This is a genomic window from Shewanella frigidimarina, from assembly GCF_003797125.1.
Lineage (GTDB): Bacteria > Pseudomonadota > Gammaproteobacteria > Enterobacterales > Shewanellaceae > Shewanella > Shewanella frigidimarina.
Genome location: NZ_RKKE01000004.1, coordinates 115,343 through 173,013 on the forward strand (window position 1 = coordinate 115,343; position 57,671 = coordinate 173,013).

General features: G+C 41.8%; 46 protein-coding genes and 1 riboswitch (2 of these 47 running past the window's edge). Of the genes, 24 read left to right on the forward strand and 22 right to left on the reverse strand.

What is annotated here, in order from left to right; all coding sequences use genetic code 11:
* Positions 1-591: the 5' portion of a 23S rRNA (uracil(747)-C(5))-methyltransferase RlmC gene (rlmC, locus tag EGC86_RS14185; RefSeq protein ID WP_123777987.1), read on the reverse strand. It extends 543 nt beyond the left edge of the window; the window shows 591 of its 1,134 coding nt (coding positions 1-591); it begins with the start codon at positions 589-591; its stop codon lies off the left edge, out of view.
* Positions 581-1,072, reverse strand: coding sequence for a transcriptional regulator OhrR (gene ohrR, locus EGC86_RS14190; RefSeq protein WP_011636066.1), 492 nt, complete (start codon positions 1,070-1,072; stop codon positions 581-583). The genes rlmC and ohrR overlap by 11 nt, the downstream gene beginning before the upstream one ends.
* Before the next feature lie 162 nt (positions 1,073-1,234).
* On the opposite strand from ohrR, the gene EGC86_RS14195 reads away from it, so the two are divergent.
* Positions 1,235-1,429 carry a hypothetical protein gene (locus EGC86_RS14195; RefSeq protein WP_011636065.1) on the forward strand — a complete coding sequence of 65 codons (195 nt, stop codon included), beginning with the start codon at positions 1,235-1,237 and terminating at the stop codon, positions 1,427-1,429.
* Between the two features lie 100 nt (positions 1,430-1,529).
* Here EGC86_RS14195 and EGC86_RS14200 read toward each other — a convergent pair whose 3' ends face one another.
* Positions 1,530-1,910, reverse strand: a complete 381-nt coding sequence (locus tag EGC86_RS14200) for a SpoIIAA family protein (protein ID WP_011636064.1) — start codon at positions 1,908-1,910, stop codon at positions 1,530-1,532.
* 204 nt (positions 1,911-2,114) lie between these two features.
* Positions 2,115-2,669 (reverse strand): TMEM165/GDT1 family protein, encoded by a 555-nt coding sequence (locus EGC86_RS14205; protein ID WP_011636063.1) that lies wholly within the window; start codon positions 2,667-2,669, stop codon positions 2,115-2,117.
* Positions 2,670-2,687: 18 nt separating this feature from the next.
* Positions 2,688-2,875: riboswitch (yybP-ykoY riboswitch) on the reverse strand.
* Between the two features lie 258 nt (positions 2,876-3,133).
* On the opposite strand from EGC86_RS14205, the gene EGC86_RS14210 reads away from it, so the two are divergent.
* Both EGC86_RS14210 and EGC86_RS14215 read left to right on the forward strand, forming a co-directional pair.
* Positions 3,134-4,336 (forward strand): aromatic amino acid transport family protein, encoded by a 1,203-nt coding sequence (locus EGC86_RS14210; protein WP_123777988.1) that lies wholly within the window; start codon positions 3,134-3,136, stop codon positions 4,334-4,336.
* A 215-nt stretch (positions 4,337-4,551) separates the two neighbouring features.
* Positions 4,552-6,708: a S46 family peptidase gene (locus tag EGC86_RS14215; RefSeq protein WP_123777989.1), complete on the forward strand. Its 2,157-nt coding sequence runs from the start codon at positions 4,552-4,554 to the stop codon at positions 6,706-6,708.
* Positions 6,709-6,711: 3 nt separating this feature from the next.
* Here EGC86_RS14215 and EGC86_RS14220 read toward each other — a convergent pair whose 3' ends face one another.
* From EGC86_RS14220 to EGC86_RS14230, 3 genes are all read right to left on the reverse strand, one after another.
* The gene (locus tag EGC86_RS14220) at positions 6,712-7,419 is read right to left on the reverse strand and encodes a 23S rRNA pseudouridine(2604) synthase RluF (protein ID WP_165871065.1); all 708 of its coding nucleotides are present in this window, start codon (positions 7,417-7,419) and stop codon (positions 6,712-6,714) included.
* Positions 7,420-7,481: 62 nt separating this feature from the next.
* Positions 7,482-8,174 (reverse strand): hypothetical protein, encoded by a 693-nt coding sequence (locus EGC86_RS14225; RefSeq protein ID WP_041412747.1) that lies wholly within the window; start codon positions 8,172-8,174, stop codon positions 7,482-7,484.
* A gap of 234 nt (positions 8,175-8,408) precedes the next feature.
* Positions 8,409-9,752: a Na+/H+ antiporter NhaC family protein gene (locus tag EGC86_RS14230; RefSeq protein ID WP_123777991.1), complete on the reverse strand. Its 1,344-nt coding sequence runs from the start codon at positions 9,750-9,752 to the stop codon at positions 8,409-8,411.
* Positions 9,753-10,119: 367 nt separating this feature from the next.
* Between EGC86_RS14230 and EGC86_RS14235 the strand changes: the two genes are divergently transcribed.
* Positions 10,120-10,404 (forward strand): hypothetical protein, encoded by a 285-nt coding sequence (locus EGC86_RS14235; protein ID WP_123777992.1) that lies wholly within the window; start codon positions 10,120-10,122, stop codon positions 10,402-10,404.
* A 64-nt stretch (positions 10,405-10,468) separates the two neighbouring features.
* On the opposite strand, the gene putA is transcribed toward EGC86_RS14235, so the two are convergent.
* The 4 genes from putA to EGC86_RS14255 all read right to left on the reverse strand — a co-directional run bounded on the left by putA (position 10,469) and on the right by EGC86_RS14255 (position 16,762).
* Positions 10,469-13,663 carry a bifunctional proline dehydrogenase/L-glutamate gamma-semialdehyde dehydrogenase PutA gene (putA, locus tag EGC86_RS14240; RefSeq protein WP_207893047.1) on the reverse strand — a complete coding sequence of 1,065 codons (3,195 nt, stop codon included), beginning with the start codon at positions 13,661-13,663 and terminating at the stop codon, positions 10,469-10,471.
* A gap of 402 nt (positions 13,664-14,065) precedes the next feature.
* Positions 14,066-14,647 (reverse strand): TIGR04211 family SH3 domain-containing protein, encoded by a 582-nt coding sequence (locus EGC86_RS14245; protein ID WP_011636055.1) that lies wholly within the window; start codon positions 14,645-14,647, stop codon positions 14,066-14,068.
* A gap of 140 nt (positions 14,648-14,787) precedes the next feature.
* On the reverse strand, positions 14,788-16,056 hold the full coding sequence (locus EGC86_RS14250; RefSeq protein ID WP_123777994.1) for an inorganic phosphate transporter: 1,269 nt from the start codon (positions 16,054-16,056) through the stop codon (positions 14,788-14,790).
* Between the two features lie 25 nt (positions 16,057-16,081).
* Complete coding sequence (locus tag EGC86_RS14255; RefSeq protein ID WP_011636053.1) at positions 16,082-16,762, reverse strand: TIGR00153 family protein; 681 nt, start codon at positions 16,760-16,762, stop codon at positions 16,082-16,084.
* A 236-nt stretch (positions 16,763-16,998) separates the two neighbouring features.
* On the opposite strand from EGC86_RS14255, the gene EGC86_RS14260 reads away from it, so the two are divergent.
* On the forward strand, positions 16,999-18,483 hold the full coding sequence (locus EGC86_RS14260; protein ID WP_123777995.1) for a CYTH domain-containing protein: 1,485 nt from the start codon (positions 16,999-17,001) through the stop codon (positions 18,481-18,483).
* 154 nt (positions 18,484-18,637) lie between these two features.
* Here the strand turns inward: EGC86_RS14260 and katB are convergent, their stop codons facing one another.
* From katB to EGC86_RS14285, 5 genes are all read right to left on the reverse strand, one after another.
* Complete coding sequence (gene katB, locus EGC86_RS14265; protein ID WP_123777996.1) at positions 18,638-20,098, reverse strand: catalase KatB; 1,461 nt, start codon at positions 20,096-20,098, stop codon at positions 18,638-18,640.
* A 261-nt stretch (positions 20,099-20,359) separates the two neighbouring features.
* Entirely contained in the window at positions 20,360-20,602 is a 243-nt protein-coding gene (locus EGC86_RS14270; protein WP_011636050.1) for a YgjV family protein, read from the reverse strand.
* Positions 20,603-20,840: 238 nt separating this feature from the next.
* On the reverse strand, positions 20,841-21,278 hold the full coding sequence (locus tag EGC86_RS14275; protein ID WP_011636049.1) for a PaaI family thioesterase: 438 nt from the start codon (positions 21,276-21,278) through the stop codon (positions 20,841-20,843).
* Positions 21,279-21,423: 145 nt separating this feature from the next.
* Positions 21,424-22,092: a helix-turn-helix transcriptional regulator gene (locus tag EGC86_RS14280; protein WP_011636048.1), complete on the reverse strand. Its 669-nt coding sequence runs from the start codon at positions 22,090-22,092 to the stop codon at positions 21,424-21,426.
* A 457-nt stretch (positions 22,093-22,549) separates the two neighbouring features.
* On the reverse strand, positions 22,550-23,173 hold the full coding sequence (locus tag EGC86_RS14285; RefSeq protein ID WP_123777997.1) for a DUF2238 domain-containing protein: 624 nt from the start codon (positions 23,171-23,173) through the stop codon (positions 22,550-22,552).
* A gap of 192 nt (positions 23,174-23,365) precedes the next feature.
* Here EGC86_RS14285 and serA point away from each other — a divergent pair, with 192 nt between their 5' ends.
* From serA to EGC86_RS14320, 7 genes are all read left to right on the forward strand, one after another.
* Complete coding sequence (gene serA / locus EGC86_RS14290) at positions 23,366-24,595, forward strand: phosphoglycerate dehydrogenase (RefSeq protein WP_011636046.1); 1,230 nt, start codon at positions 23,366-23,368, stop codon at positions 24,593-24,595.
* 172 nt (positions 24,596-24,767) lie between these two features.
* Positions 24,768-25,730, forward strand: a complete 963-nt coding sequence (ygfZ, locus tag EGC86_RS14295; protein ID WP_123777998.1) for a tRNA-modifying protein YgfZ — start codon at positions 24,768-24,770, stop codon at positions 25,728-25,730.
* A 145-nt stretch (positions 25,731-25,875) separates the two neighbouring features.
* Positions 25,876-26,580, forward strand: coding sequence for an ABC transporter ATP-binding protein (locus EGC86_RS14300; protein ID WP_123777999.1), 705 nt, complete (start codon positions 25,876-25,878; stop codon positions 26,578-26,580).
* Between the two features lie 4 nt (positions 26,581-26,584).
* Positions 26,585-29,182 (forward strand): ABC transporter permease, encoded by a 2,598-nt coding sequence (locus EGC86_RS14305; RefSeq protein ID WP_123778000.1) that lies wholly within the window; start codon positions 26,585-26,587, stop codon positions 29,180-29,182.
* The gene (locus EGC86_RS14310) at positions 29,179-30,366 is read left to right on the forward strand and encodes a lipocalin-like domain-containing protein (protein WP_123778001.1); all 1,188 of its coding nucleotides are present in this window, start codon (positions 29,179-29,181) and stop codon (positions 30,364-30,366) included. Before EGC86_RS14305 ends, EGC86_RS14310 begins: the two co-directional genes overlap by 4 nt.
* 412 nt (positions 30,367-30,778) lie before the next feature.
* Entirely contained in the window at positions 30,779-33,262 is a 2,484-nt protein-coding gene (gene napA, locus EGC86_RS14315; RefSeq protein WP_102036195.1) for a nitrate reductase catalytic subunit NapA, read from the forward strand.
* 101 nt (positions 33,263-33,363) lie between these two features.
* Entirely contained in the window at positions 33,364-33,795 is a 432-nt protein-coding gene (locus tag EGC86_RS14320) for a nitrate reductase cytochrome c-type subunit (RefSeq protein ID WP_123778002.1), read from the forward strand.
* A 141-nt stretch (positions 33,796-33,936) separates the two neighbouring features.
* On the opposite strand, the gene EGC86_RS20895 is transcribed toward EGC86_RS14320, so the two are convergent.
* Entirely contained in the window at positions 33,937-34,089 is a 153-nt protein-coding gene (locus tag EGC86_RS20895) for a hypothetical protein (RefSeq protein WP_086019735.1), read from the reverse strand.
* 94 nt (positions 34,090-34,183) lie between these two features.
* On the opposite strand from EGC86_RS20895, the gene EGC86_RS14325 reads away from it, so the two are divergent.
* On the forward strand, positions 34,184-35,068 hold the full coding sequence (locus tag EGC86_RS14325) for a LysR family transcriptional regulator (protein ID WP_102037472.1): 885 nt from the start codon (positions 34,184-34,186) through the stop codon (positions 35,066-35,068).
* A gap of 106 nt (positions 35,069-35,174) precedes the next feature.
* Here EGC86_RS14325 and fusA read toward each other — a convergent pair whose 3' ends face one another.
* The 3 genes from fusA to EGC86_RS14340 all read right to left on the reverse strand — a co-directional run bounded on the left by fusA (position 35,175) and on the right by EGC86_RS14340 (position 43,834).
* Positions 35,175-37,268 carry an elongation factor G gene (gene fusA / locus EGC86_RS14330; protein ID WP_011636038.1) on the reverse strand — a complete coding sequence of 698 codons (2,094 nt, stop codon included), beginning with the start codon at positions 37,266-37,268 and terminating at the stop codon, positions 35,175-35,177.
* Between the two features lie 392 nt (positions 37,269-37,660).
* A complete protein-coding gene (locus tag EGC86_RS14335; RefSeq protein ID WP_123778003.1) occupies positions 37,661-39,127 on the reverse strand; it encodes a diguanylate cyclase in 1,467 nt (488 codons plus the stop codon).
* Positions 39,128-39,280: 153 nt separating this feature from the next.
* Positions 39,281-43,834 (reverse strand): ATP-binding protein, encoded by a 4,554-nt coding sequence (locus EGC86_RS14340; protein WP_011636036.1) that lies wholly within the window; start codon positions 43,832-43,834, stop codon positions 39,281-39,283.
* 129 nt (positions 43,835-43,963) lie between these two features.
* Here EGC86_RS14340 and EGC86_RS14345 point away from each other — a divergent pair, with 129 nt between their 5' ends.
* From EGC86_RS14345 to EGC86_RS14395, 11 genes are all read left to right on the forward strand, one after another.
* Complete coding sequence (locus tag EGC86_RS14345) at positions 43,964-44,875, forward strand: LysR family transcriptional regulator (RefSeq protein ID WP_011636035.1); 912 nt, start codon at positions 43,964-43,966, stop codon at positions 44,873-44,875.
* A gap of 337 nt (positions 44,876-45,212) precedes the next feature.
* On the forward strand, positions 45,213-46,397 hold the full coding sequence (locus EGC86_RS14350; RefSeq protein WP_123778004.1) for a C15 family peptidase: 1,185 nt from the start codon (positions 45,213-45,215) through the stop codon (positions 46,395-46,397).
* An 82-nt stretch (positions 46,398-46,479) separates the two neighbouring features.
* Positions 46,480-47,091 carry a SprT family zinc-dependent metalloprotease gene (locus EGC86_RS14355; protein ID WP_123778005.1) on the forward strand — a complete coding sequence of 204 codons (612 nt, stop codon included), beginning with the start codon at positions 46,480-46,482 and terminating at the stop codon, positions 47,089-47,091.
* 93 nt (positions 47,092-47,184) lie between these two features.
* Entirely contained in the window at positions 47,185-47,949 is a 765-nt protein-coding gene (locus tag EGC86_RS14360) for an endonuclease (RefSeq protein ID WP_123778006.1), read from the forward strand.
* A 50-nt stretch (positions 47,950-47,999) separates the two neighbouring features.
* Positions 48,000-48,740, forward strand: a complete 741-nt coding sequence (gene rsmE, locus EGC86_RS14365; protein WP_123778007.1) for a 16S rRNA (uracil(1498)-N(3))-methyltransferase — start codon at positions 48,000-48,002, stop codon at positions 48,738-48,740.
* Positions 48,741-48,778: 38 nt separating this feature from the next.
* Positions 48,779-49,732, forward strand: coding sequence for a glutathione synthase (gshB, locus tag EGC86_RS14370; RefSeq protein ID WP_123778008.1), 954 nt, complete (start codon positions 48,779-48,781; stop codon positions 49,730-49,732).
* A gap of 83 nt (positions 49,733-49,815) precedes the next feature.
* On the forward strand, positions 49,816-51,108 hold the full coding sequence (locus tag EGC86_RS14375; protein WP_425376044.1) for an alkaline phosphatase: 1,293 nt from the start codon (positions 49,816-49,818) through the stop codon (positions 51,106-51,108).
* A 104-nt stretch (positions 51,109-51,212) separates the two neighbouring features.
* A complete protein-coding gene (locus tag EGC86_RS14380) occupies positions 51,213-52,250 on the forward strand; it encodes a methyltransferase (protein WP_123778010.1) in 1,038 nt (345 codons plus the stop codon).
* A gap of 177 nt (positions 52,251-52,427) precedes the next feature.
* Positions 52,428-54,095 (forward strand): flagellar assembly protein A, encoded by a 1,668-nt coding sequence (locus EGC86_RS14385; RefSeq protein ID WP_123778011.1) that lies wholly within the window; start codon positions 52,428-52,430, stop codon positions 54,093-54,095.
* A gap of 26 nt (positions 54,096-54,121) precedes the next feature.
* Positions 54,122-54,502, forward strand: coding sequence for a DUF4144 domain-containing protein (locus EGC86_RS14390; RefSeq protein ID WP_123778012.1), 381 nt, complete (start codon positions 54,122-54,124; stop codon positions 54,500-54,502).
* A 215-nt stretch (positions 54,503-54,717) separates the two neighbouring features.
* On the forward strand, positions 54,718-55,854 hold the full coding sequence (locus EGC86_RS14395; protein WP_102036901.1) for a site-2 protease family protein: 1,137 nt from the start codon (positions 54,718-54,720) through the stop codon (positions 55,852-55,854).
* A gap of 71 nt (positions 55,855-55,925) precedes the next feature.
* On the opposite strand, the gene EGC86_RS14400 is transcribed toward EGC86_RS14395, so the two are convergent.
* Positions 55,926-57,044, reverse strand: coding sequence for a succinylglutamate desuccinylase/aspartoacylase family protein (locus EGC86_RS14400; protein ID WP_011636024.1), 1,119 nt, complete (start codon positions 57,042-57,044; stop codon positions 55,926-55,928).
* Between the two features lie 4 nt (positions 57,045-57,048).
* Positions 57,049-57,671 carry the final stretch of a lysine-sensitive aspartokinase 3 gene (gene lysC, locus EGC86_RS14405; RefSeq protein ID WP_011636023.1) on the reverse strand. It continues 757 nt past the right edge of the window, so 623 of the gene's 1,380 nt are visible here — the last part of the coding sequence; its start codon lies off the right edge, out of view; it ends in the stop codon at positions 57,049-57,051.

A 57,671-nucleotide genomic window follows, 5' to 3' on the forward strand; every position in this document is an offset into this window, starting at 1 on the left:
TTGTTCTTCTAATCGTGTCGTTTCCGTTAAAAATATTTCCCTTTCGCCTTCAAGAATCGCCATGTGGATTGGCTGAATATTAGCCGAGACTAAGGTAATTTCGGGAAACTCTTGTAATAATTGAGGTAATTCTCGTTCAATTCTCACGATGGCTTGATCACTGCGTAATACAAAACGCAGCATAAACTGGCCACTACTTTGGCTGCGAGTCAGTAAAATAAATTTTAGCTCGCCTTTGCTTTTATCGACCCGATAAGGCGGTATACCAGCTTGCTGCACTAATCGTTCTAAACGGTGTAACAATAATTGCATATCTTTAGGGTATAACGAACAGTCGCATAGACTGACCGGCTCCCCTTTAGGATTAACCAAACCTAAAATAGGTTTGTGAGCGGCACCTAAAACGACCATTTTGGCTTTATTACGAAAACCTGATTCTGCGCTTAATATCGGCGCTAGCCATTGCTTAACTGAAATGCCACGAAACAAATCGATTAACTGTTGTTGCTTTACACTCACTTGCTCAACCATAGGTAGTTGAATATTGCGGCATGACAAACAATCGCCACGCTCAAAATAATCACATTTCACAGCTGCTCGCCTCTCCGGAATTTAACATGGTAAATGCTTGATCACACAGTTGCTTTAATTGTTGTAAGTCTTCAATAGTGCCACCCACTTTACAACGCATCTGTTCAGGAATACTCAACGCTTGCTGATGTAATTGTTGGCCTTGCTCAGTAACATGTAACACTCGCACGCGTTCATCTAATTCACTACGGCCACGGCTCACTAAGCCTTTGCTTTCTAGACGCTTTAGCAAGGGTGTTAATGTTCCAGAATCAAGATGTAATTTCTCACCTAAGGTTTTAACACTGATCCCCGGCTCTTTCCAAAGTACCATCATCACTAGATACTGCGGATAAGTTAGCGATAACTCATCCAATAATGGTCGATATGCACGGATCATCGCATTAGTCGCACTATACAATGAAAAACACACTTGGTTTTCAAGTGCTAGCGGATTTTGCGCTGAAGGTAATTGAGACTCAGTAAGCACTTTACTAGACATAGGCTTCACTCCACTAACCAATAATATGAGCTAATTATAACATTGGTTGTGCGCAACCTATAATCAAAAAATTCCAACGAATGCTTTTTAACAAAAATGAGTCAAGCATTTTGATTTTCAGCCGATATATTATTACCATCCGACTTTATATTAAGGTTAACCATGTCAATTAGTATTAATTCACCGTCTTCAATGCCAACAACAATTGATTCTGGCAGCAGCTTAAAAGTGGCCGTAATGGCTAAAGAACAGCAAAAAGTTGAAGGTCAAATGGCATTACAACTCATTGAAGCGGCTCAGCCACCTGCACCGCAGCCCGTTGGCAACAGTGGTCATAATGTTAATACCACGGCATAAATGGTTAAAGCCCTAGAAAATCTGTTCCTAGGGCTAATGACGCCATCACAACGCTAAAGACCTTTGCATCGTTCGAGAGCAACTGAGCTTGAACATCATATTAATATCGAAGCCATTTCAAGGCGTCATCTTCATCTTCGAAATATTTTATCTCACCCGCAATAAACCAACTACCAATTTTGGCCGCCCATTCTTGCCAATCTTTATTGCCCAAAATGGCCACTCTTTCAAACTCAGATTTGTGCTTTAATCCCAGCTTTAAATCATCCCAAGCGGCGCGTAAGTCCCAGCCGTCAAGCTCGGTAGCATCAAGAAATAAACTCACTTTAGGCTGATCAACTTGGCTTAATGCCCCCTCTAGCATAGGGGTAATGACGAGATAGTCTTCGTGGGTTAATGTACCAATGGCTTTTAATGTCACAAAAAACACACTTTCAATTCGGTTTATGCCTATCGATAAACCATGTTTCTTCATATCCATATCGTGACTCCTTTACTATCCGTTTACTATGCGATTACACATTTACATGCACGCGCCTATCCATAAAGCTATGCATGCTTACATTTTAACCAATCATAAAATGAAGTGTGTGCCGGACTGCACAAAAAAGCAATGGCAACAACCTAGGGCAACCCACAGGCAGTATCTGCATCAAAAACTTGGTTATCGGTATGGAACCTCCTTTTACCACAGCAATGTAGCGACCCCAAGTAGCGCAAACAACACAGCACAACCGCGATGAATCAGTTTCATGGGCAATTTGTTAGCACTAAAATGCCCAGCCAGCACAACGGGGACATTAGCAATTAACATTCCCAATGTCGTGCCGATGACAACCCATGTCAGTGCTTGGTATTTTGCCGCTAAGACCACCGTCGCAATTTGAGTTTTATCCCCTATTTCAGCAATAAAAAACAAAATAAACGTTGCAGAAAAAGCACCGAGTTTATAGAAGCGATTATCATCATCATCCATTTTATCGGGTATAAGGACCCATAGTGCAATAGCAAAAAATGACCCGGCCACCAAATAGGTCGTCCATTGTGGATCAATCCACGCAATTGCCCATTGACCTAACCATGCGGCAAGAAAATGATTTAATAATGTGGCAAGCAAAATGCCTGAGATAATAGCGGTTTTATTGCTAAATCTCACCGCGAGCAGTAAAGCTAATAATTGAGTTTTGTCGCCTATTTCAGCGATGGCAACTGTGAGAGTTGAGGCGAATAAAGCTTCCAATGTGATATTCCTAGGGGTAAATGACAACTAAGCACAAGCCACCGCATACCCCTTGATGCAGTTACTGTGCTTAGGTCTCGCTTGGTAAATCACTGATATACAGTGTGTTACTGTCTGCACCATGGCATGAGGCCAATTATGTTGATACAGACATCTTGTGTGCCATAACAGCAAAACAAGATTAGCTACTCCCCTAAAACAAGTCGCATTATAACGATTAAATAATTTTATTCAACGCACTCATTTTACATTGTAAATTTGGCATAAAAACACCTAAGCCTTAACAGTAACGCCGTAATGCTACGCTATTGCAAAAATCACGTGTAAAAAAGTTTGGTCGATTGTTGTGTAATTGTTTATAAACATAGCTGTTAGCCTTTAACAGTCAAAGATCCTTGCCTGCTCTGTCACCCTTCTGCTAATGTCCGACACAAATAAAATAATAATTAAACAGGACGTTTTCTGTGAATTTTAAAACTTTAGGTTCTATTTCGATTGTCGCGGGAACGGCAATTGGCGGAGGCATGCTAGCGCTACCATTAGCAACAGCAGCTTTGGGGATGATCCCCGCATTAATCTTATTAGTGGTTATTTGGGGTTTATCGGCTTACACCTCGTTACTGATGTTAGAAATTAATCTTCACAGTGGTGTCGGCGATAACGTCCATGCCATTACTGGTAAAACACTGGGCAAAGTCGGCCAACTCATTCAAGGAGGCTCATTCCTTAGCTTATTATTCGCCTTAACCATGGTGTATCTAATGGGAGGGTCATCGCTATTAGAAACCCGTTTACAACCCATCGGCATTAACATGAGCAACCAAGTCGCCGTTATACTGTTTACGGTTATTTTTGGTGGCTTGATTGCCATTGGTGTTAAATGGATTGATAAAGTATCACGCATATTATTTACATCGATGGTGGTGCTGCTTGTCATTGTGGTGGCATTTCTATTACCAGACGTTAATTTAATCAGTGTACTAAACAATTACTCAACCGATGTGGCATCGGGCACCGCTTTACAACAATTATGGTTAGCAGCCATCCCGGTGGTATTCACTTCATTTGGTTTCCATGTGTGTATTGCCACCATTGTGCGCTACTTAGAGGGTGATGCTGCATCACTTAGAAAAGTGTTATTAATAGGCTCGACCATTCCACTGGTTTGTTACATCCTGTGGTTGCTCGTAACGCTAGGTTCTTTAGGCGGCGAAACAGTTCACAGCTTTGGTGGTTCACTGCCCAAACTGGTTGCTGCTTTACAAGGTTTAGCCCAGTCACACATTATCAGCCAAGCAATTGATCTGTTTGCCAACCTTGCATTGGTGACCTCATTTTTGGGTGTCACCATGAGCCTATTTGATTATGTCGCCGAACTGACTCGAGCTAAAGATGACGCTGTTGGTCGTGCTAAAACATGGTTAATAACCTTTATACCACCACTGTTATGTGCGCTTTACTACCCAGACGGATTTTTCAAAGTGCTAGGTTTTGCAGCCATTCCATTGGTGGTGATGATTATCTATTTACCCATTGCGATGGCATTAAAGCAACGCTCACAGCAATTAGGCGGTTATCAAGTGTCTGGCGGTACATTAGGGCTGATCGCCGCAGGATTGCTCGGCACATTAATTGTTGTGGCGCAGTTGATGGTAGCATTAGCCTAAATCGGATGACTGATAAAATGGATTTGTAAGCGAGTTTTTCAAACGCTGTTAAGATAGTAAAACATTTGTTAAAGTCAGGCTTAGCCTGACTTTTTTGTTTTTATGGTCCGACGTTTTTATAGTCCGCCAACATTGACCTAGATGATTAAACAAGAAATCGACACGACTGACGGCAATATTGATTACCCGTGAACACCCCAAATGGAATTATTATAATGAAAAAATGGTTATTAACTGTCGCAATGGCAGCCAGCTTTGGCGCTGCGGCAGATGAAGGCATGTGGCAACCACATCAACTTCCCGCAATGGCTGATGAACTTAAAGCAAAAGGCTTAGAAATAAGCGCTGATTCAATTTCAAAATTAACTGAATTCCCAATGAATGCCGTTATCAGCCTGGGTGGTTGTACCGCATCATTTGTGTCACCAAAAGGTTTGGTAGTTACCAACCATCACTGTGCCTATGGCTCAATTCAGTACAACTCCACCCCAGAAAAAAACCTCCTTAAAGACGGCTTTTTAGCTAAAACTTACGCCGAAGAATTACCGGCGACACCTGGTTCACGTATTTTTGTAACTGAAGCAGTAACCGATGTTACCGATAAAGTTAAAGCAAACCAGATGGATAAAGTGGGCAATGAGTTTTATAAAGGTATAGAACTACAAGAAAAAACCTTAGTTGCTGAATGTGAAAAAGAGGATGGTTACCGTTGCCAAGTGTATAGTTTCCATGGCGGCCTAGAATATTATCTTGTTAAGCAGTTAGAAATTCGTGATGTGCGTTTAGCCTATAACCCAGCCGCTAGTGTGGGCAAATACGGCGGTGATATCGATAACTGGATGTGGCCTCGTCATACCGGTGACTTCTCATTTTATCGTGCTTACGTATCTAAAGACGGCAAGCCTGCTGATTTTAGCAAAGACAATGTACCGTACGAGCCAAAAAGCTTTTTAAAAGTATCAGCTAAAGGCGTTAGCGATGGCGACTTTGTCATGGTTGCTGGTTATCCTGGCCGTACCAACCGATACCGCACTGCAGATGAAGTTAACAATCAGTTTAATTGGGCTTATCCAGAAGGCAAAGTCCTACAAGAGCGCATGATTAGCATCATCAAAGAAACAGCTTCTGAAGGCAGCGACGAACGAATTAAATACGAAAGCTTGATTGCTGGTTTAGCTAATTACGCCAAAAACTTTACCTCGATGATTGAGTATTATGGTAAATCAACCATGCTCGCTGATCGTGAAAAAATAGAGACCGATTTAGCAAACTGGATTGGTAAAGATAAAAAACGCCAGCAGCAGTATGGCGAAACACTATCAAGCTTAGAAAAGTTAGTGGCTAAGAGTCAGCAAAATCAGCAACGTGACATTTTATTAGGTTACATCGGTTACACCACTATGGTCACTACCGCTCGTGATTTGTATCGCTTAGCTAATGAGAAAACCTTAGCTGATATGGCACGAGAACCAGGCTACCAAGAACGTGACATGACCAACTTCACTTCAAGCATGGAACGTATTGATCGCCGTTATGCCGCCAGTGTCGATAAAGCCCTGCTAGCCGATTTACTGACACGTTATGCTGCATTACCTGCAGAGCAGCATTTAGCCGCTTTAGATAAAGCATTTGGTATTAGCAGCAAGTTCGATGCTAAAGCATTAGCTAAAACACTCGATAAAATGTACGCCAACACCAAGCTAAATAACAAAGAAACTCGCTTAGCATGGATGAACAAATCGGTTGCCGACTTTAAAGCATCTAACGACCCATTCATTCAATTTGCAGTACAGACCTTTGATGCTGACATGGCGCGCGAGAAAGAGAAAAAGCAATTAGAAGGTGACTTAATGAAAGTACGTCCACAATATATGGACGCTATCATTGCTTACAATCGCGAGTTAGGAAAACCTGTTTATGCTGATGCAAACTCAAGCCTGCGTGTAACGGTAGGTAACGTTAAAGGTTATTCTCCACAGGATGGTTTAGTGGCGGTGCCTTTTACACGTTTAGAAGGCATTTTAGCCAAAGACACTGGTGTTGATCCTTTCGATGCGCCAGCTAAACAACTTGAGCTGATTAAACAAAAGCAATACGGCGATTACTACGTCAAAGCGGTTGATTCTGTACCGGTTAACTTCTTATCCACCTTAGACACAACGGGTGGTAACTCAGGCTCACCAACCTTAAACGGCCGTGCTGAACTAGTGGGTTTACTGTTTGATGGTGTGTACGAAAGTATCATTGGTGACTGGGGATACGACGCACAAAGTAACCGTTCTATCCAAGTAGACAGCCGCTACATGCTATGGGTAATGCAGTATTTAGATAATGCTGACAACTTATTAGCTGAAATGGAAATCGTTAGATAACGCTCAGTTTACTGCACGTTTAAGACTCAATAACTCTGCGGCCGTTAATGGCCGCATTGTTTTTTCTGCAAGCTCATCAATACGTATATCGAGTAATTGAGTTCGCATTAAATCAATCACTTTGTAACCTAACGTTTGACACATACGGCGTATTTGTCGATTTAATCCTTGGGTTAATACAATCTCAAACCTGTCTTCTTCAGCCGTTAAGCTCAATGGCCGAATATCGCATGATCGAGTTTGCACATCACCATAACTGACCCCATTTGCCATCATCGATAAAAAACTGGTACTAATTGGCTTATCAACTTGGACCACGTATGTCTTAGGATGATAATAATCGGGATGCATTAGCGCTTGCGTTAATTGACCGTCATTAGTGAGTAGTAGCAAACCACGAGAATCTTTATCCAAACGCCCTGCAGGATACAACCTTGGTAACTCAGGTAGTACATGCAGTAAGCTGTGGGGATCATCAACTAATAAACGGCAATCAATTCCAACAGGCTTATGATATAGCCAATACTGTTTATCTTGCACAGCAAGGATCGGTTTATCGTCTACTAGAATTGTCTCAATTTCACAAAGGTTAACTCGGTCAGTGTGTTTAGCTAATTGATGATTAATACTCACTCGACCAGTGTCGATAAGTCGTGCAGCTTGGCGTCTTGACGCCACACCACATACAGCCAAATAATGACTTAATCGCATTGATGTCATAGACTTAATCGTATTGATATCATAGATAATACTCAAGCAGGAATAAATAGACGTTAACGGGTTTCGAGAAATTGATACACGTTATGTTGTTGAGTTTTAATGGTTGACAGCAGGCTTAACCCAAGACAGATACACCATAGAATATTCGCTTGAGTTAATGTCCACATGGCTGAGGACACGATACAATACTGGGGTAAATCGGCCGAACACTCAGCAAAATCCAACTGGCTCCAATCGAACAGCGTCAATAATAATAACCCACTGCATATTGAAATAATGCTCAAACTAAGCATTCGCTTGGTCATCGTGCTGCCAGGTTTAAAGTAATCAAGTAGGCAAATACAATGCAAAAAAATGGTACTGAATAAATAAAGCGTCGACGCTTTACGGTGTAAGTCTAAAAAGTTAATCGGAAACACACCCATTAGCACAATACTAACACCAACTACACCACCAATAATGGCAATGTAACGGCTCAGTAAATCAGGAAAGGTATTAAACACCGCCACCATGGCGAGTAAGAAGCATGAGCCACCCGCTAATAGTGATAAATTAAACACGATTGCAAACGACGAATGCATATAATTACCAAGCGTATCAGGGCGGATCATCAACATGTCTAAGCTTATACCATCGGCTTGTACTATCAACGCACTTCCTACGCCAAAAGAGCAGATTGCAGCCGCTGCCAATGACATAAATACAATCACTAGGTGTAAATCATAATTACGGACTCTATCTGTCACTGATCGATACTTATGTCAAAAATGGAATGAGAATGTTAACGCGGAAAGCAAAAAAGTAAAAGCCGATAATCACATAACCCAAAACCTAAGCCCTAACTTAAACCAAAATTTAAACCAAAAATAAAAATGCCCAATCGTGGCTGACTGGGCATTATTTGCTATAGCGGACTAAATAGTCACTTTAATCTTAATCTCGTTAAACCAAGCGACTGTGTGATTTACCCTGTAGCCAATTTAAGTACGTTTACGAAATATCACAATAATCACCGCAATAACGGCCAAAATCATACAGTACCAAGCATTAGACACTGCGGTTAATGGGCTAATGGTAAACACCGAGGCAATTAATAATGCTTGGGCGCCATGCGGAATTAATCCCTGAATAATACATGCGAAGATATCTAAAATACTGGCTGCTCGTTTTGGCGATACTCCATGTTTTTCAGCAAGCTCTTTCGCAATATCGCCCGTCACCACAATCGAAACCGTATTGTTAGCAACGCACGTATTCGTTGCGGCAACAATCGCTGCCATACCTAGCTCTGCTGCACGACTTGATGCTTCGCCATTGGCTTTTGAAAAACGACTGATCAAACCCTCAATTTGTTTACTGACAAAGGTTAATCCACCTTGCTGCTGCATTAACGCCGCTAAACCACCAACTAACATCGACAGAATAAAAATTTCCTGCATATTGGTAAAGCCAGTATAAATATCATTACCAAATTGAATAACGCTATATTCTGAAGTCAGTACGCCTGTCATGCCTGCAAGTACAATCCCTAGCGACAACACCACAAAAACGTTTAAACCCACCACAGCTAATACCAGAATGGTTAAATACGGTAATACTTTTAAGATTTCAATATCCTGAGCAGCAATATCCGCTTGCCCTTGACCGACAATCGAAAAAGCAATCAAGGTGAGGATCGACGCCGGAATTGCAAACACTAAGTTTTCACGGAACTTGTCTTTCATTTCACAACCTTGAGTACGTGTTGCCGCAATCGTGGTATCTGAAATAATCGATAAGTTGTCTCCAAATAATGCACCAGACATCACCGCACCAGCCATTAAGGCATAATCAATTTGTGCTTGGTCTGCAACACCTAATGCCACTGGTGCTACTGCCGCTATGGTGCCCATAGATGTGCCCATTGAAGTCGCGATAAAGGCGGCAATAACAAAGAAACCAGGCAATAGTAAATTTGATGGAATAAACGATAAACCAAGTGCAACGGTGGCATCAACGCCACCAGTGGCTTTAGCCACTGCAGCAAATGCGCCTGCCAATAAATAAATTAAACACATAGCAATAATATTGCTGTGGCCAATACCTTCAATAAAGGTTTCTATCGCACTGTTGATTTTCTGTTTCGATAACAGTACCGCCAACACAATGGCAGGTAAAATAGCAATCACACTGGGTAATTGATAGAACGCATAATCAACGCCCTGGCTTTGAAAATATAAGCCTGCGCCTATAAATAATCCTAAAAATAAAAATAATGGCAATAACGCCACAAACGATGCCGGGCTGTTTCCTGCCGTGGTAACTGATGAAGTAGCTTTGGTCAAAATGATCTCTCTTTATCTTAACGAATAGGGATTGTTGGATGAGAAAAGCGAGTACGACACAATCTCGGTCATCGGTGATTATTTAACAACACGTTCAACGGTGCTAAATATTGCAGTCACATCATAACAAGTTGTGCCAAGAATAAGAGAACTCTTCACCACTGTCAATCTAGACGTCTAGACTTCTTTGCTTCCGAAGTGTTTTTTATTCTAAAACCTGAAAACTGCTACAAATAATTTACATAACCATAATCAATTTATCTATTTAACTCTCTTTATTCACTAAAAAATTGATGTAAGTTAATCATAACCTAATGCCAATTTGTTACGCTGACAAGGATTCTCTAACTTATATAGAGGTGAGGCTATGGAACGTAAACCAGACAGAGTGAGCGCGATGAAGCAGCTCCTTGATCAAGTCAAAACCTCTTTGCCGCTTGATCAACCCGGTATATTTAGTTGTGGCCCAACCAACAACTGTGTGGGCTGCCCTAAAAAGTTGCTCGACCTTGTTGATGCAGAAGTGAACTATTGGGACGCAGCCATTACTCAAGGCGTTATACCTTCGTTTGGCGATATTAGTCGCTTTGGAAAACTGTGTAGAAATGTCAGTCGTGGTTTACAACGCAATGATACCCAGGGCCATCATTAACTAACCTAAACTAGAGATAACAAAAAGCCCACGAGCAAGTGGGCTTAATGCAAGTACTTCAGGCTTATTCTTCAGCATCACCCAGTGACAATAATGTCGCATTACCACCAATCGCGGTAATGTTATTAGTACGCGTTTTTTCGGTCACAAAACGAGTTAAATAATGCGGGCCACCCGCTTTAGGACCCGTGCCCGATAAACCTTGACCACCAAATGGTTGCACGCCAACAACGGCGCCAATTTGGTTACGGTTAATGTACACGTTACCTACGTTTACTTTGTCAGCAAGCGACAAAGCATGGCCTTCATTACGGCTGTGAATACCTAAGGTTAACCCAAAACCTGTGCTGTTGATTTCATCAACCACTTTTGCCAAATCAGCCGCTTTATAACGAATAACATGCAAAATAGGACCAAAATGTTCTTTTTCGAGTAACTTAATAGAACTAATTTCAACGGCTGTAGGCGCTACAAAATGGCCGTTTTCAGTACCCGCTGGTAATTCAAGTTTATTAATTAACTTGCCGACCTGGCTGATATGATCAATGTGGGCATTCAAGTTTGCTTTGGCAGTGGCATCAATCACTGGTCCCACGTCAGTTTTAACTGAACTTGGGTTGCCAATCACTAATTGCTCCATGGCGCCTTTCATCACTTCAATCACGCGATCTGCAATATCTTCTTGTAAAAATAAGACTCGCAATGCCGAACAACGCTGACCAGCACTGGTGAACGAAGAAGAAACTACGTCATTAACAACTTGCTCTGGTTGTGATGTTGAGTCCACAACCATGGCATTTTGACCACCGGTTTCAGCAATTAATGGAATAATTGCGCCATCACGGTTTGCCAAAGTGCGGTTAATCAATTTAGCGGTGCCAGTAGAGCCGGTAAAACACACACCGCCAATACGTTCATCTGCAGTGATTGCAGAACCAACAACAGCGCCAGTACCTGGTAAAAACTGTAATACATCGGTAGGAATACCGGCTTCATGCGCAAGTTGTACTGCACGATAACCGATTAAACAGGTTTGCTCCGCAGGCTTGGCAATAACAGTATTCCCCGCGGCAAGTGCTGCAGATACTTGGCCTAAGAAAATCGCCAACGGGAAGTTCCATGGACTAATACACACAAAAATTCCGCGGCCTTGTAAAAACAGTTCGTTCAACTCGCCTGTCGGGCCAGGAAGTAATTCAGGCTGAGCCATCATCTTCTTAGCTTGTACCGCGTAGTAACGACAAAAATCGACTGCTTCACGAACTTCATCAATGCCGTCTTGAATGCTCTTACCCGCTTCACGGGTACATAATACAATCAGCTCTTCACGATTTTCTTCCAATAAATCAGCTAATTTCTGTAGTGCATTCGCTCGAGTTTCAACAGGCGTACGAACCCAACTACCAAAAGCAGCATCTGCACCAGCAATGGCTTGCTCAATTGCGTTTGCATCTGCAAAAGCCACGGTACCGACGGTTAGCGAAGTATCATATGGGCTAACAACAGTTTGTACTTCACCCGTTAATGTTTTACCGTTTACCAATGGACCCGCGCTCCATTGAGTATCGCTATATTTATCCAGTGCAGCAAAAAATGGCTCTGACTCAGAAATAATGTTCATGTTTAATCCTTTAGAGTTCTTACGTTCTGCACCGAAAATATCAGCAGGTTTAACAATTTTTTGATTCGCTAACGACTTGTAACCTAATAGCGTCACCAATGGATGAACGACTAAGCTTTCAATCGGCGTATTAGGGTCGACCAGTTTATGCACAAATGAGGTATTGGCACCGTTTTCAAGTAAACGGCGTACTAAATACGGCAGTAAGTCTTTATGGGCGCCAATGGGGGCATAGATACGTACCGCTTTAGCACCGCTTTCTGCAAGCATAGTGTCGTAAAGCTCTTGCCCCATGCCGTGTAAACGTTGGAACTCATATATACGATTACCTGCCATCGCATCAATGCTGGCAACGGTTTGAGCGTTATGGGTGGCAAATTGTGGGTAAATCGCACCACGGGTGGCTTCAGACAGCAAATAACGTGCGCAAGCAAGATATGACACGTCAGTACCGGCTTTACGGGTATAGAGTGGGTAACCACCCTCGCCCGCTTGTTGTGCCCATTTAAGCTCACTGTCCCAATAAGCACCCTTAACTAAACGCAGCGGAATTTCATCGCCTTGATCTTTAGCAAGACGCGTCAACCAACACAACACCGGTAAACAACGCTTAGAATAAGCTTGCACCACAATGCCTAATAAGCCCCAGCCTTTAGCGGCTTCTGACTGATAAAGCTGCTTAAATAACTTCAATGACAATTCAAGACGGTCAACTTCTTCAGCATCAATAGAAATACCAATGTTAAGTTCACGCGCTTGTACTATCAGCTTAATAACTGTGTCGTATAATTCACTTAATACACGATCCTCGTTAGCGACTTCATAACGAGGGTGCAAAGCAGATAATTTGATTGATATGGTGGGTCTTGGTGAGTTCGCTTCATCGTATTGCTGTTCGCCTAAATCGCGAATAGCATTGCTGTAATCGTTAAAATACTTTTGCGCATCATTGGCGGTTAATGCTGCTTCACCTAACATGTCATAGCTATGGGTATAACCTAACTTACGTTTAGCTTCACTATTTTTAAGTGCTTCTTTAACGTCCTCACCTAACACAAATTGCTTACCCATGATCTTCATTGCTGCAAGCATGGCTTGGCGGATCATTGGCTCACCAACACGATTAACCAGACGTTTAAGTATATGACTTGGCGAACCGTCAGTATTACGATCTAACTTAACCAGTTTACCGGTCAGCATTAAGCCCCATGTTGAGGCGTTAACCAGTAATGACTCACTCTTATTAAGGTGTTCATCCCACTTGGCACCAGACAGTTTATCTTGGATAAGCGCATCCGCGGTTGCCGCGTCAGGAATACGTAACAAGGCTTCAGCCAAGCACATTAAGATAATGCCTTCTTTTGTTTCTAAGCTGTATTGCTGCAAAAATGCATCAATACCAACCATCAGGCCTTTTTTCTCAAACTGACGAACTTTGCTCACGAGCTCATGGGCGCGACGAGTCACTTGCTCAATGTCTTGTTCAGACGAAGGCACAAGCTTAATTAATTCAGACAGGTATTGCTCTTCATCGACAATGTAATTGTTGGTCACTGCAGTAAACAGTTCCTCAAGAGTGGCATTGTCGTAGCGGCCGTCCAGTACTTCACTCGCTTTGAACATAGTATTCGCTTCCATCTGGGTCAGGTTAAGGATGGTTATTATCGTTGTTGAATGGACATTGTATTCACGAATATTTTATTTTGTATACAATGTACGATCTGGTTTTTCGGCGATTATACATTCAAAATGTGAACTTGGACACTCAAGTTGAAAACTTGCTAATAATTGTTTGATTTTGTTCACTGAAATAGGTCAAAACAATGTGCTAGACAATTAACACTGCAACAACAAAACATTGTTAACCACCTGTTAAATAACAACTATTACCAAATCAAAAATAAGAATAAATATGACTACATTTCATCATTAGTAAGGTAAAAAAAAAGGCCAACGTTTGAATAGTTGGCCTTTATACAATCAAATTAGTAACATAAGTCGTGTCATTATATTCCGAAAAATCTCATCTACATTGAGATGTTACATCCAACGGCTTTTCTTACGACGTTGCGGACGAGGTAAATACACCAATACAATACCAATCAACGCACCAATACCTGCAATTAACCCACCTTGCTGCCACATTTCATAACGTTGGTTATCAGCGGCTTGTTGCACCTTTGACTTAGCATCATCTCGCTCTTTAATCGCTTTAGTCAATGCAGCTCTTAACTCTGCCACCTTTTCATTAGACAATGTTAAAGACTCTTCGGTATTGTCAGTATTTTGAGTAATATTATTTAATTGCTCATTAGCTTGTTTTAGTTGTGCTTCCATCTCAGGAAAACGTTCACGAAAACTAGGCTGATCTGAAACTAAACTGGTTAATACCCAGCCTTCACGACCTTTATGATCAATGATTTGAGTAAAATCACCTTCAGTATTATCCAATAAAGTGACCGGCTGACCTGCTTCAACACTACCGATAATACGAAACTCTGTCCCCGGTCCACCGTGAATATAGGTAAACACATCATCAGAAATAAAACGCGTTGGGGCTTGCGCTGCAAATACGCCACTTGGCGCAAGTAAAAATATAAGAATTGAAAGTACTCTTAACACGGTATTTATCCAAACTCAGAAAACTTATTGTCATGCTATTTATTAAATGCTCTGAATGCAAGAAGGAAGTCATATGACTTCCTTCTTTAATACATTCAGCGTTCACATTTCTGCTAATACTTCATTGCGTCTTAGTCAAATTAACTAAAGATGCTCTTAATAATGAAGAAGAACAAAATAGACAATGCTGCACCAGCTGGTAGAGTAATAACCCAAGACACAACAATGTTACGCACTACACCAATATTGATTGCTGCAATACCACGCGCCATGCCCACACCCAACACAGCACCCACTAATGTTTGCGTTGTCGAAATAGGTAAACCAGTACCAGAAGCAATAACCACGGTCGATGCGGCAGCTAATTCAGCGGCAAAACCACGGCTTGGGGTTAAATGAGTGATGTTTTTACCAATGGTTTGCATTACACGCTGACCAAAAATAGCCAGACCTAACACAATACCTACAGCACCAAGTGGTAAAATCCACCAGGCTAAAACAGCCTTAGCACCAATAACACCACCACTTTCAACCACTGAAACCACAGCAGCTAAAGGACCAATCGCATTAGCAACGTCGTTTGAACCATGGGCAAATGCCATACAACACGCAGTTACAACCATTAATATGGCAAATACTTTTTCAACATTACCATATTGGGTTTTTAGATCGGCTTTATCGCTCATTTTTAAACGACTAATAGCAATTTTACCTGCTAGACCGACGACGGCTGCAACCACAATTGCTAAAGCATATGCTTCAAATGTTGAAAAATTTATGCCTACATGTGATAAGCCTTTAGTAATGGTCACAAGTGACATCACAAAACCGGCCAATGCCATGTAGAAAGGCACATAACGCTTAGCACTTGCTAACGGATCATCGGTATTAAAAATCAGCTTTTGCACACTTTGGAAAATGATATAAGCAATAAAACCTGAAATAGCAGGTGTCACTACCCAAGAACCAACAATACCGCCAACCTTACCCCATTCAACAGAGTCAGCACTAACACCCACTGCGGCAAAGCCAACAATAGCACCAATAATTGAATGCGTTGTCGAAACCGGCCAGCCTAACGCTGACGCTACAACTAACCAAATACCCGCAGCAAGTAATGAGGCAATCATGCCGTATACCAACAACTCAGGGACATCAGTAAAATAACTCGCGTCGATAATACCTTTACGAATTGTACTCGTGACTTCACCACCAGCTAAAAAAGCGCCGGCGAATTCAAAGATCATTGCAATAATAATCGCTTGTTTAATGGTAATGGCATTAGAACCTACAGAGGTTCCCATTGCATTGGCTACGTCGTTTGCACCAATGCCCCATGCCATCAAAAATCCAAATGCAGCCGCTATCATAATGAGCATAGGGCCGTTGGTGACTAATACATCAACCATGTTGTTTCCTTGATAACCTTTGTGATTAGTTACGAGCTAGCATCAGCTCTAGGCGGGAACCGACACGCTCAGCAATATCTGCTAAACCTCCAACCCATTCGATAATTTTGTACGTGAACATCACATCAATCGGATTCAATTCAGATTCTAATGCATACAACTGACGACGCACTTGAATCTGTAAATCATCAGAATCTTCTTCAATAAGATCTAATTCAGTGATCATTTTGGCAACTAACTCAACTTCACGACCACGGAAACCGGTTTCGAGTAAATCATCGAGTTCGTTAATAGCCCGCTTGGCTAGTGATACCGCATCTAAACAACGTTTGAGATAAGCACCAAAGGCATCTTGCATAGGCTGAGGAAGGACTAACTGACGGCCAATAATACGGCCAGAGATATCTTTTGCCTTGTTCGCGATTTTGTCCTGTTGAGTTAATAACTCAAGCAAGTCAGTTCGCTCAACAGGCATGAATAATCCACCAGGAAGAGTCAGGCGAATTTCACGTTTGAGTGAGTCAGCTTCTTTTTCAAGCAAACTAATTTGTTTACGTATCTTTATCGCTTCATCCCAGTCGCCTGAATTGGTTGCGTCAAAGAAAGGAACAAGAAGTGATGCACACTCATGTACTTTGTCGATATGTAGTTCTAAAGGCTTAAGAGGTGATTTTGCAAACACACCTAAAATAGAGTTTACTGGCATTGCCGTTTACCTATTTAATAAATTCCAGTTTGGAAAAAGCGGGCGCATGTTAACCCAAGCGTCCGCATAATGAAACTGTGTTTTTTAATTTCGTACGACAGTTTCTCTGTTATCGTTGCTCAGTATATATGATGCGAGCAACGCTATCCTAAGAGATTTTTATTACAACAATATGACATTATGAAGATAATGTGACGCATTAGTGAATATTTAATGACAAGGCAGACATAAAGTCAATGGACGCAGAAATAGAGTTAAAACTATTCATTCAACCACAACATCATGATTTATTAAAAAAAATATTGAATGAATACCCTAATTCGACCCCACAAGGGCAGAAAAAACTCACCAACGGATATTTCGATACCGACGATTTACAACTGCGTAGATGGGATATGGGCTTACGTGTAAGAGGTTTTGATAATCAACTCGAACAGACCATAAAAACGGCAGGACGTGTCGTAGGGGGGATCCATTCCCGTCCCGAATATAATGTCAACATTGATCAAAAAACACCGATCTTGTCACGTTTCCCCAAAGAAATTTGGCCAATAGGAAATGATCTCGACAAGGTATCAACATCGTTAACATGTATTTTTGAAACCAATTTTGAGCGTCAAACTTGGCATATATACCTCAATGATAGTCTCGTTGAGGTCGCATTAGATGTCGGTGAAATTATCGCTAATGATAAAGTTGACCCTATATGCGAACTCGAATTTGAATTACTCGCTGGTGATACTTCTGCCTTAATAACATTAGCGATCGAAGTCGCTAAATCAGTTCCATTTCGCTTAGGGAAAGCAAGTAAAGCTCAGCGCGGGTATCAACTTGCAGGTAAATCAAAGCCGTTCACTATTGAACATATTGATTATGTCTCATTGCCTAAAAACAATAACATGCAGCAAGTCTTGAGCACATTATTAGAAACAGGTCTTGAGCGCTGGCAATTGATTGAAAATATATTAACGCTGCCAACGAGTGATGTTCATCAACAATCAGCCTTGTGGGGCGAATTACGCCACTGTGTGCGCTTACTCAGGCTCACCTTAAATCAATTTGGTTTATTAGATCAGCGCACCAGTCCATTATTCGATCATCTTGAGCAGGCTCTGGCATTTGTTAGCCCACTGCAAAGTTGTTGTTTACTATTACAAGATGATGCAAAGCCACTTGCCAACATCAACAATAAAACCCTTGTTTGCCAACAACTAGAAAACCATATCAGCTTAATGTCTATTTCAACTCAATTGGCCTCAATATGGCAACAACCTGAGTATGGCCAATTACAATTGGCATTAGTCGATTTACTATTAACAGCTGAAAGCGGCAAAAACCAGGGCCGTCATTATCCAGAATTAGGTTTATTTGCCAACAAACTACAGCAAGCCTCATGGAAGCGTATTGGAAAATCAATGCCGATAACCGCTGAAATGAACAGTATTGATTACCAACATGTTGCAGATGCTTTGGATGAAAGTATCTTAGTTGGGTTTGCTTATGGAGAAATGTATCCGGCTAAAAAGCGCGAGGCTTTTCGGGCACCATGGCAAGACTTAGCGTTAGGGATTAGTACGTTATCGGCATATAAAATATTAAGGCATTTGAGTGCACAGCATCAGCTTAATATTGAAGCTTGGTTAGACAATAAAGAAACTAGTTTATTGTTTGCCATGGAGCACTCGCGAAAAAGTGCCTTAAAAGTACCTATTTACTGGTAAGCGTGCATATTACCCATATAAATGGTTACACGCCCACATGTATTAGTGATGAATAGTAAAACAGGAAGATAATGATTATCTTCCTGTTTTACTAAACAACTAATCTGTTAGCGTTAAGACATTAATAGTCGCTTATTCTTTCGCAAAATACAGGTTACTTTGCCAAAGCCTGCTTAACACGTCGACCGTAATCAACATCCGCTTTAGTAAAATGATCCACCATTTTTTGTTGCACATCTAAGGTCGTTTGACTGAGTGTGCCCGCAATCGTTTCCACTAAACGATTTTTCTCTGCTTCACTAAAGATACGATATAGGTTACCCGCTTGGGTAAAGTCATCTTGGTTATAACGACTAAAACGTGCAACCTCTCCTGCTAAACGTAACGGTGGTTCTGCAAAACTTGCATTTTCAGTGAGTGGTGCAACGCTGTTAGGACCATAATTAACACTGGCATCACCACCGGTTTGGCTACCTTGATAAGGACACTGAGCTCCTGCCATAGCACCAGCACGTTGATGATGGTTGGCTTTAGCAGCATGCGGACAGTTAACCGGTAACTGATTGTAGTTAGTACCAATACGGTAACGCTGAGCATCTGCATATGAAAACAAACGTGCTTGCAGCATTTTGTCTGGCGATGCACCCACACCGGGCACTAAGTTACTTGGTGCTAATGCCACTTGTTCAACTTCAGCAAAGTAGTTTTGTGGTAAGCGGTTTAGCTCAAGTTCACCCACTTCAATCAACGGATAATCACTGTGCGGCCATACTTTAGTCAAATCAAAAGGATTAATGGCGTAAGTATTGGCATCAGCTTCTGGCATAATCTGTACATTCACAGTCCAGCGCGGAAAGTTAGCATCATTAATTGCTGCCACCATGTCGCGTTGTGATGAATCAGGATCTATCCCTTTTAATATATCTGCTTGTTCGCCGGTTAAATTCACCACGCCTTGCTGTGATTTAAAGTGAAACTTAACCCAAAAACGTTCCCCCTTAGCATTCCAGAACGAAAACGTATGCGAACCGTAACCGTGCATTTGTCTGTAGTTAGCCGGAATACCACGGTCTGACATCAAAATAGTCACTTGATGCATCGACTCTGGATTGAGTGCCCAGAAGTCCCACATTGCTTGGGGGTCTTTTAAATTAGTTTGTGGGTGACGTTTTTGGGTATGAATAAAGTCAGGAAACTTAATACCATCACGGATAAAGAATGTTGGCGTGTTATTACCGACAATATCATGGTTACCACGAGCAGTATAAAAACGTAGCCCAAAACCGCGTGGATCACGCTCTGCATCAGCAGAGCCCATCTCTCCGCCTACCGTAGAGAATCGCATGAATGTTTCAGTCTGCTTGCCTACACCATTAAAATGATCCGCTATGGTAAATTCACTTAAATCTTTAGTTAGTGTAAATGTACCGTATACACCGGTTCCTTTAGCATGCACAACACGCTCTGGAATACGTTCACGGTTAAAATGAGCAAGCTTCTCAATTAAATGCCAATCTTGTAAAAGCAGTGGTCCACGCTCACCAGCTGACATTGAGTTTTGGTCGTCTGCTACTGGTGCGCCATTTTGGCTAGTTAAATAGTTAGTTTGATTCATTTGTTGCTCCTATGCGCGGTCTACTAACCACTGCTCTATTAAGTCATAAACTGTTGCCATGATGATTTTCCTCACTCAACTCATCATTCGATGGGCACATAATAGAAGTAAAATAGAATTATCAAAACGATTAAAATAGATGACATTAAAAGCATAAAGCGATTAGAGGTTTATCAATGATTGATAGAACAGATTACGCTTAAAATAAAGGCAATAAAAAAGCCAAAATCTTCATTTTGACTTTAACAATAAACAGATTAATTACTCTGTTGGTGGGGGCGGATCTCGATATAACTTAACCAAGTAATAAGCATCAATGAGCACAATAAAAAAGTTAACCAGTGCCACAGGAATAGCATCAATAGCGAGACCATATGCCACGAATAACCCAGCACCAATTAAATTCCACCAGCGTAGTTTTTTAATGTCTGACATCATCAGCGAAATAGCCACAACGACAGAGGCTAAATACCCTACCCATTCCCAGATGTTGATACTGTCCATGGATTTTCCTTATTTTAATATGCCTACATCTAATGCAAGCGAGTAACAACCTTAAGCTAGCGTGAGTCAGTGAATGAAATAATCTTATTGCTTAACGCATCCGTTTTTATATTCAAATAAGCTAAACAAGCAAAATGTCTTATATGCATAATACCGAATCAACAAAATTAAAACGTTGGTCTATCACTGATTATAAGGCCTATTTATTTTTAGAGTTATTTCTAGTATCTATAATTGCTTATCGCTCTACAACTGCTGCCGTCATTCTTGAAATACAACAAAGTTCACCCGCACTGTTACGAATAAGAACTTCCCAAACCGAACTGCGTTTACCTAAATGCACAGGTTTAGCTGTTGCCGTTAACTCACCATTACGTGACGCTTTTAAATGATTGGCGTTGATTTCTTGGCCGACACAATAATAACGGGTAAAGTCGACTACAAAGTTGGCGGCATAACTGGCTACTGTTTCCGCTAAAGCGACGTTTGCACCGCCGTGAACTATCCCTAATGGATTATGTACAGCTGGATTAGCAGGCATAGTGGCAACCATATAATCATCACCAATTTCGGTAATCTTAATCCCTAATGTTTGCATTAAGGTGCCCTTTCCATGCATCCCAGCATCTAAGCGAGCACAATCTTCTAAAGTGACAGTGTTAAACCAAATACTCATTCTTAATATCCATCATTATCATTATTAGAAAATTCAGTGTACTGATTAGCTTACCTTTTTGAAAGAGAAACGCGATCAATAACAGTCGCCCATTAAAAAGGAGCCTAAGCTCCTTTTATTGTTATTAAATAAATTTATATGTACGTTAACTCACTAATTCACAATGGCTTTGATAGGTTTGTGCCCAACGCAATAACTCAACTCGGTTACGAGACTCCGTTTTACGGAAAATTGATGAGATATGTGCTTTAACAGTATGTTCACTAATACACAGGCGCTGAGCAATTTCTTTATTACGCGCACCGCTAGAGACAAGCTGAATAATGGTTCTCTCTCGGCTGGTCAATCTTTGGAGGATGGCAACCGTATCGGCAGGAATTTCAGCACTGGTATCTAACTGCTGGACTAAACGTCTAAAAATTTTACTGATCAATGGACGATCATACCACAATTCGTCAGAAACCATTTTACGCAAACCAGTCAGCATTAAATCCATGCGTTGGTCACTGTATAATAAACCCCGCACCCCCAGGAGCAATGCAGACTCTTGATCAAGTGATCCACGTTCAACTTGGTATAATGCTACAGGGACATGCTCAACTAAACGCGATACCAACAACGGAATGCCCTTACTATCTAAGGCCGCACCTTTTTGTGAAACAAGATAAAAGTTGTTGGATTTTTTTTCTAACTCAAGCTCAGCAGCGTGCTTTACAATTCGAGTTTTTAAACCGATAGATTCTGCCAAAATAGCTAAATGGCAAGGTGCTGCGATTTGGTGCAAAAACACCAACTCATCAATATTTGAACTCATCACTCTTCTCCCTGAAAAGTACATTATTGCTCAACATACCTTGAGCACATCCTGAGGCTATATACTATACGTAAATGAAATACGTTTACTAGCCTTCAGAACTAGGTTGAGCAGATAGTTTACTTTTTGTCGTTATATTAGAGCATGTGCTTTATTTATTCGTTAACCGCGTTACTTGATAAATCGACTCGCCAAAATAATGGATAATCATGGTAAGTCGGTCACTATCAATCACGATTTTTATAATGAAAACCTTCCTATACAGCAAGCATAGTAAAAATTTGCTAGTTATTATGACTATTATGTAAGTCTAAAGTATGAATAGTAAATTTGACTGACTTTGCGTAGACTTTATCACTAACTCAAGACTGATAAGCTCATACTTTCAATTCGCTCAACATCATCAATGCTAGCAGCCAAATTTACACATTTTATGGAAGAATAAGCTAAGTGAGCCCTATGATGCAGACGGCTGGTTAAGCGCCATTTTGGTCGCTATTTGTTTATTATGAAGAGACGATAACAACAGTAAGCCACATACCCCACCAATTAACGCTAAAAACATGTCAGATTGAGTATCCCAAACATATCCTTGAGTACCTAAAAATGCCTCGGCATTTTCACCCGTAGCAATGGCAACCCACCATTCAACTAATTCATAAAAAGCTGAAAATGCCAACACAAAACATACTGCTAAAAACTGACACCAGGCACCAATTTGCATCACCTGCTTACGAATAAATATTTCGCGAGCTAATATTACCGGAATAAATCCCTGAGCAAAATGGCCGACTTTATCGTAGTTATTGCGTTCGCTGCCCATCACTTGTGCTAACCAGTCAAATAACGGCACTTCGGCATAGGTATAACGCGCACCCACAAATAATACACAGCAATGCACTAAAATAAGTGCATAAGCTAACGTGGTCAGCGGAAAGCTTTTACGACTAAAAAATAAAATAGGTAATGCGATTAACGCTGGTATAGCTTCTAACCACCAAGTGAACATATCTTTAGGTGCGCTAACTGACCACAACAGTACTAATAGATAAATCCCTATCCATATAACCTTACTCTTCATCTTAATTCTCTCCATGAGATATTGTTCTCAAATTAGAATATAAACTTTAGCCATCTAGCCCTCTACAAGCGCTTAAAAAAGTGCTACTTTGATAATGCGCCGGAAGTCCGCATTTATATCATAACTATTAGTATAAGCATTAGTATAACCATTAGCTTAAGCACCATTTAATGATAAGAGGGTACCCATATCATGGCGAAACACTCGCTTGACAAGGATAAGATCAAAATCCTGCTGTTGGAGGGCGTCCACCAAACTGCGGTCGATGTACTAGAACGTGCAGGTTATACCAACATTGAATACCATAAAGCCTCGTTAGGCGAAGAGGCTTTGCTTGCATCAATTAAAGATGCTCACTTTGTTGGATTACGCTCCCGCACCCAGCTTACTGCGGAAGTACTGCATCATGCAGAAAAGTTGGTTGCGATTGGTTGTTTTTGTATTGGTACCAACCAAGTCGATTTAGCCTCGGCTGAGAAACTGGGCATTCCAGTTTTCAACGCTCCTTTCTCCAACACGCGCAGTGTTGCTGAATTGGTGATTGGTGAAATCATCATGCTGATGCGTGGCATTCCACAGCGCAATGCCATGTCACATCGTGGCGGTTGGTTGAAGAGTGCTAATGGCAGTGTTGAAGTCCGTGGTAAAACTTTAGGTGTGATTGGTTATGGTCATATTGGTACTCAATTGGGTATTTTGGCTGAAACCTTAGGCATGAGAGTAATTTTCTTCGATATTGAAGATAAGTTACCGTTAGGCAATGCCTCTCAAGTTCACTCTATGGACAAGTTATTGGCTCAAGCGGACGTTGTCAGTCTGCATGTACCAGAAACACCGCAAACTAAAGACATGTTCGCTAAAGCTGAATTTGCTCAAATGCGTCAAGGCAGTTTCTTTATCAATGCTTCTCGCGGAACCGTAGTTGATATTGAAGACTTAGCCAATGCACTGAAGTCAGAACATCTTGCGGGTGCAGCGATTGACGTATTCCCTGTTGAACCTAAGTCGAATGATGATGAATTCATCTCTCCACTACGCGGCTTAGACAATGTATTACTCACACCGCACATTGGTGGCAGTACTGCTGAAGCACAGGAAAACATCGGCGTAGAAGTGGCAGGTAAGCTGGTCAAATACTCAGACAACGGCTCGACTCTGTCTGCGGTTAATTTCCCTGAAGTGTCTTTAGCGCAACATAGTGGCACCTCACGCTTATTGCACATTCACCAAAACCGTCCTGGTGTATTGATTAAAATTAACCAAGCGTTTTCTGAAAAAGGCATTAACATTGCTGCTCAGTACTTACAAACTACCGCTGAAATTGGTTACGTGGTAATGGAAGTCGATTCAGATCAAGCTGAAGAAGCATTAGTTGAATTAAAGTCTATTGAAGGCACTATCCGTGCGCGGGTATTGTTTTAAACTGACTTATATTTTATAAGCAATTAACTTGAGTTAATTGTCTTCCTAAAAAAGCTACCTTGTCCACAAGGTAGCTTTTTTATTAGCTTTAAAACCATAGCCCCCTGTTGAGCATTCTATTAATCCGTTACACTCCAAACCATACCGTCTTATTCACACGTTAGGGATAGTTATGACCATTTCAGTAAACCAGCCAGATTGGGATTTTATCGCCACGTCTCCTGAATTAATGTTATCAAGTTTGACGCATATGGGGTTAATCGAAATCACCGGTGAGCAAGGGCGTAGTTTCATTCATGGCCAAGTCACCACAGATATTACCTCCCTTGGCACAAACGAGTGGAAATGGGGTGCTCATTGCGACCCTAAAGGTAAAATGCTCGCCAGTTTCCGTGCGTTTTCAATCGGCGATAGCTTATTTATGTTACTGCCGAAAAGTACTTTAAGCTTAGATTTACCCCAGTTACAAAAATACGCTGTATTCAGTAAAGCCGAACTCGCAGATGTCAGTAATAATTATCAAATAATTGGTATTGCCGGATCACAAGCACAAGCCTTTGCAGCTGAAAACTTTGGCGATGTATCGCAAGCACTTAATCTTGTAGAGCAAGGTGTAATTATTCGTGATGGCGAACGTTTTATTGCCATTATTAATAATGCGGCAGCAGAAACCATCATCAGCCAATCGGGACAAACAATGTTTGATGCCAGTGCATGGCAAGCATTAGAAATTAAAGCCGGCTATCCAAACATAGATGCAGCTCATTCCGGCCAGTACGTAGCGCAAATGTGCAACCTGCAAGCCATTAATGGTATTAGCTTTACCAAAGGCTGTTACATGGGCCAAGAAACCATTGCCAGAATGAAATATCGCGGAGGCAATAAACGTGCATTGTATATTATATCTGGCACCACCAAGCAAACCATCAGCACTGATACTCAATTAGAAATTGCCCTTGAAGACGGTTTTCGTCGTGGTGGCAATATCATTGAATGCGTCCAATATGGCGATAAAGTATTACTGACAGCTGTATTGCCAAATGATACCGAAAACACGGCGCAACTTCGTATTGCCGGTGATGAAAGCTCACAATTATCTATTATCGAGTTACCGTATTCTTTAGCAGATGCTTAATTAATTTGAGTGATACATTGACTAAGCGAGCCATTGGCTCGCTTTTTTTATTTTTGAACATTTGCGCTTCATATCACGTATATTATTGATAATATTACTCTGTTGATGCAGTAATTCTATTAAGCCTATACGTTATGGAGCGACTATGACCACTATCGTCACCTTAAAAAACATGAGTAAAGGGTTTCGCGATGGCGAGTCATTCCATTCGGTGCTTAACAATGTCAGCCTAACACTGCAACAAGGCCAAACGATTGCGTTAACAGGCCCTAGTGGCAGTGGTAAAAGTACCTTACTGAATATTATTGGTGGCTTTGAAACCATAGACAGCGGCGACATGTTAATCCGCCAAACAGGCAACATGCATTCGGTGACAAAGTGGCAAGATAAACAATGGAGCCAATATCGACGTCAGTCACTCGGGGTAATATTTCAACAGTTTAACTTGCTCACCCCATTAAATGTGTGTGACAACATTCAGTTTTCACTGGCGCTTAATCAGTTAGCGTGGAGCCCTTGGTGTGATGAACTTTGCCACCAGCTTGGCTTAACACCACTGCTAGATCGTAACGTCGAAAACCTATCCGGTGGGCAACAACAGCGGGTGGCCATTGCGAGGGCACTCGCTCATAAACCACAACTCATATTAGCCGACGAACCGACAGGTAATCTTGATCAACATGCCGGATTACAAGTCATGCAACTGCTAACCGAACTCGCTCAACAAGCCAACTGCTGTATCTTAATGGTGACCCATAGCGAACAATGCGCCGCTTTTATGCAGCATCGCTGGCACGTCGAAAATCAGCAGGTTGTGATTAACCCTGCTGACATGACATTGCAAGGTTAAGCCCATGATGACTCACTCTTCATCATACTTATCCTCAATTAAGCGTTTAAGATTATGCTTGCAGCTGTTTGCCAGCCATTATCGTCACGCCCCATTGCAAGCTAGCGCAATTTTATTGGGCATCATGCTGGCGGTAACGTTATTGATTGGCGTATACGCCACTAACGAAAATGCTAAACAAAGCTATGGCAATGTATCCGAACTAATGAGCCAACAAGCTCGACTATCGATTAGTCACCGCACTGAAGACAGCATTGATGAGTCGGTTTATTTTGCGTTAGCCAATACAGGATTCAACACCATCGCCAGCATTGAAGGAATTGCAACCGATGAACAAGGCAGGCTATGGCGAGTTAATAGTAGTGATGTAGTCGCCGCGATGACCAGCAGTATGCAACTACAGCAATCGGGTACTAGCTCATCGATAACAGCGACGCATATTCCGTTAGCAGAACTACTGGCAGGCAAAACTAAAGTGCTAATGTCGACAAGCCAGCGCGAACGCATGAGTAAAGTGACTAACAACACTGACCGCATAATACTTAATGGTATGCCTGTTGAATTTGTTGCCATTGACGATTCATGGGGACTTGGTTCTGCTATTTTGGCCGATATCTCACTCGCTCAACCTATGCTGAATATGCAGGGTAAATTAAGCTACATTGCCGTATTTGATTCCCCCTCCGCAGATACAAATATCTCAGACGCAAACGAATCAGAAACAGATGTGCAACTAATCGCTCGATTAACGCATACCTTAACCCAAGCGGGGATTGATCCCACCAAGCTGAACTTCACCACCCAAACAAGTGAAGGCGAATCACTTACCGCCCTCACTGCCAGCTTTCATCTTAATCTTGATGCCATGAGCATGTTGGCCTTTGTGGTCGGCTTATTTATCGCTTATAACGGGGTTCGTTATAGCTTAATGAAGCGTCAAAAATTGCTAGTGCAAATCATGCAGCAAGGGCTTGATAGACGCACCATCATGCTAGCCCTAAGCATTGAAATAGTCTGTTTAGTGTTTATAGGTTGTGTATTAGGTTTTATTGTCGGACTGCAATTATCGCAATGGTTACAACCTATGGTCGCGATGACTCTTGAGCAGCTATATGGCGCTAAATTGTTACCGGGAAACTGGCAGTGGCAATGGTTTGCACAAGCGCTCGTATTAACCCTGTCTGCAGCCTTTGCTGCTTGTATTCCAATGCTAATAAACCTTATTAACACCCCACTTGCACAAGGGGCTCAAAAGCAGCCACAAAGCCAACAGTTCAGTATTATTCATTGGCGACAATTCATTATTGCGGCATCACTACTTTTGGTTTGCACTATCGCGTTTGCATTTACTGAACAATATCGCCATAGCTTAATATTACTAGGCGTGCTCTCGGTCGCGATTCCATTACTGTTACCACAATGTCTGCATTGGGCGGTTAACTTACTCAGTCCTTTTATGCCTAAAGGGTTGTGGCATTATGTGATTGCCGAAACCAAAGAGATTATTGCCCCACTCGCTCTGGCGATGATGGCTATGCTGCTAGCTTTGTGTGCCAACATTGCCATGAATACCTTAGTGGGTAGTTTTGAAATCACCTTAAAAAAATGGCTCGATGCCCGTTTGCATGCAGACTTATACATTAGACCCAACCCAAACCAAATCGATACATTAACGCTATTATTAAAACAAGACCCCAAGGTTGAGGCTATTTATGAGCAATGGACTGTCGATAGCCATCTTAATCGAGCTGAAACACCGCAAACACAAGTGCCAATTCATTTAGTCAGTCGTGACCATTTGTCGTTAACTGAAACCACCGTGTTTAAAACCACTGCCGATGATTTTTGGACAACCTTCACAGCAGGTGAAAGCCTGATGATCAGTGAGCCATTATCGATAAAATACCAACTCGATATAGGCGATAAAGTCCAACTATCGCAACTTGATCAGCACATCATGACGATTGGCGGTATTTATTACGATTATGGTAATCCCCAAGGCGAAGCGATTATTACTCAGTCTTTATGGCAGCAATCTCAATTACCAGCAAAACCCATTAGCCTGGCAGTGTCTTATCAAGGCGATATTACCCCGCTACAAAACAGTATTAGCCAACAGCTCAACTTGTCTTCAGCCTATATGTACAGTCAACAGCGGATTAAAACAGAAGCGATTAATATGTTTAACAAAACATTTTCGATCACTGTGGTACTCAACAGTTTGACCTTACTGGTGGCGGCAATCGGTTTATTCAGTGCCTGTATAATGCTAACGCAAGCGAGGCAAGCGCCATTAGCCCGCTTGTATGCTCTAGGCGTTAGCCGTAATCAATTACGGATGATGGTGTTAGTACAAATGCTATTTATCGTATTTTTAACCTGCTTTCTCGCGTTACCGACAGGCGCGTTACTGGGTTATTTATTAATTCATAAAGTCACATTACAAGCATTTGGCTGGAGCATCGCCATGGTGTGGGATTGGGCTGCATATGCTCAAGTGGTGATCATTGCTGTAGTCAGTTGTTTACTGGCAGTGTGTTTACCTTTGTATTGGCAAACCAGAAAACCCTTGATATCAAGTTTGCAACAGGAAGCGCTATGATCTCTGTTACCTTTAAAGGCATATACTCCATCGCTTTCAAGTTTGTATTACATACCAAGTTTACAACACGGCAAACACAATGGATGCTCCTTTTAGCATTGCCTCTTTGTGCAATGTTAACAGCCTGCTCACCTGCGCAAGATAGCGTCACAAAAGAGTCAACAATTAGTAGCATGTCGTCTGCATCAGCTGAAGGTTATAGCGAAGTCACTCAAGGTAAAACCTTACACTTTCCACAAGACCATTTAGCGCACGATGACTTTAAAATTGAGTGGTGGTATTTAACCGCAAACTTGATCACGGCTACAGGTGAAGATGTTGGCGTGCAATGGACTCAATTTCGTATTGGAATGACACCACCTCAAAAATCGACAGTTGCCACCAATGACTGGGAAACAAATCAGCTTTACATGGCTCATGCCGCTGTAACCACATCAAATGAACATTTATTAGCTGAGAAATGGTCACGAGGGCACCCGCAACTTGCAGGTGTAAAATCGCAACCGTTTGAAGTGCATCAGCAAAACTGGCAATGGTTAGGTCAGTCTGACAGTCTTTTTCCGGCAACATTAAATGTGGCTAGTGATCAGTTTAGTTATCAATTACAGCTAAATAGTCAGCAACCGCTGCAATTACAAGGTGATAAAGGTTATAGCAGCAAAAGTGCAGACCAAAGCGTAGCGTCTTATTATTACAGCCAGCCTTTTATCGACGTAACAGGTCAAATAACTCGTCATGGCGTAACAGAACAAGTCAGCGGTAAAGCTTGGCTTGACCGCGAATGGAGTTCACAATTTTTAACCAAAGCCCAGCAAGGTTGGGACTGGTTTTCACTGCGTTTAGACGACAATTCAACGCTAATGGCATTTAGACTGCGCGGCGAAAATGACCAAGCACACTTTTACAGTGCCAGAAGGATGTTTACTGATGGTAGTGGTCACAATATTAATAGCCGAGACAATCCTGGTGATATTGATATGCAACCCACTCAGTGGCAACAAACCGCATTAGGCAATCATCCTATTGCATGGCGAATTAAGATTAATAGTGAAGCCATCGACGTCACGACCCAAGCTGTTAACCCTAACAGCGACATGCCAGTATCAACCTCATATTGGGAAGGCCCCATTACGATTAAAGGCAGTCACCAAGGTCAAGGTTACATGGAGCTTACTGGCTACTAGGTCTGCTGGTCATTTAAGTTGAATGTTGCACCAAGATTCGCTCAAAGGTTTTCTCGAAGATTTTCTCGAAGAGAAGCAAGCCGCAGCCTACCTACAAAGATCATACCTCTCACAATCTCAATTTCCCATTCCTGGGAGCCGTGTTAGCAACAGGGTACCGAAAGGTTTTAATCGACAATAAAAGCTGTACCCCAAGCACAACATGCTTTACAAGCAATCCCTAAAACAGCATTTACCTAATTGTTAAAATGAGATTTACATCACGCTGAAAAATGTGACCTTGCACAACTATTAACCACTATACCCATTCTGAGGTATACCCATGTTATTAGTAAGGTCTAGACTCACTCTATCACGTCACCTCCAATGACTATCACGTACCAAGTACAACATTCTAAGAGTGAGGAACACCATGAGCATCAGTCGTCGCGAGTTTTTAAAAGCCAACGCCGCTGCCGCAGCAGCGTCGGCCGTGGGTATCGCTATTCCAATTAATATCGTTCAAGCTGCAGAAGGTAAAAGTGAAATAAAATGGGATAAAGCCCCATGTCGCTTTTGCGGTGTAGGTTGTAGCGTCCTAGTAGGTACTCAAAATGGTAAAATTGTTGCTACTCAAGGCGACCCAGAAAGCCCTGTTAACAAAGGCTTAAATTGTATTAAAGGGTATTTCTTATCTAAAATCATGTATGGCAAGGACCGATTAACCTCGCCATTACTCAGAATGAAAGATGGTAAGTATGATAAAGAAGGTGATTTTACGCCAGTAAGCTGGGATGTTGCCTTTGATACCATGGCCGAAAAATGGAAAGCCAGCATAGCCAAAAAAGGCCCAACCTCTGTAGGGATGTTTGGTTCTGGCCAGTGGACTATTTGGGAAGGCTACGCCGCATCTAAGCTTCATAAAGCAGGTTTTCTCACCAACAATATCGACCCGAATGCACGTCATTGTATGGCATCAGCTGTTGGCGGATTCATGCGTACCTTCGGGATTGATGAACCCATGGGTTGTTATGATGACTTAGAAGCTGCTGACCACTTTGTATTGTGGGGCGCCAACATGGCAGAAATGCATCCCATCTTGTGGGCCCGCTTAACAGACCGTCGCTTAAGCCATAAAGATGCCCGCGTACACGTACTCTCTACCTATGAAAACCGTAGCTTTGACTTAGCAGATAATGCCATGGTGTTTAAGCCACAAACTGACTTGGTCATCTTAAATTATATTGCCAACTACATTATTCAAAACAAAGCCGTAAACAAAGACTTTGTTAGCAAGCACACTAAATTTGCCCTAGGTACCACTGACATTGGTTATGGCTTGCGCCCTGAACATCCATTGGAAAAGAAAGCTAAAAATCCAGGTAGCGGTGATGCCAAACCGATTAGCTTTGACGAGTATGCAAAATTTGTTAGCACTTACACAGTTGAATACGCGGCAAAAATGAGCGGCGTACCGGCTGAAAAACTTGAGATTATGGCAAAAGCTTATGCCGACCCTAACATCAAAGTGATGAGCTTATGGACCATGGGTATAAACCAGCATACTCGTGGTGTGTGGGCAAATAACATGCTCTACAACATTCACTTACTCACCGGTAAAATAGCGACTCCAGGCAACAGCCCATTCTCATTAACCGGTCAACCTTCAGCTTGTGGTACTGCTCGTGAAGTAGGCACATTCTCACATCGTTTACCTGCTGACATGGTGGTGAACAATGATAAACATCGTGAGATTACTGAAAAACTTTGGCAAGTCCCTGCCGGCACTATTCCAGCTAAACCTGGATACCATGCCGTGCTGCAAAGCCGTATGCTTAAAGATGGTAAATTAAACTGTTATTGGACTATGTGTACTAACAATATGCAGGCTGGTCCTAATATCAATGATGAAGTTTATCCCGGATTCCGTAATCCAGAAAACTTTATTGTGGTCTCGGATCCTTACCCAACAATCACGGCAATGGCCGCAGATTTAATTCTTCCAACAGCAATGTGGGTTGAAAAAGAAGGCTCATATGGTAACGCAGAAAGACGTACTCATTTCTGGCATCAGCTCGTACCAACGCCAGAAGGGTCTAAGTCAGATTTATGGCAGCTGGTTGAGTTCTCTAAGCGCTTTAAAGTCAGTGAAGTCTGGCCCGCTGAGCTAATCGCTAAACAACCAGAGTTAGCCGATAAAACATTATATGAAGTGTTATTTGCTAACGGCGTAATCAATAAGTTCCCAACCAGCGATTGTAAAGGTGCTTATAACGATGAAAACGAACACTTTGGCTTTTACTTGCAAAAAGGTATTTTCGAAGAATATGCACAATTTGGTCGCGGCCATGCACACGATTTAGCAGACTTTGACACTTACCATCAAACGCGAGGATTACGCTGGCCTGTCGTTAATGGCAAAGAAACCACCCGCCGCTTTGTTGAAGGCAGTGACCCTTATGTCAAAGCAGGTGAAGGATTCAATTTTTACGGTAAGCCAGATGGCAAAGCCGTCATATTTGCACTGCCTTATGAACCGGCAGCAGAAGAACCTAATGAAGAGTTCGATCTATGGATGTCAACAGGACGAGTGCTGGAACATTGGCACACAGGGTCAATGACCGCTCGCGTACCAGAATTGCATAAAGCGATGCCAAGTGCTCAAGTCTTTATGCACCCTGCTGACGCTAAAGCTCGTGGGTTAGCCCAAGGGGATGAGGTTACCGTTGCATCACCACGCGGCGAAATCAATACTCGAGTGGAAACTAAAGGCCGAAACAAGCCGCCTAGAGGTGTGGTATTTATGCCATTCTTCGACGCTAAGCAATTAGTGAACAAGCTGCTTTTGGATGCCACGGACCCATTATCAAAAGAAACTGATTTCAAAAAGTGTCCAGTGAAAATATTTAAAGCCTAATACCGCTTTAATATTAATTGCTGCAGCTGTCGCGGGGTTATTACACCTTGACAGCTGCGACACTCGATTTCTACATTCATTAGGATGTAACGGAGATGAAAATGAAAAAACTACTTAGCGTCGCGGCCATACTATTAAGCCTTAGCGCATATTCTGGACAACAAGCCGTAGCAGATAATACCCCTGTAAAAGTAGAATCTCGTGTAGGTAACGTCGCCATAACCGACAACTCACCTGCTGATGCTATCGCCACTTATCCGACTAGAGGTAAAGCTATCGCGCGCAGCTTTGCTGAACAACCGCCGTTGATCCCTCATAAAAATAGCTATAGCATCTCTACAGACAAAAATGGCTGTCTAACATGCCATAGCTGGGATAAAGCAAAAAGAATGAAAGCAACGCCAGTGGCGAAGTCACACGTTGTGGATGATAAGGGCACAGTGAATGGCATGAACTACTTCTGTGTACAGTGTCATGTTGCCCAAGCAGATAATAAACAGGAACTAGTGAAAAACACATTTACGACAAAGTAATTGATAAAGATATAAATCCCCCTCACTCCTCAATTTGAGCAATGCCACTTCTATCGAAGTGGCATTTTTTTATTAGTTATTAGTGTCAGTGTTAAAACGGTACTTGCTCGAACAACAAAAGAACTAAAAACAAAACCCAGCCTAGGCTGGGTTTGTTGGTTGAGATGTCTGCGGTGTAACCGGCGAACTCGGTTCTGCAGCTGTTTGTGATGTATTAGATGATTGTATCTCATGCTGAACAGGCATCGCTGCTTGCCATAACGCACCGACCCATAAACTTGATGTTGATTTCATAACCATTACTCCGTTTTTGTTAACAGGTTCAAAGTAATCGTTTAGGGTTCATAGGTAAAATGAATAATTACCATTGAGTGGATTCCATTTAAGCATGAACATCCCAATCAAGACCTTACAGATCTTTCTCACCATAGTGGAAACCAAAAACTTTACCCGTGCGGCACAAAAATGTTTTATGACCCAACCGACATTGACAAAAACCATTCAACGTTTAGAAGACAATATGGGTGAGCAATTGTTAATAAGGAATAATCAAACAGTAGAATTAACCCAAGCAGGACAATTGTTTGAGCACAGCGCACGGGAGATTTTAGGTCATTGGCACCGACTACAAGAAGGTATTAACAATCTCAGTGGCTTAAAATCAGGACGATTACGACTTGGAGTTTGCCCTATGATGAGTAGTTTAATCACTCCTTTGCTGACCGATTATCGACAAAAATATCCCGGAATCGAATTACAGATGTACGAGTATGGCGGATTTGGTTGTGAGCAAGCACTATTGAGCAACAGTCTAGATATTGCCTTTACTGCACTTCCGACAACGCATAAAACAGAGTTAGCAAGCCAACCTCTGACTAAATACCCTTTACTGGCTTGCTTACCAGAAGGCCATCCACTTGCTGACAATGCTGACATACGCTGGCAAGACTTTGAATCTTATCCTTTCATTCTTTACAACGAAGACTTTTCATTAGCAAAGTTAATTAATTATTTAAGTCGTAAAGTTGGCGTACATCTCAACATCGCCTTTCGAACAGGTCAGTGGGACTTTTTAGCCGCAATGGTTGAAGCTAACTTGGGTGTCGCGATTTTGCCCGAACCCATTTGCCAACGGTTAACCAATAGCAAACTGGTATTTAAACCGATGCAACCGGCAATGACCTGGGATCTGGCATTAATATGGCGAGAGAATCTACCGTTAACCCCACCAGCCCAAGCACTATTAACGCTCAGCAGAAACAGTCATGAGTAATATCAATACGGTGTCATAATCATTTGATATCGTATAAACCACATAAAACAGGCATAAAAAAACCGCTGCCTAGGCAACGGTTTTTATGGGCAGGTCGAAACTAGAATTACTTCTTAGCTTCAGCAGCCTTACGTTCTTTAACTTGAGCAACAACTTTCTCAGAAACGCTGTTTGGACAAGGGCTGTAATGAGCAAATTCCATAGAGAATTGACCACGGCCTGAAGTCATTGTACGTAGTGAACCGATATAACCGAACATTTCTGATAACGGTACGTCAGCTTTAATACGAACACCTGTAACACCAGCGTTTTGATCTTTGATCATACCGCGACGACGGTTAAGGTCACCAATTACGTCACCAACGTTGTCATCTGGGCTGAATACGTCAACGTTCATGATAGGCTCAAGAAGTTGTGCACCGGCTTTAGGCATAGATTGACGGAAAGCACCTTTAGCAGCAATTTCGAACGCGATAGCTGACGAGTCAACTGCGTGGAAAGCACCGTCTTGAAGCACAAGTTCCACGTCTAACACAGGGAAACCTGCGATAGTACCTGTGTTCATCATGCTCTTGAAACCTTTCTCAACAGCAGGCCAGAATTCTTTAGGTACGTTACCACCAACCACTTTCGAAGTGAAAGTGAAGCCAGTGTTTTGCTCGCCAGGGCGAATAGTGTAGTCAATTTTACCAAACTGACCAGAACCACCAGACTGTTTCTTGTGCGTGTAGCTATCTTCAATTTCTTTAGTGATAGTTTCACGGTAAGCAACTTGAGGCTCGCCTACAATTAGGTCAACGCCGTAAGTACGCTTAAGAATATCAACCTTAATGTCTAAGTGAAGTTCACCCATACCTTTAAGGATGGTTTCACCAGAATCAATGTCAGTCTCTACACGGAAAGATGGATCTTCTGCAATCATTTTACCGATAGCGATACCCATTTTCTCAGAACCGCCTTTATCTTTTGGCGTTACAGAGATAGAGATAACTGGCTCAGGGAATACCATGGCTTCTAGTGTACAAGGGTGCTTAGGATCACATAAAGTGTGACCAGTTTGCACGTTCTTCATACCAACGATAGCGATAATGTCACCAGCTTGTGCTGATTCAAGTTCGTTACGTTCGTTAGCTTGCATCTCAACCATACGGCCAATACGTTCTGTTTTGCCAGTGAATGAGTTAAGGATGGTGTCACCCTTCTTCAAACGGCCAGAATAGATACGTACGAAAGTTAACGCACCAAAACGGTCATCCATAATCTTGAACGCTAATGCTTTAAAAGGTGCATCAACATCAACGATTGCGAATTCGCCATTTTCGTTACCTTCTTCGTCAGTTAGAGGTTGTGGATCAACTTCAACTGGATCAGGTAAATAATCAACAACGGCATCTAGCAATAACTGCATACCTTTGTTTTTGAATGCTGAACCACAGTATGTTGGGAACACAGCCATTGTACGAGTACCCGCACGGATACAACGCTTAACGTCTTCGATAGATGGCTGAACACCTTCCATGTATGCTTCTAATAAGGCATCGTCTTGCTCAAGAGCAGTTTCGATTAGCATTTCACGGTATTCTTCAACGATATCAACCATATCAGCTGGCACAGGCTTAATTTCGAAGTTTTCTGGTAAACCAGAATCATCCCAAATGTGAGCTTCACGAGTTAGTAGGTCAACAACACCACAGAATTCGTCTTCGATACCGATTGGTAAAACCATAACCAATGGGTTAGCCGCTAATACGTCTTTAGTTTGCTTAACAACACGTAAGAAGTCAGCACCCATACGGTCTAACTTGTTTACGAAGATGATACGCGCAACTTCAGAATCGTTAGCATAACGCCAGTTTGTTTCTGACTGAGGCTCTACGCCGCCAGAACCACAGAATACACCGATACCACCGTCAAGCACTTTTAGCGAACGATAAACTTCAACTGTAAAGTCAACGTGGCCTGGAGTGTCAATAACGTTAAAACGGTGATCTTTCCAGAAACAGCTTACAGCTGCAGACTGAATGGTAATACCGCGCTCAGCTTCCTGTTCCATGAAGTCTGTGGTTGATTCACCATCATGTACTTCACCGATCTTATGGATCTTACCGGTTAGCTTAAGGATACGCTCGGTGGTCGTGGTTTTACCCGCGTCAACGTGAGCGAAGATACCAATGTTTCTGTATTTGGATAATTCGGTCATGATTCAACTTTAATGATTAGTTTAAGAAGTAGACGGAGCATGCGAAAAAGAACCGACACACCGCACATCAGGTTATTAAGGCGCATATTGTAAATTGGAACCTTGCTGGGCGCAAATAGCTGTTGCAATATTTATTTGTTTTTAGCATAAAAAAACTCAATTAATGCTGTAAATTACATATAAAACAATGCACTAAAATATAGTAGATTATTTTTTAATCTTTGGGTAGATTTCACTGAAAAATGTTAAATTTTAGATGAAATGGCCAAATAAGCATTTTTAGGGCCACATAATGTCGCGAAACAACATCACACCACAACAAATATGCATTTATTCACATAAAGATCTATTTTTGTTAATGGCACAAACATCCAGCAAACTGTCGTTTTTATCTACGCACTGCAATATTGATTACGCCCAGACTGCTTAGCTTTGTATAACGCGGCATCGGCTCGTTCAAAGCAAGCTTGGATCGGTTCATTCTCACCCAGCAAGGCAATTCCGAAACTGCAGGTCACTTTAATATTGTGATAAAAATGAAAATGACTAAGTTCATCAGTAATTCGTTGGCATAGCTCAGTGGCATCGTGTAACGCTACATGTTGGCAAACCACCACAAATTCCTCGCCGCCCCACCTTGCAACAACATCAAGTTCTCTTACTGATGCTTGTAGCACTTGCGCGACTTGAACTAATATTTTGTCACCAATTGTATGCCCATGCTTGTCATTAATCGCTTTAAAGAAATCTATATCAATGATAATCAAACTCATATTGTTTTGACGCATTTTTTTTTGAGGCTGCCTAGCATCATCTAAAAAGGTTTGATTAAAATATTGGCGGTTATACAATTTTGTCAGCGGATCATGTTGAGCCAAAAAATCGAGATCGCAATTTTTCTTCTCCAGTTCTAACTGTAATTTTTGCAACTGCTTGTTGCTGGTTTCTAAATGAACATTGTATTTGCTAACACACATTGTTCGGTAAAGCAGAAATAAGATAAACATCCCCAGTGCAGTCACCACTTGAACCACTAAGCTATAATCGATGTCCTCAACAACTGTAATGTTATGCCATTTCTTATAAACTGAAATATGGTCTGCCTGAGTGATTTTTGCTAATCCAGCATTAATCTGTGACAGCAAATCTTGTTTTGCATGAATAACGCCAATGCGTAGCTCATCTTCAGGACCACCCCACCCCGCTATTTTTAACGAGGTTAACCCATGTTGTTGAATATAGGCGTTAACAGAAAACATCGACCCTACAAAGACATCCGCTTCACCATTAGCAACCTTTTCCAATCCTTGTCGCTCGTTCTTAGTCAATACGGTATTGATAGTGGGGTAAAATTGTTGGATATATTCCACTAGACGATAATCTTTGGGTATTGCCAATAAGCGGTCACCTATATTTTCAAATCCTTGCAAAAAAGGTTGAGATTTTAATGACACCAATACATTTGGAGATTTAAAAAAGATATCGCTAAAAGAGAGATATGCGTCGCGTTTGGGGGTTTGATTTAAAATGGGGGTTAACTCGCACTCACCTTGTTTAAGTAATTCTAAACTCTGTCGCCAAGACGAGGTGGGCACTAACACAAAAGTCAGATCGGTATAATTTGCTAATAATGCTAAATAATCAGATGAAATCCCAGTATGGCGGCCATCGACAATAGCTTCATAAGGTAACCAATCGGGATCAACACAGTAACGGATGATATTACGGTTTTTTAAATTGATAAAAGACTGAGTCTCTACCACCGAAGCACTGGCATGCTTAGCGTTAATCAAAGTAATGAAAATCAACAGCGTAATCAATAATACGCTAGAGAACTCAAGCAGACTCAATGTTCGCATTATTTTTCAAAATAGTATGCTCCAACAATATGGTCCAACAGATTAGTTGAACCAAAAGTGTATATGCTATTAAGTGTATTACAACATACGAAAGTCTGACAAAAAAATACCCGCTATTTAGCGGGTATTTTATTCAACAATCAATCGAAGGTATTACGCTTCGATGGGTAATATCACAAACAGCAAGTCGCCTTGCGAAACTTGCTGTCCATTGCTATTAAGAATACGTTCAATACGATACTTTTGGTCTTCAGGATATAACACTCCTGTTTGACGATTAAAGCCCGCTAACGTTAGTTGAGAGAACATCTTCATTGCTTCCATCAATGCCAATGTTTGTTCAACCGTGACAATGTCACCCTCTTTAACAAAGTCTGCTTCACCTGGTGCTGGAGAGGTATAGAAAATACCTGCGCCTTGAGCCAATACTTTCAACTCGTTGCTTTCGCCAACACGTAATGATTCAGTATCAACCTCAAGTGCTTCTGCGGCCGCTTCCATTTCAGCAATCAGTGCAGGTATATCTAACTCAGCCATTAAGCGTGGCAAGTAGTTAGTGTCATATACCCCTTCGTTGAAGGTTGGGTCTTTAAGGATAAGCTTCAACAATGGAATGTTAGTCGCAATACCTTTAATCACTACGCTATCGAGATACGCATACATTTTAGACACAACGTCGGCACGGTCAGTACCACGTATAATGATCTGTGCGATCAAGCTGTCATAGTATGGTGATACTTCCTTACCTGCTGCTGCAATCGAAATAATTTCGACATCGTCACGCTGAGGCAATACACATTCAGTGATTTTACCTGGATTAGGAATAAGCTGAAGAATACCGTGGCTATCAAGCGCCGCTTTTTCCGCAGTCACACGCACTTCCATGGCGTAACCTTGGTCTACTGGTTCTAGATTTTCAATTGAACGACCCGCAGCAATATCAAACTGCGCGCTAACAATATCAATACCAGATGTTGCTTCAGTCACCGGATGCTCTACTTGAAGACGTGTGTTCATTTCCATGAAGTACACTTCGTTAGCATCTAAGTTATAAATAAACTCAACGGTACCTGCACCCATGTAATCGGTCGCATCACCTAATGCTCGAGTGTATTCCATCACGCGCTGTTTGAGCTCTTCAGGCAACATCGTTGAACCAGACTCTTCAATCACTTTCTGGTTATTACGTTGTACTGAACAGTCGCGAATACCCAATACTTTAGTATTGCCAAACTTATCACGCAGTAACTGCACTTCAATATGACGCAATGATGTAACGTATTTTTCTAAATACAAATCACCATTACCAAATGCCGCGGCGGCTTCTGTCGCTGTTTTCTGGAAGAAACCAATCATGTCCTCAGGGCGTTTAACGACCTGAATACCTTTACCACCACCACCTTGCACCGCTTTTAACAGCACAGGATAACCAATTTCAGACGCTACGTTCACAGCTTGTTCTGCGTTAGTCAAAATACCATGACTACCAGGAACAACCGGCACATTTTGCTTTTGAGAAGTATGGATAGCATTAGATTTGTTACCCATGGTCGTCATTGAATGCACGCTAGGACCAACAAAGTTGACCCCATTGTTAACACATAATGCCGCAAACTGTGGGCTTTCTGATAAGAAACCAATACCTGGGTGCAACGCATCAACATTTTCATACTCAGCGACTTTCAATACTGAGTAAGCATTGAGGTAACTTTCATCTGAAGTATTACCGCCAATACACACAAGTTTATCAGTGTCTTTCAGCATATCTGCAGGAACAGATGTCATGTCTGGATCTGACGCCACCAACACTACATTAATGTTGTTGTCATGTGCTTTACGAATCAGTTTAACTGCCGTACAACCACGAGCATGCACCAGCACTTTATTAATTGGCTTCATCAATGCACGAGGATCGTCTTGTACAATAACGTCTTCTAGCTCAATCACTTCAGGCACTAAAGTCGACAACGCTTTGCTGATCACTTCTTCTATATTAATTGTCGGTAATGGCATTAGTGGATCAATACCCGACAACTGAGTGTCTAAGGTGTCGCTAAATGGATTATGAACTAACCCAGTCATTGCCCCTGGCACTTTAGATAAGTAGTTCGACAATGTTGCTGTAGATGGTAAGTACGCAGGCACTACCATTTGACCAGCAAACGGCATGTTGGTACCAGAAAGATAGTAAGTCTGCACTAAAGGATGGGTTACAAAACTGGCTTGAGCACCACCAGTACAGTCACCAAAACCAAACATCAATACAGGTAATTCGTTATCACGAATAAAGCGCGTAATACGGTCGTTCACGACCGCCATTGAAAACAATGCCGCAGCACCTTCTTTGGTTTGCATACCACCAGAGCTGATAAAACAAATTACCGGCAATTTACGTTTAGCACATTCAATTAATAGCGAACTGAATTTCTCAGCACTGGCCATATCAAATGCACCTGCTTGGAATGCCGTATTTGAAACAGCAACACCAACACGTAACTTACTGCCGTTATTATTAAAGTCAGCCAGACCAGTAATTAAACCACAAGGACGGATCTTTTTATCAATAGCATCTTCAATCGATAAGCGGAAACCAGGGAAGTTAAGCATGTTAGCTGACATTTTGTCGGCATCAATTTCATCAAACTTAGTAAAGAACTGTTTGATAATATTTTCCCAGCCCATCTTGCCTTGCTTTTTCTCTTCGCGAAGTATTTTTTGGATCAGTAAGTCTTGGTAACCCATTGTTAAACGGTTCCAAAAATCTTTACGACGACCAATACGTACAGGGTTAATTGTACCGGTGTATTTATCGTGTTCATCTTCGCTATCAAAGTACTCTGGTAATAAACGCTCGAAGAAATAAGTTAAGATTACAAATAACGAATCGTTTAACTGTGGGAAACCCACACTCTTCCATTGCTCTACACGAGTAAGCAATTCAGCACGATTCGATTGATCCATAAAGTATTTAAGCCACTTATAGAACTTGCTCTTGTCGTTAGCTTTGTCGCTTGTCGATAATGCGTTATCAATTGATTTGTGAAGTAATTTGTCCACTGATTCACGAGACAAACTTTTTGACATCATGGCTTCTTTCGAAATTGATGCCAAGCTGCCTACCACATTGTCATATAGCGCATTGAAAATAAGCACGTTATGACACTGCCAAATAAAGTCTGCGCGTAATTCGTCATTAACCACAATATCCAACACGGTAAGCTGGCTTAGCTCAGGCCATGGAGCTTGCGTTGTAGACTTAGGCAGTGACTCTAAATGCTTAATTAAGCCATTGAAATTGTTAGCGGCGTTACTTTTCCAGCGATGGTATAACGACCAACCAATGTTAAATAACAATGCTTTACGTGCTTTTTTATAGTTCTCTTTTGGTTCACCCAAAATAAAACGTGTAATCACGTTACGTTCTGCAGATATGTCTTTACGTTTAGCGCTGAATGTACCCCAAAGTTTATTCAGTTCTTCATCGTAAACGAGCTTATCAGGGTTGGTTAACCACGCCTGGAACACGCGTTCCTGTTCTTGCTTAATGCGCGCTAACAAATCACCTTCTGGCACGCTCACTTTTGATAAGCGACCGTACTGTTCTTGTGAGATTGAATGAATGCGGCTACGCAAGGTCAAATAACGTAAATAACGATATGCACTACCAAAAATATTGTGGTACATCGTTGGGTTATTGGCGACAGATAAGCGGGTATTATTTTCAAGCGTGAGCAGATTAGCCGACGGCGCTAAATAACGCTGTAAACTGCGATCATAATGCTCTCTTAAATCTGTAGATTCGCGTACAAAGTTCATTGCAGCACGTTCAACGGCTTCAATAGAACTGATAATCGCACGACGGAAATTATGCTGACGCTCATCTTTATCTGATGGAGTAAAATCGATAATGCCGTCAATACACCCAGCGGTATACAACTCTTCTGGTGACACGCCTACCGATTTAGCACATTCCTGCCATGACAAGTTGTACTTACGCGCAATGCTCTGCAAACCTTGTGGCTGAATGGTGTTAAAAATACCATCTCGTACAGATAATAGAATGTTCGCTGCAGCTAATGGAATTGCACCACCAGAATAGCCTGCACCAATCACAATACCGACTGTCGGTACATCAACATTAGCACTTTCAGCAATCGCTTTAGAAATGGTATGCGCTTGATTTTGGCTATTAGCAATTTCCCCTGCATCTGCACCAGGAGTATCGATTAAATATACAATCGGCATAGACAATTCAGCGAAATGACGGATTGCCTTACATGCTGCAAGATGGTGTTCAGGCATCCATGCACCGTTTGCGGTCGTGCGCTCTTGCGCAATAAAACCGATACGGCGAGTACGAGTACCAAAATTAAGTTCCACTTCAGCACGATAAAACGGTCCGATATGACTTTCGGCAATAATCTTGCCTTTTAAGTCAGCGATCATTCGCTTCGCGCCTGGGCGGTTTTTATCCAAGGTCGGTTGGATAACTTTATTGACATAACCGTCAACGTCTAAAGATGCCAAACTTTTCAAGTTTGATTGAATGGAATCTTCTGTTAATAATCCTTTCACTTCTTCAGATAAACTCTGCTTGTTATGAGCAGGAAATAATGAAAAGTCTTTAGCCAAGTGTTCAGCTTGTAAGAAAAGTGGGTCAGCCGATAGTGCTTGAGTCTTGTTAGCGGGCTGCTTTTTGCTGGTCATCCTTAGATCCTCTGCTTATATAGCCTCTGAAAAATTTTTTTAGCCCGTAAATATAACTTTGTTAATGGGTAAATTACCATATAAACTAGCTTGGACGCTTTGTTCCATAATTGAGACAGTGAGGTTTGAATGCCCGATTTGAACGGTATGATGCTGTTTGCAGCCGTTGTTAGAGCTAAAGGATTCTCTCAAGCAGCACGAGAGATCGGACAACCTAAATCAACCATTAGTCGTAAAGTTGCTCAATTAGAAGAACAACTCGGAGTACGATTACTACAACGAGACACCCGAAATTTAAGTCTGACTCAAGTAGGCGCATTATTTTTTCAGCACTGTGATTCTATTAGTCATGAAATTGAAGCGGCCAAAGCCACCATAGAAAACACCCATAATGATATTTCTGGTGCGTTGCGCATCGCCATTCCAGTGTCTTTTTCACAAGATGTTATCGGCCATTTATGTTCTAGTTTTATGCGCCTTTATCCCAATATAGAACTCGATATTCAATTTACCGATAACGATGTCGGGCTTGTGGGTGAAGGTTACGATATCGCGATCAAATATGGTCCTCTACAGTCATCTGATCTTGTGGCCAGGTTATTATTTGAACGCCAACCTATTTTGGTCGCAAGCCCTGGTTACATTAAAAAATTCAGTAGTCCTGCAACACCACAAGAATTAACTCAGCATAACGGCATTTTACTCGGCACTACATTGTCGGCACCCATTTGGGCATTAGGTAAAGGTAACCGTAAAATAATGGCGACCTTTAAACGTAAAGTGCGAGTTAATAGCGCCAGTATGGTGAAGCGCTTAGCGTTGGATGATTATGGCATTGCCATGCTTTCAAATACTAGTTGCAAGCAAGAACTTGCAACCGGAAGCCTGGTGCCCATTTTACAAGAATGGCCAATGGAACCCTTTAAAGTATACGGGGTGTATTCAAGTCGCCGTCAGCTAGCCAGTAATATTAGTGCTTTTTTAGACTTCTTTACCAAACGATATACCAGCCAAGAATCACTACATTCGATGATGAGTTAAGCGATAGACCGGCAAACATCTCGTGATCGACACTTTATTTTTGCTTATATTATTTAGCATCAATAACAGAGTGATTAGCTCAAATAACAATCTTAAATAGCAATCTCAAATAATAACCTCAAATGGCCTAAATAAGCCGTTTGAGGTTATCTAGATTTAGCGACGGGTAATGCAAAATTTCGTACTAAAAGTAAAACTTATATCATTGGTATTAGTTGCACTATTAAATCACCTAAGCAACTGTGCTATAAATGTAAGATAAAAATATGGTTTATTGTTGAACAGCCTAAATAAAATTAACGCGTATTAGGATACTCATAATCCTAAAGGAACCATCATGATTAAACACAGTGCTTTTATAATGTTAAGTTCTTTGGCATTAGCCACCTTATCTACTGCAGTTAATGCAGGGCCGCTCTCAAAAGATGTTGAAGAGATGCGAGTATCAAAAGCTGGGCAAACAATGCCTAATGTGGTTAATCGTTATCAAGCTATCAGTGATACTGTAGAGGTCAAGTTAGCCCAATCCACTGATGAGTTAGCGGTTACCGAAATGGCCGCGCATCAAGGGCATAGGTTATGGCAGCAAGCTGTACGTGATGTGCAATCGGGACACAGTGATGATCGCTCCTTGTACTGGAGTCGTTTAAGTATGCGTAACGTCCTAAAGCAAGAAAAAGCTGGGTTCAATGTGGCCGATTGGCAACGTGATATTTTAGTCAAAGCTGTTGAAAAATCCTCTCGCGGTTTTAGTGATATTGAGTTTTCTCCCGATACACAAATTAATATTTTAGTGACCGGTTTTGACCCTTTTTTCCTTGATAGAAACATCGGCCAAAGCAATCCATCAGGTTTAGCAGCGTTAGCACTCGATGGCTATCGTTTTGACGTTAATGGTAAAAAAGCACAGATCGAAACGGTGATGATTCCAGTAAGATATGCCGATTTCGACAATGGTATTATCGAGTCGTTACTCACACCGTTTTATCGTGACAACAGTGTCGACATGGTATTTACCATCAGTATGGGTCGTGAAAACTTCGATATTGAACGTTTTCCTGGACGTAACCGCAGTGCAGAAGCTCCAGACAATTTAAATGTCTTAACTGGTGCCAGTCAGCGCCATCCTAAAGCGCCATTATTTAATAATGGAACATCTACTGACGGCAAATTAAATGGCCCTGAATTTGTGCAATTCTCTTTGCCTATTGAAGCAATGGCGGCAGTGAAAGGTCATTGGAGTGTCAATGACAATAATCAAATTAGCACCTTATCTCGGGGCCAATTTAAGGCATCATCACTGGCAGAATTACAAAATGAAATTTCTGTAGAAGGCTCTGGTGGCGGCTATTTATCCAATGAAATTTCCTATCGCAGTATTTTACTTCGAGATCAATTTAACTTGAATTTACCGGTAGGACACATTCATACTCCACGTATTAAAGGCTACGACTCACAAGTAGAGTCAGACATTGTCGAGCAGATACGCGCCATGATAGCTGCAGCAGCGAGCACACTGTAATGCCTACAAACTAACTTAACAGGCCAATACTTTACTTGCCTGAATCTTTCATTAATCATTCAAGCAAGTGAAGCTCACCAACATGTTTAAAAATATTTTCAATCTCACCCAGCGCACGCACCAAGCACTAACGCAAGATGTCCACGAAAAGGGGTCTTCATTATCAACAGGGCCTTGCCCCCACCAAACGCAGAACACTACCGTGAGTAATCCGTTACAACTGCAGATCTTGGCCAAAGTAGAAGCTGACTACCTGTTAGCCGAACAACATTTCAAACGTCAATTCCCACGCCCTAATGTACATTTCAGCTTGCGTGGGAAAAGCGCCGGAACGGCGCACTTACAAACCAATAAATTACGTTTTAATCCAGTGTTACTCGCTGAAAATCATGACATTTTCATTAACGAAGTGGTGCCACATGAAATTAGCCACCTGTTGTGTTTCCATCTATTTGGTAAAGTAAAACCTCATGGTAAAGAATGGCAGAGCGTAATGCTGACAACATTTAAAATTACTCCCAAGACCACTCATCAACTCAATACTCAGTCGGTCAGCGGACAACAATTCGAATATTTTTGTGGCTGTGGCAGCATCAACTTAACCATAAGACGTCACAACAGAATTGTCCGAGGCCAAACTCAATATCGCTGTCGCCGCTGCCAACAAACATTAACCTCTTTTAACCCTAAATAACCTTTGCTCGTAATAATAAACAGTATCAATTGCGTCATCGCATCTGATGGCTTAACATCAGCAAAAATGACAGGCTAAGCCTGCGCTGTAACGATGTTTTTGTTAATTTTAGGGTTTATTTTGCGCTTATCATCCACACACTCTTGGTTATTTGGGGTGTCGCTTCTGTGCGGCATTTTTTCATCCACACTTATCGCAGCAGAACATCCAAGTAGTTTTGGTAAAGCGAAAAAAATTGCCAAAAAGATTTACCAACAATACCTCCCCCTCCGTACCTTTTATTGTGGCTGCGATATCGCCATAGCAGGAAAATTATGGCAAGCAGATCATGCTAGCTGTGGCTATCAGTTTAGAAAACAAATTATTAGAGCCAACCGTATTGAATGGGAACACGTGGTTCCCGCTTGGGAATTTGGTCATCAACTGCAATGTTGGCAAGATGGCGGCCGTAAAAATTGTGGTAAAAACAACAAGCAATTCAAAAAAATGGAAGCCGATTTACATAATCTCGTTCCTGCTGTCGGTGAGGTCAATGGCGATCGCAGCAACTTTAGGTTTAGTGATTGGGGTGGAAAAGCGGATCAATACGGCCAATGTGAAATGATTGTCGACTTTAAAGGCCGCAAAGCACAACCGCCTAAACGAGCAAGAGGTCCTATTGCTCGCACTTACCTTTATATGCAAAAAATCTATGGTCTTCAAATTAGCAGCAGTCAGCAAAAATTGTTTAATGCATGGGACAAAATGCAGCCAGTGACGGCAACTGAGTGCAAGCGTGATACCTTAATCGCTGCTAACCAAGGTAATCATAATGATTTTGTATTCAAACAATGCCAAAATAACGGCTTAGTTCGTTAATTGGCGATCAAGCTTTCCCTTGAACAATTGGTTAAATAAGGTCAACACTGATGAGAGTCCCACGTATTTTTCAGCCCCTAGACAATTTACAGCAAGGGCAAACTCTTCAATTAGATGAGGATGGTGTCGCCCACATTGGCCGAGTATTGCGAATGGGGATGGGTGACCAAATCAGCTTGTTTAACGGTGATGGCAACGATTACTTAGCTGAAATCATTGAAACCAGTAAGAAATCGATCGCTGTCACGGTCTTAAGTTATGAAGCTAATAATAGCGAATCACCATTAGACCTACATTTAGGTCAGGTGATTTCACGCGGAGACAGGATGGAGTTTACAGTTCAGAAGTCAGTAGAGTTGGGTGTAACAACCATTACTCCGTTATTTTCTGACCGTTGTGGTGTCAAACTCAGTGGTGAGCGCTTAGACAAAAAACTGCAACAATGGCAAAAAATTGTTATCAGTGCCTGTGAACAATCTGGCCGCAGTATTGTTCCGATTGTTCGTCCAGCAATGACATTGGCGCAATGGTGTGAAGAGTCCACCGAAGCCTTAAAACTGAATTTGCACCCGAGAGCCTCACACGGTATTAATGGCTTGCAGTTATCTGGTCAACACCAGAAAGTAAGATTATTAATTGGCCCAGAAGGCGGTTTGTCTGACGAAGAAATTGCCATGACAGAAACCCAACATTTTACCGATATTTTATTGGGACCAAGGGTGCTTCGAACAGAAACTGCGTCATTGACTGCCATTACCGCATTACAAGTTAAATTTGGTGATATTGGGTAAACCGATATCTTCCCTGCACATTATTAAAGGATACACACATGATTAAGCTCGGTATTGTTATGGACCCGATCAGCGACATTAACATCAAAAAAGATTCGAGCTTTGCGATGTTATTAGACGCACAAGCACGCGGCTATCAATTGTTTTATATGGAAATGCATGACCTTGCTATGGTCAACGGTAAAGCCATGGCCTCGATGCGTGAATTATCGGTTAAGCAAGATGCTGATCAATGGTTTACATTAGGCGAGTCTGTTGATACTCCGTTGGCCGAACTTGATGTGATCTTAATGCGTAAAGACCCACCATTTGATACCGAATTCATCTACGCGACTTATATGCTTGAACGTGCGGAAGAAGAAGGTGTGTTGATTGTTAACAAACCGCAAAGCTTACGTGATGCCAATGAAAAACTGTTTACGGCATGGTTTTCTGAATTTACGCCTGAAACCATTGTGACTCGTGATGCGAAACGTATCAGAGCATTCCACCAGCTAAAACAAGACATCATTTTAAAACCACTAGATGGTATGGGCGGCACGTCTATTTTTAGAGTGAAAAAAGATGACCCTAACGTTGGTGTGATTATCGAAACATTAACCAGTTATGGTCAACAATACGCAATGGCGCAAGCCTTTATTCCAGAAATCACTCAAGGTGATAAGCGTATTTTAGTGGTGGACGGTGAACCGGTACCTTATGCATTAGCCCGTATCCCGATGAAAGGTGAAACCCGTGGCAACCTAGCTGCTGGCGGCAGTGGTGTAGCCCAACCATTATCAGAAAGTGATTGGAAAATTGCGCGTGCTATTGGTCCTGAATTGAAAAAACGTGGCCTTATTTTTGTCGGCTTAGACGTTATTGGCGATAAGTTAACTGAAATCAATGTAACTAGCCCAACCTGCATTAAAGAAATTGAAGCAGCGTTCGACGTTAATATTACCGGCATGCTTATGGATGCCATCGAAGCCCGTATTAGTCAGCAAAAATAGGATTAATCATGCATTTTTTATCTACCTACCAACGGATAATCAGCAGATTATTATTGGTATCTAGCTTGATCGTAACGGGGGCTATGGCTGATGAAGTCATTATGTCGCCTGCAGTTGCTAATACAGCAAGTAATAATGTACCAACCGTGGGTCCATCAAGACCTAAAAATATCATCATTATGATAGGTGATGGTATGGGACCCGCTTACACCACCGCCTATCGTTATTATAAAGATAATCCTGACACAGAAGAGATTGAACAAACTGTGTTTGATCGCTTACTCGTTGGTATGGCAAGCACTTACCCAGCTTCCGTCAGTGGTTATGTCACCGACTCTGCCGCATCTGCCACTGCACTGTCAACTGGGGTTAAAAGTTATAATGGTGCCATTGCCGTTGATACCGAAAAACGCCCACTCACAACCTTAATGGAAAAAGCCAAAGCATTAGGCTTGTCAACGGGTGTAGCAGTTACATCCCAAGTAAACCATGCTACACCTGCAGCATTTTTGGCTCATAATGAAAGCCGTAGTAATTATATAGATATTGCTGAGGCTTATTTAACATCTGATGCTGATGTGATTCTTGGTGGTGGCCAGCAATATTTCACTCCAACATTACTTGAGCAATTTAGCGCTAAAGGCTACCAGCACATCAGTGAATTCTCTGAGCTAGCATCAGTGACTACGCCAAAAGTATTGGGGCTGTTTGCAGATGTACAATTGCCTTGGGCCATTAATGATAAACAAGCGCATAAACTCAGTCATATGACCCAAAAGGCATTAGATTTACTGTCACAAAATGAGCAAGGTTTTGTATTGTTAGTTGAAGGCAGCTTAATTGATTGGGCTGGCCACAGTAACGATATTGCTACCGCTATGGGTGAAATGGATGAATTTGCATCCGCTATCGAAGTGGTTGAACAATTTGTTCGTCAAAGTAAAGACACCTTGATGGTTGTGACAGCAGATCATAATACCGGTGGATTATCAGTTGGCGCACATGACAAATACGAATGGCACCCTGAAGTACTGCATAAGGTTAAAGCCAGCCCTGATGTCATTGCTACCCGTGCTATTGCCGAAGACAATTGGCAGCCTTTAACGGCAACGCTTCTTGGCTTTACTCCAAATGAAGCGCAATACAGTCAATTACAAAGCGCACGCATGCAAGGTAATGAACCATTATCAATCGCACTGCGTAAGCTAATTGATATTCAATCGAATACCGGTTGGACAAGTGGCGGTCATACCGCTATGGATGTCCAAGTCTTTGCTGAAGGCCCTGGCGCTAGATTATTTAGCGGTCATCAAGACAATATTGATATTGCGATTAAAATGTTTAGTTTATTGCCACAATCGGTGCAAACACCTTAATCAATGACTGACGGCTATGTCTAACACAATCCTCCGCTATCAACGTGAAGGGTTGTGTTAATATCAGTGTGTTTATCTTATCACTAGCATTATGAGCAACCGACGTGTTAACAAATCCATCTCAAGCGTTAATTAGAAACAGTAAATACTTTCAGCAACATAGTGTGTTAGCGCTCAATTATGAAGCTGATACCTTTGCACATCAATGTCTTGAGTTTGCCGATAATGTCACCGCCCTAGCGCTAGATTATAATCATCACCTCACATTGTCCTCTTGCGCCAATGACAAATTACAGTGCTATTTTGGTCATCAACTGCCAGAGTCATTAGCTGATACAAAATTTGATAGCGTCATTATTTACTTTCCCAAAGCAAAACCGTTAATGGGTTATTTACTGCAACTGGCTGCACAGCATTTGAATGTTGACGGCCAATTGATCATTGTGGGTGAAAATAAAGGTGGGATTAAATCGATTGCAAAACTCACACCTGATTATTATTCGCAGCCAATCAAACAAGATAATGCCCGCCACTGCTTGGTATATGTCAGTTATTTAATCCAAGCAGCACCAACGCTATCGATAAGAGATTGGGTAAGCCAATATTCACTAGAGACTCCACAGGGAACACTGCAAATTTGTAATGCTGTCGGTGTTTTCAGCGAGAAACGTCTTGATCAGGGTACCGATTTACTGCTGTCACATTTACCGGATAACTTACGCGGCAGAGTACTCGATTTTGGTTGTGGTGCTGGGGTCATTACAGCTGCGCTGCTAAAAGCCAATCCAGAGTTAACCATTGAGTGCATTGATATCAATGCAATGGCGTTACTCTCATGTGAATTAACCCTAGCAGCCAATAGTATGCAAGCAAAGGTCTATCCTTCTGATGGATTTAATCAAATCACAGGCAAGTTCGATGGCATTATCTCCAACCCGCCGTTTCATGATGGGTTAACCAGCACGACAGATATTGCTACACAATTTGTCCAGCAAAGTGCCATTAGGCTAACATCAAATGGCATATGGCAAATTGTCGCAAATCGTCATTTACCTTATTCAGAGACTATAGCGACGCATTTTGGCAAAGTGAATGTGGTAGCAGAAAACAATAAGTATAAATTGTATCTCCATCAACGATAATTCCAACAACGCGACTCAGCTTCACTTATAAGCGACAAAGCTAGCTTACTGCTGGAAATGCAGATTAATATCAGCTAAATTGGCTCAAAGGCAAAATAACGCACATTTTCGGATTCATTTCGTTGGTATTCTATTTGCCTCTTATGACCTGATATAAAAATAAAAACAAAGGATGTTATGCTAGAGCCTTCACTCGTCGCACTAAGTGCAGATAAAAATAAAGTGGAATTACGTATAATTCCCAATACTCACGGCCCTGTGTCAGCAGAGGATATCAACGCCTTACTCACACAGGCTGCTTTTGCTATGCTTTTTCCTATTACCCCAGCAATTACTAAAGCCGTGGCGGAAGTTAATGCCCTTTGCGGTCAAAACCCTGGGGATCACGAACTATTTTTCGCCATTGCAGAGCGCAAAGACGGTGTAGTGAATATCAATGTCAGCGAAGACAAAATGCAAGCCAACATGAAAATCACTTCAGCCTGGGGCGGCAAAGATATCACCCTACCAGATGTGCTTAATACCCTTAAAAATCAAAAAATAAAAATGGGATTGAGTAAACCTAAAATCATGGCACTCATGCAACGTTTGTCGATATTGCCACCAGGAGAAAGCTGTGAAGGCATCATCGCCTGCGGCAAAGCGGCCGTTAACGGCGAAAATGCGATATTAACCCGTAAAGTTGCTTTAGCTCGTGAGCGCTTATTACAACCACAAGAACGTGAAGATGGCTCAGTCGATATGCGTAATTTAGGCGCATTGATTACCGTTAAGCCCAACGATGTCTTGATGGTTAAAAACCCTTCAACCACCGGTACCCCTGGTTTTAATGTTCACGGCGATGTACTGCAACAAATTCCAGGTAAAGATAAACCAATGGAACCTGGCACAGGCACCAGCTTACACCCTAAAGATCAACATAAACTCATCGCAACAGTGTCAGGTCAACCGGTTGAAAATCGCAACGGTATGCAAGTTGACGATATGCTGCAAATTAAAGATGTAGACGTGCGCTATGGTCACGTTAATTTTAAAGGCAGTGTTTTAATCACCGGCGATGTACACGAAGGTATGGAAGTAAAAGCTAGTGGTGACGTGACCGTGATGGGCTTTGTTGAGTCTGCTTCTATTGAAGCTCAAGGTGATGTCATTGTCAGCAAAGGTGTTATTGGCCGTTTAATTAAAGAGCACGAACTCAGCACCAAAATAAAAGCTACCGGGCAAATTTGTGCCCAGTTTGTGCAGTATTCCCATTTAGAGGCTCTCGGTAATATTCTGGTCACCAAGCAGTTACTTCACAGTAACTCAACATCAGGTGACACTATAACCGTGAGTGATCCACAAGGAAGACGTGGCGACTTAGTCGGCGGCATTGCTACTGCGGCAAAAGGCATTAGAGCCATTGCATTTGGAGCGACTGCCGGCACCAAAACTGAGCTGTTTTGTGCCATGCATCAAGGTGAATTAAAGCAAGAGCTTAAAGAATTAGATGACAGCATTAAAGGCATGGTTGTTGCGGGCTTAGAAATTGAAGCAAGATTACGTAAATTACCGCCCAAAACCGAATGGCAAAGCGATGCCGGCATGATTGAGCAAGTCAAAATGATGCTCGATCAAAAAAATCAAATGGCAGAAGAACGCATTAAAGAAGAAGTAGAATACACTCAACATCTTAACGAAGTTGAAGGCTACTATAATAATTACGTCATCAAAGCTGAAAAACATATTTTTACCAACGTCGAAATTCATATAGGTGCTGCATTTAATCGCAGCCAACGTGAACATGGTCCGTGTATTGTAAAAAACGTCAATCAAGAAGTATCATTCGATTACAGTAATCGCTAGCTATTAGTGGATTAGGTAAATCAAATGTGGATAAACAGGTAACTATGCAACAAATAAATTGGCCAGCCATACTGCAGTTTGATCAAGATGATGAGCTCATGTATCTGGTTAACTATCAGGATTGGTTGGGCTTTATTTGTGCCAACCAATTTACTGTCCACGCCGAAGATAAACTTATCGACAATGCTGGCCATGTGTATAGCATCCAAAAACATCCACCCCAGGATCCCTCCGTGGCAGAACTGCCTGCACTGGTTAAACTTAGTCAAGATATGAGCGTGTTACAGTTACTATCCCTTGTGCGCCAATATGGTCAGTTTCAAGGGCATTGCTGCAGTGCAAAAATAGTCTTTACCACCATTGAGCAAGGCATTGCGACTGTGGCTGAATTAGAACAGCTTTATTAGCAACGTATTCAGACTGAAAATTTACATAATACTTCCTTTTAGCATTACCTACCTTTAACTGACTAACAACGGGTTCATGTTTAATACTTAACCTGAACTCAATCATAAAGCCAAGCTAATGATTAACGAATATAATTGACGAACCCATTGAGCAACACACATAGCTCTGGCAAAATGCCCCCATGCTCACCGTCCATAAACCCTGAGAGTCCTTAATGGAATTACTAAATATTGAATGTCTAGGTAAACGTCTGCGACTCGAAGGCTCGATTGCGGGTTGGCAGCAACTTTATTGGGATAATCAACTGGTATCGCAAAAGTCTGCAAGCGCTAGTGACCAAGCCTTTCATATCCATTCATTTGAACTGACTACTCAAACATCGGTACCGACTGAAACAAATATCAACAACGACAACCCCGTTAACCCCAATATTGGTTCACTACCGGTACGATTAGAAATCGATGTTAACTGGCAACCATTTCAACTGGATTATTGTTTATTAATAGATGATGAATCCATAACCCAAGGTCAACGAACCGTTGAAGATATTGAGCGTCAAACACCTGAAATTGCAGCAGTAAAAAATCAAAAGCTCAGTGTTGTTGGGCTGGCATCACTAGGTTTTAAGCTACTAAAAAGTGCCAAGGTGGTTAAGGTCCTTTTTGCTGGAGCCAGTGTAGCGGCCTATTCTTGGTTATTTTCATTTGAATTTGCCTTAGCTCTCATCGGTTGCTTAGTATTTCATGAATATGGTCATATTCGAGCGATGAAACATTTCGGAATGAAAACCAAAGGGATCTATTTAATCCCTTTTGTTGGCGGCTTAGCGCTAAGTGATGAACGCATCAACACCCGCTGGCAAGATGTGTATATTTCGATTATGGGCCCCACTTTTGGACTCATTTTATCGATTATCTCACTAGGACTTTATTGGCTAACCGGTAACGTATTCTTTGCTGGGTTAGCGGCATTCAATGCACTGCTAAATCTGTTTAATTTACTGCCCATTTTACCTCTCGATGGCGGGCATATTTTAAAAAGTATCAGCTTTTCAATGAATAGTGTTGTCGGTCTAGTGGCTTGTATTGCTGGTGCCGCTATTGGTGTGTTCATTAGCTATAGCTTAGGGCTAGCCTTACTTGGCTTTTTGTTACTGATCGGCAGTGTAGAAATTGTATTTGAATGGCGCGGTCGTCATCAAAGTCATTTATTGCCGCTAGATCGTTACGGGCAAATTTTCTCTACAGTATGGTATTTGCTCACGGTAGCAAGTTTAGTGGGTATTATTTGGTATTTTGCTGCTTCTGGCGACGAAATGTTAGCGATTCCGCTGCAGATTTTAGGCAGTTAATTGTAATTTACACATCTACAAAAACGCCTGCAATTGCAGGCGTTTTTGTTTTACTTAGCCAAAGCTATTAATCAACTAGGTTGTAATGGAAACACATTAGTCATCACCTTATACAACTCCGTTCCTTGAAGTACCGATGCTGAAGCAAAGTGCAAAATAGGCACGCAATCCATGGGTAAACTAATGGCTTGGTAAGCCTGCTCAGAACCATACAAGTCTATGCGTAAAATGTTCACTAAAGGTTTACCAGCTGTTAATGGTTCGCCAACACTCGCACAATATTCAATTAAGCCAGCTTTAGGTGCATGAAACTTCTTATAATCCTTCAAGTAACACCCAAACCTTTCCATACTGGCTGGATTAACTTTTTCAGCAATCACGCCGCGGTGACTTAAATAAGCCAATATGCCTTTGGCATCCTCTAACGCATCTGCTAAATCAATCCGTTCTTGGCTTGCAAGCTCTAAGGTAAATGCTGACACAGGTACGGAAAATTCTCGGCCTTGACTGGTCGCATACTCGGTTAATTGCCACCAAGGGCAAAAGGTCGCTTCATCCATCGCGCCGCCAAAGCTATTGGGGATAATCAAAGTATATGGTATCGAAAAAAATCTCGCCGCATCAATATCATACTCGGGGCAGTATAAGTGTTTGCATGATTTAGGGCCGGTATGCAAATCAAGCACGATGTCTGCTTGGTGTGCCATAGCCTGTAAATTTACCGCTAACCGATGACCTGTTGAAATCCCAAAAGAATGAGTTAGACGCGCCTGGCAAGTTTCTACCAACATTGAACGATAGGCGCAAAACAGTTCACTATTGGTTAAATGTTGGTGCTCGGCATACCAATTTTGAATATCGACGTTGTGATCAAAATACTCGCGGTTCCAATTAACCCCTGTAATGGGATCAAAACGCCCTAAAGTAAACTCACCACTCTTTTGATTAATTCCTAAAGGATTGGCTAAGGGTGCAAGCGTAATATCACCTAAAACCTGATAACCTTCCAACAAGGTCATCAGTTGATAAATTACCGCATTACCCTGCACTTCAGCGCCATGAACATTGGCCTGAATATACACACTCGGCGCTGAATTTTCGCTACCCATGAATGAATATATTGGAACGGTCAATGCTTGCCCTGTCGCCAGTTCTCCAACTTGAACTGACGATTGTATTGCTTTAGTCATATGATTACTCAAACAAGTTTTGGTGCAAGGCATTAACCACTTGCGCCGCTTCCGACTCTGCTACCAACACACATAAATTATGTGGGCTTGCACCTTGGCAAATCATCCGAACATTGTGGTTTTCAAGCACTTTAAATACCCGACTACAAATGCCAGCCGTCGAGGCAATACGATTACCGATGATGGCGATTAACGCTAAATTTTCCTCAACTCTTACACGACAATGTTGCGACAACTCTTGTAGTAATGACTCACTGAGTAACCCTTGACCACTTGAATCAGAACCCGTTTTATCTAGGGTTAGCGAGACGTTAACTTCCGAGGTCGTGATTAAATCGACTGATATTTTGTGTCGCGCTAATGTCGCGAACGTTTCAGCCAAAAAGCCCTGAGCATGTAACATTTGCAAGCTATGCAAGTTAAGTAAAGTTTGATCGCGGCGCAATGCCACCGCTCTAAACACCGGAGTATCTTCAACTTGATGACGTATCCAAGTACCGCCCAATTCAGGCGCTTTACTTGAACCCACAAACACCTGAATTTTTTGTCTTACTGCCGGTAAAATGGTGGCGGGATGCAATACTTTTGCGCCAAAGGTCGCCATCTCAGCGGCTTCATTAAAGCTAA

Coding starts and splice junctions, on each gene's coding strand:
- ohrR (WP_011636066.1), bottom strand. CDS start 1,072: ATGTCTAGTAAAGTGCTTACTGAGTCTCAATTACCTTCAGCGCAAAAT.
- EGC86_RS14195 (WP_011636065.1), top strand. CDS start 1,235: ATGTCAATTAGTATTAATTCACCGTCTTCAATGCCAACAACAATTGAT.
- EGC86_RS14200 (WP_011636064.1), bottom strand. CDS start 1,910: ATGGATATGAAGAAACATGGTTTATCGATAGGCATAAACCGAATTGAA.
- EGC86_RS14215 (WP_123777989.1), top strand. CDS start 4,552: ATGAAAAAATGGTTATTAACTGTCGCAATGGCAGCCAGCTTTGGCGCT.
- EGC86_RS14220 (WP_165871065.1), bottom strand. CDS start 7,419: ATGCGATTAAGTCATTATTTGGCTGTATGTGGTGTGGCGTCAAGACGC.
- EGC86_RS14235 (WP_123777992.1), top strand. CDS start 10,120: ATGGAACGTAAACCAGACAGAGTGAGCGCGATGAAGCAGCTCCTTGAT.
- putA (WP_207893047.1), bottom strand. CDS start 13,663: ATGGAAGCGAATACTATGTTCAAAGCGAGTGAAGTACTGGACGGCCGC.
- EGC86_RS14250 (WP_123777994.1), bottom strand. CDS start 16,056: ATGGTTGATGTATTAGTCACCAACGGCCCTATGCTCATTATGATAGCG.
- EGC86_RS14255 (WP_011636053.1), bottom strand. CDS start 16,762: ATGCCAGTAAACTCTATTTTAGGTGTGTTTGCAAAATCACCTCTTAAG.
- EGC86_RS14260 (WP_123777995.1), top strand. CDS start 16,999: ATGGACGCAGAAATAGAGTTAAAACTATTCATTCAACCACAACATCAT.
- katB (WP_123777996.1), bottom strand. CDS start 20,098: ATGAATCAAACTAACTATTTAACTAGCCAAAATGGCGCACCAGTAGCA.
- EGC86_RS14270 (WP_011636050.1), bottom strand. CDS start 20,602: ATGGACAGTATCAACATCTGGGAATGGGTAGGGTATTTAGCCTCTGTC.
- EGC86_RS14275 (WP_011636049.1), bottom strand. CDS start 21,278: ATGAGTATTTGGTTTAACACTGTCACTTTAGAAGATTGTGCTCGCTTA.
- EGC86_RS14280 (WP_011636048.1), bottom strand. CDS start 22,092: ATGAGTTCAAATATTGATGAGTTGGTGTTTTTGCACCAAATCGCAGCA.
- EGC86_RS14285 (WP_123777997.1), bottom strand. CDS start 23,173: ATGAAGAGTAAGGTTATATGGATAGGGATTTATCTATTAGTACTGTTG.
- serA (WP_011636046.1), top strand. CDS start 23,366: ATGGCGAAACACTCGCTTGACAAGGATAAGATCAAAATCCTGCTGTTG.
- ygfZ (WP_123777998.1), top strand. CDS start 24,768: ATGACCATTTCAGTAAACCAGCCAGATTGGGATTTTATCGCCACGTCT.
- EGC86_RS14300 (WP_123777999.1), top strand. CDS start 25,876: ATGACCACTATCGTCACCTTAAAAAACATGAGTAAAGGGTTTCGCGAT.
- EGC86_RS14305 (WP_123778000.1), top strand. CDS start 26,585: ATGATGACTCACTCTTCATCATACTTATCCTCAATTAAGCGTTTAAGA.
- EGC86_RS14310 (WP_123778001.1), top strand. CDS start 29,179: ATGATCTCTGTTACCTTTAAAGGCATATACTCCATCGCTTTCAAGTTT.
- napA (WP_102036195.1), top strand. CDS start 30,779: ATGAGCATCAGTCGTCGCGAGTTTTTAAAAGCCAACGCCGCTGCCGCA.
- EGC86_RS14320 (WP_123778002.1), top strand. CDS start 33,364: ATGAAAAAACTACTTAGCGTCGCGGCCATACTATTAAGCCTTAGCGCA.
- EGC86_RS20895 (WP_086019735.1), bottom strand. CDS start 34,089: ATGAAATCAACATCAAGTTTATGGGTCGGTGCGTTATGGCAAGCAGCG.
- EGC86_RS14325 (WP_102037472.1), top strand. CDS start 34,184: ATGAACATCCCAATCAAGACCTTACAGATCTTTCTCACCATAGTGGAA.
- fusA (WP_011636038.1), bottom strand. CDS start 37,268: ATGACCGAATTATCCAAATACAGAAACATTGGTATCTTCGCTCACGTT.
- EGC86_RS14335 (WP_123778003.1), bottom strand. CDS start 39,127: ATGCGAACATTGAGTCTGCTTGAGTTCTCTAGCGTATTATTGATTACG.
- EGC86_RS14340 (WP_011636036.1), bottom strand. CDS start 43,834: ATGACCAGCAAAAAGCAGCCCGCTAACAAGACTCAAGCACTATCGGCT.
- EGC86_RS14345 (WP_011636035.1), top strand. CDS start 43,964: ATGCCCGATTTGAACGGTATGATGCTGTTTGCAGCCGTTGTTAGAGCT.
- EGC86_RS14350 (WP_123778004.1), top strand. CDS start 45,213: ATGATTAAACACAGTGCTTTTATAATGTTAAGTTCTTTGGCATTAGCC.
- EGC86_RS14355 (WP_123778005.1), top strand. CDS start 46,480: ATGTTTAAAAATATTTTCAATCTCACCCAGCGCACGCACCAAGCACTA.
- EGC86_RS14360 (WP_123778006.1), top strand. CDS start 47,185: ATGTTTTTGTTAATTTTAGGGTTTATTTTGCGCTTATCATCCACACAC.
- rsmE (WP_123778007.1), top strand. CDS start 48,000: ATGAGAGTCCCACGTATTTTTCAGCCCCTAGACAATTTACAGCAAGGG.
- gshB (WP_123778008.1), top strand. CDS start 48,779: ATGATTAAGCTCGGTATTGTTATGGACCCGATCAGCGACATTAACATC.
- EGC86_RS14375 (WP_425376044.1), top strand. CDS start 49,816: ATGGCTGATGAAGTCATTATGTCGCCTGCAGTTGCTAATACAGCAAGT.
- EGC86_RS14385 (WP_123778011.1), top strand. CDS start 52,428: ATGCTAGAGCCTTCACTCGTCGCACTAAGTGCAGATAAAAATAAAGTG.
- EGC86_RS14395 (WP_102036901.1), top strand. CDS start 54,718: ATGGAATTACTAAATATTGAATGTCTAGGTAAACGTCTGCGACTCGAA.
- EGC86_RS14400 (WP_011636024.1), bottom strand. CDS start 57,044: ATGACTAAAGCAATACAATCGTCAGTTCAAGTTGGAGAACTGGCGACA.